Source organism: Azospirillum endophyticum (assembly GCF_016595245.1).
GTDB lineage: Bacteria > Pseudomonadota > Alphaproteobacteria > Azospirillales > Azospirillaceae > Azospirillum > Azospirillum endophyticum.
The window spans coordinates 111777-165548 of record NZ_JAENHM010000008.1; the positions used below are offsets into that span (position 1 = coordinate 111777).

47 protein-coding genes (1 of these 47 cut by a window edge) are annotated in these 53772 nt (G+C 69.1%); 24 read left to right on the plus strand and 23 right to left on the minus strand.

Annotation, left to right across the window (positions count from 1 at the left end):
* Window positions 1–158: the final stretch of a PAS domain-containing protein gene (locus tag JHL17_RS03265; RefSeq protein WP_200190618.1), read on the plus strand. The gene continues 3025 nt to the left of window position 1, outside the view; the window shows 158 of its 3183 coding nt (coding positions 3026–3183); its start codon lies off the left edge, out of view; its stop codon occupies window positions 156–158.
* Window positions 159–209: 51 nt separating this feature from the next.
* On the opposite strand, the gene JHL17_RS37945 is transcribed toward JHL17_RS03265, so the two are convergent.
* From JHL17_RS37945 to JHL17_RS03285, 4 genes are all read right to left on the minus strand, one after another.
* Window positions 210–434: an ImmA/IrrE family metallo-endopeptidase gene (locus JHL17_RS37945; protein ID WP_200190619.1), complete on the minus strand. Its 225-nt coding sequence runs from the start codon at window positions 432–434 to the stop codon at window positions 210–212.
* 5 nt (window positions 435–439) lie between these two features.
* The gene (locus JHL17_RS03275) at window positions 440–1993 is read right to left on the minus strand and encodes a Fic family protein (protein WP_200190620.1); all 1554 of its coding nucleotides are present in this window, start codon (window positions 1991–1993) and stop codon (window positions 440–442) included.
* A 563-nt stretch (window positions 1994–2556) separates the two neighbouring features.
* Window positions 2557–5247 carry an aconitate hydratase AcnA gene (gene acnA, locus JHL17_RS03280; RefSeq protein ID WP_200190621.1) on the minus strand — a complete coding sequence of 897 codons (2691 nt, stop codon included), beginning with the start codon at window positions 5245–5247 and terminating at the stop codon, window positions 2557–2559.
* Window positions 5248–5636: 389 nt separating this feature from the next.
* Window positions 5637–6704, minus strand: coding sequence for a methyltransferase (locus JHL17_RS03285; RefSeq protein ID WP_200190622.1), 1068 nt, complete (start codon window positions 6702–6704; stop codon window positions 5637–5639).
* Between the two features lie 257 nt (window positions 6705–6961).
* Between JHL17_RS03285 and JHL17_RS03290 the strand changes: the two genes are divergently transcribed.
* From JHL17_RS03290 to JHL17_RS03305, 4 genes are all read left to right on the plus strand, one after another.
* Window positions 6962–7564: an NUDIX domain-containing protein gene (locus JHL17_RS03290; RefSeq protein WP_200190623.1), complete on the plus strand. Its 603-nt coding sequence runs from the start codon at window positions 6962–6964 to the stop codon at window positions 7562–7564.
* A 37-nt stretch (window positions 7565–7601) separates the two neighbouring features.
* Window positions 7602–8231 carry a 3'-5' exonuclease gene (locus JHL17_RS03295; protein ID WP_200190624.1) on the plus strand — a complete coding sequence of 210 codons (630 nt, stop codon included), beginning with the start codon at window positions 7602–7604 and terminating at the stop codon, window positions 8229–8231.
* A 79-nt stretch (window positions 8232–8310) separates the two neighbouring features.
* Entirely contained in the window at window positions 8311–8595 is a 285-nt protein-coding gene (locus JHL17_RS03300; RefSeq protein WP_200190625.1) for a YciI family protein, read from the plus strand.
* Between the two features lie 17 nt (window positions 8596–8612).
* Complete coding sequence (locus JHL17_RS03305) at window positions 8613–9032, plus strand: EVE domain-containing protein (RefSeq protein ID WP_200190626.1); 420 nt, start codon at window positions 8613–8615, stop codon at window positions 9030–9032.
* Window positions 9033–9135: 103 nt separating this feature from the next.
* On the opposite strand, the gene JHL17_RS03310 is transcribed toward JHL17_RS03305, so the two are convergent.
* Window positions 9136–9942 carry a class I SAM-dependent methyltransferase gene (locus JHL17_RS03310; protein WP_200190666.1) on the minus strand — a complete coding sequence of 269 codons (807 nt, stop codon included), beginning with the start codon at window positions 9940–9942 and terminating at the stop codon, window positions 9136–9138.
* Between the two features lie 160 nt (window positions 9943–10102).
* Window positions 10103–10327: a hypothetical protein gene (locus JHL17_RS03315; RefSeq protein ID WP_200190627.1), complete on the minus strand. Its 225-nt coding sequence runs from the start codon at window positions 10325–10327 to the stop codon at window positions 10103–10105.
* A 413-nt stretch (window positions 10328–10740) separates the two neighbouring features.
* Here JHL17_RS03315 and acs point away from each other — a divergent pair, with 413 nt between their 5' ends.
* Window positions 10741–12681 carry an acetate--CoA ligase gene (gene acs / locus JHL17_RS03320; RefSeq protein WP_200190628.1) on the plus strand — a complete coding sequence of 647 codons (1941 nt, stop codon included), beginning with the start codon at window positions 10741–10743 and terminating at the stop codon, window positions 12679–12681.
* 263 nt (window positions 12682–12944) lie between these two features.
* Here the strand turns inward: acs and JHL17_RS03325 are convergent, their stop codons facing one another.
* The 3 genes from JHL17_RS03325 to JHL17_RS03335 all read right to left on the minus strand — a co-directional run bounded on the left by JHL17_RS03325 (window position 12945) and on the right by JHL17_RS03335 (window position 15201).
* Window positions 12945–13439 (minus strand): hypothetical protein, encoded by a 495-nt coding sequence (locus JHL17_RS03325; RefSeq protein WP_200190629.1) that lies wholly within the window; start codon window positions 13437–13439, stop codon window positions 12945–12947.
* Complete coding sequence (locus JHL17_RS03330; RefSeq protein ID WP_200190630.1) at window positions 13436–13990, minus strand: hypothetical protein; 555 nt, start codon at window positions 13988–13990, stop codon at window positions 13436–13438. Before JHL17_RS03330 ends, JHL17_RS03325 begins: the two co-directional genes overlap by 4 nt.
* 173 nt (window positions 13991–14163) lie before the next feature.
* Entirely contained in the window at window positions 14164–15201 is a 1038-nt protein-coding gene (locus tag JHL17_RS03335) for a DctP family TRAP transporter solute-binding subunit (protein WP_200190631.1), read from the minus strand.
* Between the two features lie 53 nt (window positions 15202–15254).
* On the opposite strand from JHL17_RS03335, the gene JHL17_RS03340 reads away from it, so the two are divergent.
* The 6 genes from JHL17_RS03340 to cowN all read left to right on the plus strand — a co-directional run bounded on the left by JHL17_RS03340 (window position 15255) and on the right by cowN (window position 19878).
* On the plus strand, window positions 15255–15944 hold the full coding sequence (locus JHL17_RS03340; protein ID WP_200190632.1) for an OmpA family protein: 690 nt from the start codon (window positions 15255–15257) through the stop codon (window positions 15942–15944).
* Window positions 15945–16056: 112 nt separating this feature from the next.
* On the plus strand, window positions 16057–16533 hold the full coding sequence (locus JHL17_RS03345) for a cupin domain-containing protein (protein ID WP_200190633.1): 477 nt from the start codon (window positions 16057–16059) through the stop codon (window positions 16531–16533).
* A 90-nt stretch (window positions 16534–16623) separates the two neighbouring features.
* On the plus strand, window positions 16624–17745 hold the full coding sequence (locus JHL17_RS03350; RefSeq protein WP_200190634.1) for a UDP-3-O-(3-hydroxymyristoyl)glucosamine N-acyltransferase: 1122 nt from the start codon (window positions 16624–16626) through the stop codon (window positions 17743–17745).
* Window positions 17746–17890: 145 nt separating this feature from the next.
* Complete coding sequence (locus JHL17_RS03355) at window positions 17891–18667, plus strand: RNA methyltransferase (RefSeq protein WP_200190635.1); 777 nt, start codon at window positions 17891–17893, stop codon at window positions 18665–18667.
* Window positions 18668–18696: 29 nt separating this feature from the next.
* The gene (locus JHL17_RS03360; RefSeq protein WP_200190636.1) at window positions 18697–19440 is read left to right on the plus strand and encodes a LytTR family DNA-binding domain-containing protein; all 744 of its coding nucleotides are present in this window, start codon (window positions 18697–18699) and stop codon (window positions 19438–19440) included.
* Window positions 19441–19581: 141 nt separating this feature from the next.
* On the plus strand, window positions 19582–19878 hold the full coding sequence (cowN, locus tag JHL17_RS03365) for a N(2)-fixation sustaining protein CowN (protein WP_085090167.1): 297 nt from the start codon (window positions 19582–19584) through the stop codon (window positions 19876–19878).
* Between the two features lie 4 nt (window positions 19879–19882).
* On the opposite strand, the gene JHL17_RS03370 is transcribed toward cowN, so the two are convergent.
* Window positions 19883–21277, minus strand: a complete 1395-nt coding sequence (locus tag JHL17_RS03370) for a PQQ-dependent sugar dehydrogenase (protein ID WP_200190637.1) — start codon at window positions 21275–21277, stop codon at window positions 19883–19885.
* A gap of 307 nt (window positions 21278–21584) precedes the next feature.
* Between JHL17_RS03370 and JHL17_RS03375 the strand changes: the two genes are divergently transcribed.
* From JHL17_RS03375 to JHL17_RS03400, 6 genes are all read left to right on the plus strand, one after another.
* Window positions 21585–25505 carry a response regulator gene (locus tag JHL17_RS03375; RefSeq protein ID WP_200190638.1) on the plus strand — a complete coding sequence of 1307 codons (3921 nt, stop codon included), beginning with the start codon at window positions 21585–21587 and terminating at the stop codon, window positions 25503–25505.
* Between the two features lie 35 nt (window positions 25506–25540).
* The gene (locus JHL17_RS03380; protein WP_345773743.1) at window positions 25541–26431 is read left to right on the plus strand and encodes a diguanylate cyclase domain-containing protein; all 891 of its coding nucleotides are present in this window, start codon (window positions 25541–25543) and stop codon (window positions 26429–26431) included.
* 65 nt (window positions 26432–26496) lie between these two features.
* Window positions 26497–27600: a molybdopterin-binding protein gene (locus tag JHL17_RS03385; RefSeq protein WP_200190640.1), complete on the plus strand. Its 1104-nt coding sequence runs from the start codon at window positions 26497–26499 to the stop codon at window positions 27598–27600.
* A 24-nt stretch (window positions 27601–27624) separates the two neighbouring features.
* Window positions 27625–29604: a molybdopterin biosynthesis protein gene (locus JHL17_RS03390; RefSeq protein ID WP_200190641.1), complete on the plus strand. Its 1980-nt coding sequence runs from the start codon at window positions 27625–27627 to the stop codon at window positions 29602–29604.
* 251 nt (window positions 29605–29855) lie between these two features.
* A complete protein-coding gene (locus tag JHL17_RS03395; protein ID WP_200190642.1) occupies window positions 29856–30431 on the plus strand; it encodes a sigma-70 family RNA polymerase sigma factor in 576 nt (191 codons plus the stop codon).
* 10 nt (window positions 30432–30441) lie between these two features.
* Entirely contained in the window at window positions 30442–31116 is a 675-nt protein-coding gene (locus tag JHL17_RS03400) for a ChrR family anti-sigma-E factor (protein ID WP_200190643.1), read from the plus strand.
* 192 nt (window positions 31117–31308) lie between these two features.
* Here JHL17_RS03400 and JHL17_RS03405 read toward each other — a convergent pair whose 3' ends face one another.
* From JHL17_RS03405 to JHL17_RS03425, 5 genes are all read right to left on the minus strand, one after another.
* The gene (locus JHL17_RS03405) at window positions 31309–31776 is read right to left on the minus strand and encodes a preQ0 transporter (protein WP_200190644.1); all 468 of its coding nucleotides are present in this window, start codon (window positions 31774–31776) and stop codon (window positions 31309–31311) included.
* A gap of 155 nt (window positions 31777–31931) precedes the next feature.
* Window positions 31932–32693, minus strand: a complete 762-nt coding sequence (locus JHL17_RS03410) for a DeoR/GlpR family DNA-binding transcription regulator (RefSeq protein WP_200190645.1) — start codon at window positions 32691–32693, stop codon at window positions 31932–31934.
* Between the two features lie 3 nt (window positions 32694–32696).
* Window positions 32697–34385, minus strand: a complete 1689-nt coding sequence (locus JHL17_RS03415) for an ABC transporter permease subunit (protein ID WP_200190646.1) — start codon at window positions 34383–34385, stop codon at window positions 32697–32699.
* A complete protein-coding gene (locus JHL17_RS03420) occupies window positions 34382–35389 on the minus strand; it encodes an ABC transporter ATP-binding protein (protein WP_200190647.1) in 1008 nt (335 codons plus the stop codon). Before JHL17_RS03420 ends, JHL17_RS03415 begins: the two co-directional genes overlap by 4 nt.
* A 114-nt stretch (window positions 35390–35503) precedes the next feature.
* Entirely contained in the window at window positions 35504–36538 is a 1035-nt protein-coding gene (locus tag JHL17_RS03425) for an ABC transporter substrate-binding protein (protein WP_200190648.1), read from the minus strand.
* Window positions 36539–36698: 160 nt separating this feature from the next.
* On the opposite strand from JHL17_RS03425, the gene hisN reads away from it, so the two are divergent.
* Complete coding sequence (gene hisN / locus JHL17_RS03430; RefSeq protein WP_247893281.1) at window positions 36699–37535, plus strand: histidinol-phosphatase; 837 nt, start codon at window positions 36699–36701, stop codon at window positions 37533–37535.
* 73 nt (window positions 37536–37608) lie between these two features.
* On the opposite strand, the gene cimA is transcribed toward hisN, so the two are convergent.
* The 4 genes from cimA to JHL17_RS03450 form a co-directional block, all read right to left on the minus strand.
* Window positions 37609–39210, minus strand: coding sequence for a citramalate synthase (gene cimA, locus JHL17_RS03435; protein ID WP_200190649.1), 1602 nt, complete (start codon window positions 39208–39210; stop codon window positions 37609–37611).
* Between the two features lie 169 nt (window positions 39211–39379).
* Complete coding sequence (locus JHL17_RS03440; RefSeq protein ID WP_200190650.1) at window positions 39380–41056, minus strand: methyl-accepting chemotaxis protein; 1677 nt, start codon at window positions 41054–41056, stop codon at window positions 39380–39382.
* A 152-nt stretch (window positions 41057–41208) separates the two neighbouring features.
* Window positions 41209–42096, minus strand: coding sequence for an NAD(P)-dependent oxidoreductase (locus JHL17_RS03445; protein WP_200190651.1), 888 nt, complete (start codon window positions 42094–42096; stop codon window positions 41209–41211).
* 42 nt (window positions 42097–42138) lie between these two features.
* On the minus strand, window positions 42139–42564 hold the full coding sequence (locus tag JHL17_RS03450) for a tellurite resistance TerB family protein (protein ID WP_200190652.1): 426 nt from the start codon (window positions 42562–42564) through the stop codon (window positions 42139–42141).
* 171 nt (window positions 42565–42735) lie between these two features.
* Here JHL17_RS03450 and JHL17_RS03455 point away from each other — a divergent pair, with 171 nt between their 5' ends.
* Window positions 42736–43683 carry an AEC family transporter gene (locus tag JHL17_RS03455; RefSeq protein ID WP_200190653.1) on the plus strand — a complete coding sequence of 316 codons (948 nt, stop codon included), beginning with the start codon at window positions 42736–42738 and terminating at the stop codon, window positions 43681–43683.
* Between the two features lie 205 nt (window positions 43684–43888).
* The gene (locus JHL17_RS36910; RefSeq protein ID WP_200190654.1) at window positions 43889–45580 is read left to right on the plus strand and encodes a methyl-accepting chemotaxis protein; all 1692 of its coding nucleotides are present in this window, start codon (window positions 43889–43891) and stop codon (window positions 45578–45580) included.
* A 48-nt stretch (window positions 45581–45628) separates the two neighbouring features.
* On the opposite strand, the gene JHL17_RS03465 is transcribed toward JHL17_RS36910, so the two are convergent.
* On the minus strand, window positions 45629–48394 hold the full coding sequence (locus tag JHL17_RS03465) for an ATP-dependent DNA helicase (protein ID WP_200190655.1): 2766 nt from the start codon (window positions 48392–48394) through the stop codon (window positions 45629–45631).
* A gap of 110 nt (window positions 48395–48504) precedes the next feature.
* Here JHL17_RS03465 and mtgA point away from each other — a divergent pair, with 110 nt between their 5' ends.
* The 3 genes from mtgA (at window position 48505) to JHL17_RS03480 (ending at window position 51459) form a co-directional block, all read left to right on the plus strand.
* Window positions 48505–49179, plus strand: a complete 675-nt coding sequence (mtgA, locus tag JHL17_RS03470) for a monofunctional biosynthetic peptidoglycan transglycosylase (protein ID WP_200190656.1) — start codon at window positions 48505–48507, stop codon at window positions 49177–49179.
* 97 nt (window positions 49180–49276) lie between these two features.
* A complete protein-coding gene (locus JHL17_RS03475) occupies window positions 49277–49801 on the plus strand; it encodes a flagellar basal body-associated FliL family protein (RefSeq protein ID WP_200190657.1) in 525 nt (174 codons plus the stop codon).
* Between the two features lie 293 nt (window positions 49802–50094).
* A complete protein-coding gene (locus JHL17_RS03480; RefSeq protein ID WP_200190658.1) occupies window positions 50095–51459 on the plus strand; it encodes a DEAD/DEAH box helicase in 1365 nt (454 codons plus the stop codon).
* A 108-nt stretch (window positions 51460–51567) separates the two neighbouring features.
* On the opposite strand, the gene JHL17_RS03485 is transcribed toward JHL17_RS03480, so the two are convergent.
* From JHL17_RS03485 to cobS, 3 genes are read right to left on the minus strand one after another with little or no spacing between them, the layout of a single operon-like run.
* Window positions 51568–52104: a pyridoxamine 5'-phosphate oxidase family protein gene (locus JHL17_RS03485; protein WP_200190659.1), complete on the minus strand. Its 537-nt coding sequence runs from the start codon at window positions 52102–52104 to the stop codon at window positions 51568–51570.
* Window positions 52105–52156: 52 nt separating this feature from the next.
* Window positions 52157–52792 carry a histidine phosphatase family protein gene (locus JHL17_RS03490; protein WP_345773744.1) on the minus strand — a complete coding sequence of 212 codons (636 nt, stop codon included), beginning with the start codon at window positions 52790–52792 and terminating at the stop codon, window positions 52157–52159.
* A gap of 5 nt (window positions 52793–52797) precedes the next feature.
* On the minus strand, window positions 52798–53610 hold the full coding sequence (gene cobS, locus JHL17_RS03495; RefSeq protein ID WP_345773745.1) for an adenosylcobinamide-GDP ribazoletransferase: 813 nt from the start codon (window positions 53608–53610) through the stop codon (window positions 52798–52800).
* Window positions 53611–53772 lie beyond the last annotated feature (162 nt).

The following is a 53772-nucleotide window of genomic DNA, read 5'->3' on the forward strand; positions in this document are numbered from 1 at the left end:
AGACCATGCTGGGCCAGACCGTTCCCGGCATCATCCTGACCGGCGACACCAACCCCGAACGGCAGGAGGAGGCCGAACGCCGCGGCTTCCGCCTCCTGCACAAGCCGGTCTTCCCCAACGACCTCCGTCGCATGATGGCGAGCGCCGGGGCGGCGTGAGGAAAGAGGGCGCAGTTTTTGCCCACAGAGAAGATGTCCGAAGTTAATGTTTCATATCAATGCGTTATGTGCGCCTAAGCAGGCAGGAGCAGATCTTGCGGCGAATGCATTGGCTTCGGTTTCGTGGCGCCCTCCGCGTCCGTAGGGGATGTGGCCGAGGATCCAGTGGCCGATCTCGTGGGCGATCGAGAATCTCTTCCGCGAACTTCCGTCGGAGCGGCGGGGTCCGGACGCATCTGGGCTGCCCGTGAGATAGCGCAGGCGTCTACTGCACATCGATCTTACGGTTGTAGCTGGCTGATTGAGTCAGTGCTGCTCGAACACCGCACGCGCTCGGCGATGAAGTCGGTGAAGGGGCGCAGGTCTATGTCGATGCTCGCCCGATCAAGGGACTCCAGGTACGTGGCCCGGTCCTCGTGCCTGATGATCGTCCACGGATAGCCGCCCGACGCCAGCATGGCGTTCATTAAGAAGCGCGCTGATCGGCCGTTCCCATCCGGGAACGGGTGGATGAAGCCGATCATCCAGTGCCCCAGCACCGCTCGCACCGCCGGCTCCGGCTCCTCGCGCAGCAACGCGAACAGTCCCTCCATCGCGTCGCGCAGCGACTCAGCGCGTGGCGGGATATAGCGTGACGTGCGTAGGTATGCCGGTCCCGACCGGTAGCCCGCCATCGCGGTCACGGGCACGGCGCCGGCGGCGATGCCCGGTTGGAGCATTTCACGGTACCAGACCCGCAGTCCCTGTTCGCACAGTGCCGCCGCGTTGCCGCCGGCAAGAATCCTGTCCACCGTCTCCTTGACCGCCTGGAACGCCTGCCAGTAGCCCCGCGCCGCTAGGGCGTTGGCGTCCTTGCGGTCGCGCTCGTTGCCTTTCGGGTCCCAACCTCCGAAGCGCACGCGCTCAATCAGATCGGGCGTGACCCGGTAGCCTTCGATGGACAGTGAGTGGTAGGCGTCGCTGACATAGATCTCGTCGATGCGTTCCAGGTATGCCGTGGGATCGGCCGGCAGGCCTGGAGGCGCCGGGAACCGCTCCAACACCACCGAACGCGCCGCCCCCCACATCGTGCGCAGGCGCCCAACGATGGCCGGCTCGTTGCGCGTCGCCGCATTGACAGCTTTGCTGTTGAAGGGGTTGGTTTCGGTGACCCGGTACGTCGCTGCCGTCATGCCAGCCACGACCTCGTCCGCGATGTCGCCCCGGCCGATGTGACGGAAGGCGCCGGCCAGCCGCCCGGCGACGACCGAGTGGCCTCCCCCCAGCAGCAGCGCCAGCAACGGCGACGGATCGCGCACCGCCGAAAGGCAGACCTGTGCCTCGATAGGCGAGCGCGTGAAGAACGCCGGCGGCACCCGCACCAGCCCGGCCTCCAGCGAGAACAGCCGCAGGTCGTCGCGCATCACCAGCTCCGTTCTGGACGGCAGCGCCTTTTCCTTGAAGTCGTAAAGCGACGTGCCAAACAGCAGTGACACGTTGTTGTTCGATCCTCTGGACGAGTAGATGAGCACCTGCGTCGGAACGACCGTGTTCTCCGCATGGAGCATCAATGACTGTTCAGCTCCGAGGTGCCAATCATCGCCGAACCGCGTCTCGCAGTAGCGCGCGCAGAACTCGCACAGGGACGCAAACCAAGGGGTGCTGTCCCCGGGCCGTCCGTCCGGGTCGGCGCAGATCAGCCAGCCGCGCATCACCTCTTGCAGGAAGCGCTGCTGGAGCAGCCGCGCGCGATGCACGCGCGTCAACTCGTCGGAGCGGAACACCCGCCGTCCGTCCTGCTGCAGCTTCTGCAACTCCGTCAGGGAAGCCGCCAGCCTCTCGTTCGGTGTTGCCAATGCCCCCTCCATCCGGCGCGGCTTGTGATCATTTTTAGTATATGGCGCGCCACTGAATTTAGTGCCAAGCGCTTCTCAATTCTTAGTCTTTAGCGCTTCACGATAGTTAGTGCGAGCATCAATCTGGCACATAAACAGCTGATATAAAGAGAATTTTTGCGCGCAGAGAGATGCTTCTTCGGGGGCTGAGACAGTGTTTTTGATGTTCCGTCGCGGGCCGAGCTGCAAGTTCGAAGCGCGCGGCGGGGGCGGGGATTAAAGCTGGACTCCGCTGGATCGCCAAGCCGGCGCGAGCCGTTCGCAGGCTCGACACCGTGCCCGCCTGTTGCCATCCTTGTCGTGTTGACGATCGCGGAGGCGACGATGATCCCCTGCCCAGCCTGAGAGCTCCCTCTTTTGCCCGAGGATGTCATCGGACTCTTGCGGGCGACGGAGTCCTTAGCGCAGATCGTCCCCCGACGGAGGGCGGCATGCACGAGCTCCGGAAAATCCAGGTCCGTCAAAGCAAAAGGGCCGCTCCCCCCCGGGAAGCGGCCCTTTCGCTTATCCGAACTCACACAGCCTTACTTGGCCAGGTTCCGCAGGACGAAGTTCAGCACGCCGCCGTTCCTGTAATACTCCACCTCTTCCAGCGTATCGATGCGCAGCAGGAGCGGGTAGGTCTCGACCTTACCGTCGGCGCGGGTCAGGGTCAGGGTGACGTCCTTGCGCGGACGCAGATCCTGCTCGATGCCGGCGATGTCGAAGCGTTCCGACCCGTCCAGCTTCAGGTCGGCGCGGGTGACGCCGTCCTTGAACTGCAGGGGCAGGATGCCCATGCCGACGAGGTTGGAGCGATGGATGCGCTCGAAGCTCTCGGCGACCACCGCGCGGATGCCCAGCAGCCGGGTGCCCTTCGCCGCCCAGTCGCGGCTCGAGCCCGTGCCGTACTCCTTGCCGGCGACCACCACCAGCGGCACGCCCTCGTCGGCGTAGCGCATGGCGGCGGTGTAGATCGGCAGCCGTTCGCCCGACGGGTAGTGCTTGGTCTCGCCGCCTTCGACGCCGGGGATCAGCTCGTTGCGGATGCGGATGTTGGCGAAGGTGCCGCGCATCATGACTTCATGGTTGCCGCGGCGGGCGCCGTAGCTGTTGAAGTCCTGCGGGCGGACCTGATAGCTCAGCAGATACTCGCCGGCCGGGCTGGTCTTCTTGATCGAGCCGGCGGGCGAGATGTGGTCGGTGGTGATGGAATCGCCCAGCACCGCCAGCGCCCGTGCGCCCCGCACGTCCGACACCGGATCCGGCGTCTTGGTCAGGCCGCTGAAGAAGGGCGGCAGCTTCACATAGGTCGATCCCTCCTGCCATTGGTAGGTCTGGCCCTCCGCCGTGGCGATCGCCTGCCATTGCTCCGGTCCCTTGAAGACGTCGGAATAGCGGCTGCGGAACATCTCGGCGGTCAGCGAGGCGTCGATGGTGTCCTGGACCTCGCGGTTGCTCGGCCAGATGTCCTTCAGATAGACCGGCTGGCCGTCGGTGCCGGTGCCCAGCGGATCGGTGGCCAGGTCGATGTTCAGGTTGCCGGCCAGCGCATAGGCGACGCAGAGCGGCGGCGAGGCCAGATAGTTGGCGCGGGTGTGCGGGTTGACGCGGCCCTCGAAGTTGCGGTTGCCCGACAGCACGGCGCCGACGACGAGGTTGCCCTCCTCCACCGCCGCGGCGATCGGTTCCGGCAGCGGGCCGGAATTGCCGATGCAGGTGGTGCAGCCATAGCCGACGATGTTGAAGCCGATGCGGTCCAGATAGGGCTGCAGCCCGGCCTTGGCGAGATAGTCGGTCACCACCTGGCTGCCGGGGGCGAGCGAGGTCTTGACCCACGGCTTCTGCTTCAGTCCCTTTTCCACCGCCTTCTTGGCCAGGAGGCCGGCGGCGACCAGAACCGCCGGGTTGGAGGTGTTGGTGCACGACGTGATGGCGGCGATGACGACGGCGCCCTGTTCCAGGCTGTAGTCGGCGCCCTTCACCGCGACCGCCTTCTTGGGATCCTCGGCCTTGTAGGCGTCGGTCATGTCCTTGGCGAAGCCTTGCGCCACGCCCGACAACGGTACGCGGTCCTGCGGACGCTTCGGCCCGGCCAGCGACGGCTCCACCGTGCCCATGTCCAGTTCCAGCACGTCGGTGAAGACCGGGTCGGGGCTGTTCGGCTCGCGCCACATGCCCTGGGCCTTGGCGTAGGCCTCGACCAGAGCCACGCGGTCGGGATCGCGGCCGGTGAAGGTCAGATAGCGGATGGTCTCGGCGTCGATGGGGAAGATGCCGCAGGTGGCGCCGTATTCCGGCGCCATGTTGCCGATGGTGGCGCGGTCGGGCAGCGTCATGCTGTCCAGGCCCGGTCCGAAGAACTCGACGAACTTGCCGACCACGCCCTTCTTGCGCAGCATCTGGGTGACGGTCAGCACCAGATCGGTGGCGGTCATGCCTTCCTTCAGCCGGCCGGTCAGCTTGAAGCCGACGACCTCCGGGATCAGCATCGAGATCGGCTGGCCCAGCATCGCCGCCTCGGCCTCGATGCCGCCGACGCCCCAGCCCAGCACGGACAGGCCGTTGACCATGGTGGTGTGGCTGTCGGTGCCGACCAGCGTGTCGGGATAGGCCACCGGCTTGCCCGACGGGTCGCCGTCGGTCCACACCACCTGGGCCAGATATTCGGTGTTGACCTGATGGCAGATGCCGGTGCCCGGCGGCACGACGCGGAAATTGTCGAAGGCCTTCTGGCCCCAGCGCAGGAAGGCGTAGCGTTCCAGGTTGCGTTCGAACTCCAGCTCGACGTTCTTCTGGAAGGCGTCGTTGCCGCCGAAATAATCGACCATCACCGAATGGTCGATGACGAGGTCGACCGGCACCAGCGGGTTGATCTTGGTCGGGTCGCCGCCCAGCGACGCCATCGCCTCGCGCATCGCCGCCAGGTCGCAGACCGCCGGCACGCCGGTGAAGTCCTGCATCAGCACGCGCGCCGGGCGATAGGCGATTTCACGGTCGGACCGCTTGTCGACCAGCCACTGGGCCACCGCCTTCACGTCGTCGACGGAGACGGTGCGCCCGTCCTCGAAGCGCAGCAGGTTTTCCAGCAGCACCTTCATGGAGAAAGGCAGCCGCGACAGATCGCCGAGGCCCGCCTCCTCGGCGGCCTTCAGGCTGAAATAGTCGTAGCTCTTGCCGCCCGCGCTGAGCGAGCGGCGGGTCTTGAGCGAGTCCTGACCGGTGAAGGTGGTCACGGGAAGCCTCCTTAATTCTTGAATTGGGGCCTTTGGGTCGGGCGTGCGCCTTGGGCGGCGCTTGGGAGAGTGCTTCGGTTACGGTCCGGGTGACGACGGTCGAAAGGGCGATCGGCCAAAAGACCCGAGGGCCAAACGACCTGATGATCGTTCAAAAGACTGGGGCGGCCGCAGCGCTGCCCGCGCGTCATGCAGGCAAGATGTAGGTCGCAGCCCCGGTAGATCAAACGCATGGCTCGAAGAAAGCGGAAGCATGGGCATGGGGGCGGGACGACGCTCCGAGCTCGCCTGCAAGCCGGCCGCCGTTCAATCTCCGCCGATCATCCTATGCCGTCTCGGCGAATGCCTTCTTTACTCATATGAACATCAGAAGGCTCTGTGCGGGTACCTTATGCCGGCTTCATCGCCACGTAGCGGACGAAGCGCAGTCCGTTGCCCAGCACCCGCAGCCGTGCCCACCAAAGCGCCAATTCACGCTTCAACGCCGCCAGCACCGGCGCCGGCGGCGTCACGGCGGCGGCCAGCGTGTCGGCCAGCTTGCGCACCCGGTCGATGATGTGGCGGCGGTGCAGCCGTGTCAGATCCTCCGAGATGCGGAGGTCGAGGTTGCGCTGGGTCAACTCGTCGGCCATGCGGGTGGCGGTCCAGGGATAGACCTCCATCGGCTCCTCCTCCCGCCAGGCGTTCCAGCTGTCCCAGGAACCGGGAGTGCCGTCGATCACGTAATCGAACAGGGCGATGCCGCCCTTCGGCTTCACGCAGTCGCCGACGCGGTCGAGGAACAGGTCCTTGTCGCGCACGCGGTGGAGGATGCGGTCGGCCATGACGAGGTCGAAGCTGCCGGCCTGGTTGAAGTGTTCCGGATCGTAATGGGCGATCGGCGCCTTCTTCGACAGGCCGAGCTCCTTCGAGCGGTCCATCGCCAGCTTCGCCAGCAGCGGCGACGCCTCCAGACCGGTCACCCAGGTGTCGCAGCTTTCCACCAGCGCGCGGGCGGTACCGCCGAGCCCGGCCGACAGGTCGAGCACGCTCTTGGCCGGGTTCAGCCCGAAGGAGCGGACGGAGTCGACCATCCACGCCGCTTCTTCCGGCCCGGTCATGTCCCGGCCCCAGAGAAGCTGCGCCCCCTCGCTGCGGGCCGGCGACCAGACGGGTTCGCCGTGGCGGTCGAGCTGCATCAGCGCCAGGCGGTCCAGCTCCGGATTGCCGCCGGCCGCCGGGTCCGGCAGGGCCGGGTTGGATGAGGACGCCACGGCCGAGGCTGCCGGGATGGCGGCGGTGCCGACCATGTCGACGGGGCCGGACCGATGGCGGGCTGCCGAATTCCGCAGGGCAGACCGGTCTGAGACGCGGGGCAGGCGGGACAGGTCGTAGCCTTCCCACCAGGCGGCCAGACGGACACGCCAGTCGGGATTTCGCCACCGCTCCAAATCCTGTGGACTGATCTGCGGAGTCACGCGCCTGCCCTTTCCAGGTATGGGCGGACCGGCGACCTACCCCATTCTGGGTATGGTGTCGACGTCCAGCGCCGTAATTTAGAAGTAAGCAGCGCGAACTTGTCTGTCAAGAAACCATTATTTAACGATTTCGACTTCGTTTTCCTCAATTGTCGGTAAATTTTACCTTTTTTGTCTACACGCCTCCTGCGTGCGGGCGTTGCGGCGTCCCTGCCGCCTCCCTATACTCCGGACGCAACCGACGGAGGGGGCCTCGCGTGCCGATCGAAACCGGTGATCCCACCGGCAATCCCTGGACCGTGCTGACCAGCACGACGAAATACGAGAACGCCTGGATGGAGGTGGTCGAACACAAGGTTCTGACCCCGAAGGGCGCCCCGGGCATCTACGGCGTCGTCCATCCCCGCAGCCTCGCCACCGGCGTGGTGCCGATCCACGACGACGGCTCGGTGACGCTGGTCGGCCAGTACCGTTTTCCGCTGAAGCAATACAGCTGGGAAATCCCCGAAGGCGGCGGGCGCAAGGGCGTGGAGCCGCAGGAATCGGCGGCGCGCGAGCTGCGCGAGGAGACCGGCCTGACGGCGCGGCGCTGGATGCCGCTGATGAAGCTGCACCTGTCCAACTGCCTCACCGACGAGGTCGCCCATACCTTCGTCGCCTGGGGTTTGGAGCAGGGCGAGTCCGCCCCCGACGAAACCGAGGTGCTGGCGGTGCGCCGCGTGCCCTTCGCCGGGGTGATCGACATGGTGCTGGCCGGGGCCATCACCGACGCCATGGCGGTCGCCAGCCTGCTGAAGCTGCGGATCCTGGCGGCGGAAGAGGCGCTGCCCGAGGATCTCGCCGCCCTTCTCCGCCTCTGATCCGCCCGCATAGCGGACCTCCAGTCATCGGACCTTCATGACCGTCATCTCCGGCCACGCCGTCGCCATCGATTTCGAGACCGCCAACGAGACCCGCACCAGCGCCTGTTCCATTGGTGTCGCCTGGATCGAGAGCGGCCGCGTGGTTGCGACGGAGGAGCATCTGATCCGCCCGCGCGACCTGCGCTTCAACTCCTTCAACAGCGCCATTCACGGCATCCGGGAAGAGGACGTGGTCGGCGCCCCTGAATTTCCGGAGGTGTGGGCGACCTTGCGCGAGCGGGTGCAGGGCCGTCTGATCCTGGCCCACAATGCCGCCTTCGACATCAGCGTGCTGCGTCACACCCTGACCGATTATGGACTGGACTGGCCGGCCTGCGACTATCTCTGCACCGTCGTGATGGCGCGTCGTGCCTGGCCGGCGCTGACGGCGCACCGGCTGAACCATCTGGCCGATTTCCTGGGAATCGCGCTGGACCACCATCATGCCGGCAGCGATGCCGAGGCCTGCGGCCGCATCGCGCTGGCCGCGGCGGCGGAAATGGGGCTGTGCGGTTTCGGCGAGATCTCCCGCATCGGAATCAATCCGGGCCGCATCGCGCCCGGCGGCTACAGCCCCTGCAAGGGCGGCAAGGCGCCGCCGCGCCGCCCGCGCGTGGTGGCTTGACGGCAAACTTCAGCCGGTGCTTTCCCGCCGGCGGCCCCTGCGTTAGGCTCCCGCTCCATCCTACGGAGGAGAGGACCGCATGCTGTTCATGTTCCATTGCGTCGACAAGGCGGGTGCCGCCGAGATCCGCGGCGCCAACCGCGCCGAGCATTTGGCTTATCTGGAAGCCAACGCTGCCCGCATCTTCGCCGCCGGGCCGCTGCTGTCGGACGACCAGAGCGGCATGGTCGGCAGCCTGCTGATCGTCGAGTGCGCCGATGCCGCCGCCGCGCAGGAGTTCGCCGCCGGCGATCCCTATGCCAAGGCAGGCCTGTTCGACAGCGTGACGATCCGGCCGTGGCGCCGCGTCTACCCCAAAGCCTGAACGGGAGAGCGCCGGCGATGGCCTATTGGCTGCTGAAGTCCGAGCCGTTCAAATATTCCTGGGACCGCATGGTCGCCGACGGCCGGACCCATTGGGACGGGGTGCGCAACCACCAAGCGTCCAACAATCTGAAGGCGATGGAGGTGGGCGACCGCGCCTTCTTCTATCACTCCAACGAAGGGCTGGAGATCGTCGGCATCGTCGAGATCGTCCGCACCTATTACCCGGATCCCAGCGACGAGGCCGCCCGTTTCGGCATGGTCGACGTGGCGCCGGTGATGCCGGTGAAGACGCCGGTGACGCTGAAGCAGATCAAGGCCGACCCGCTGCTGCAGTCGATGGCCCTGGTCCGCCAGTCCCGCCTGTCGGTCTGCCCGGTTGCCGAGGATGAATGGGCGCGGGTCTGCGACCTCGCGGGAGTGGGCGTCCCGGCCTGAAGGATGGCGGAAATGGACGGGAAAGTGCGGAAAGCCGGCCGCCTCCCGTCGTTTCCGTGACCGGCCGTGCCTGCTCGACCACCCGCCCCCGGTCCGGGGGTGATCAGGCCGTGGCCGTGATGACGTGCGCCTGGATCTTGCCGTCGACCCGGCCGCTACCGAACCGCTGTGCGATGGCACGGGCGACATGGTCGGTCACCTCGTCGAGGCGGCTTGCGTCCCGCGCTTCGATCTCGTGCCGCAGAGGGGTTCCCTTGCAGAAGCCGGTTGCCGGTTCCGCGGCGGAGGCTGCCTGGCTGCGGAGCGTCACCGTCTCGATCGCGATCCGGTGGAAACCGGCCGCATGAAGATCATCGCCGATCCGGTCCTTGTCGTGATAGCCGTGAGGTGCGCGGGCCAGGAAGCCGGGAGGGTCGTCGGGGAAGGCGGCCGCGATGGCGGCGCCGACGACCGCGGTGATGTCGTTCTCCTCGAGGCGATCCCAGACGCTGAACAGGAACCGGCCACCCGGTTGCAAGACCCGGCGCGCTTCGGCGAAGCCGGCGGGCTTGTCCGGGAAGAACATCGCCCCGAACTGGCAGACGACCCCATCGAAGCTGGCATCGTCGAAGGGAAGGCTCAGCGCATCGGCCTGCCGCCACGTCACCCGGGGCGTGTCGAGACCGTCCATCGCGCGGTCGAGCATCGGCTGGCTGAGATCCGTCGCGACGATGGCGACATCGGCGGGAAGGGTTCGGGCGAGGACCCGCGTCACGATCCCGGTTCCGGCCGCCGTTTCGAGAAGCCGGCCCTGGAACCCCGCGAGACGTCCGGCCAGGTCGCGCGCGTAAGGCTCGAAGAGGAGCGGGCCGAGACAACGGTCGTAGAGCGCCGGAATCTCTCCCGCGAAGACTTTATCCGCCCCGGTCATGACGTCCACCCCGGCCAATCGCCCAAAGGCAAAGCCTAATCCTCGCCGATGGCGGACGCGACGGGGATTTGGGGAAGGAGGGCCGCCTTCCTGGGCGTAGCCTTCGACGAAATGACGATGAGGGCAGGGGGCGACGCCGTTGCAACCGGCAGGCCGCTTCCTATTCTGCCGCGTCCTGCATCGTCGCGTGGAAGTCGTTGGTCGCTTGCAGCATGCGGCGGGCGATGTCCGCCATGCCGCTTGCCGAGGCGGCGGCGAGGGGGCCGGCCAATGCGCGAAGCGTGGCGTCGATGGCCGTCAGGCTGGTGCGGTCGGCCAGGCCGGCCAAGCGGTCGGTGGCGTCGCCGGCTTGGGGAAGATCGTTTGCGTTCGTGGTGCTGGGCATTGCGATCCTGCCGCCGATGATCGTTACCGTGATGCGGCAATTCTATAGCGGCCGGCCGGTTAAGGTCGGGTTAAGCGCGTGACCGTTCGTTACAGGATGGACATGACGCATGCTGCGGCATTGCGAAGCGCACATGCTGCGCCGCGGCGCGGCGGATGGTCGCGGCAAGGTTTCTCCACCGTCCGGGGCCGAGTGGCGCCGGACCGTGCGTGCCTTGGTATGCTTGGGGAAGAAACAGTCTCACGCTGCAAGATCAGCGACACAATCCTCCTTTGGTCGGGGGGCCTGCGGGGGCCGATTCGCTTGTTCGTCCCGCGACTTGTGTGGATAATGCCGCTCAATTCCGGGCGGCGGCCCGCCGCCCTGCAACATCTTCCGGCCAATACCGGAAGCACCACGGGGGAATCGCACTCATGACCGACAACAGCTTCTTTCCGGTGAGGCCCGAGATCGCGGCGACCGCCCACGTGAATGCGGAGGCCTATGCCCGCATGTACGAGCAGTCGGTCAAGGACCCCGAGGGCTTCTGGGGCGAGCAGGGCAAGCGGCTCGACTGGATCAAGCCCTACAGCAAGGTGAAGGACGTCAACTTCAACGACGACGTCCATATCCGCTGGTTCCAGGACGGCACGCTGAACGTGTCCGCCAACTGCATCGACCGCCATCTGGCGACCCGCGGCGACCAGACCGCCATCCTGTTCGAAGGCGACGATCCCGGTGTTTCCAAGGCGATCACCTACAAGGAACTGCACGAGAAGGTCTGCCGCCTCGCCAACGTGCTGAAGAAGAACGGCGTCAAGAAGGGCGATCGCGTCACCATCTATCTGCCGATGATCCCGGAGGCCGCCTATGCGATGCTGGCCTGCACCCGCATCGGCGCCATCCACTCCATCGTCTTCGGCGGCTTCTCGCCCGACAGCCTGAAGGATCGCATCGTCGACTGCGACAGCCATTTCGTCATCACCTCCGACGAGGGCTTGCGCGGTGGCCGCAAGGTGGCGCTGAAGGCCAACGCCGACAAGGCGGTGGCCGGTGCGCCGATGGTGAAGCATGTGCTGGTCGTCAAGCACACCGGCGGCGACGTCGCCTGGACCGCGGGCCGCGACCTCTGGTTCCACGAGGAGATGGAGAGCGTCTCCGCCGACTGTCCGCCGGAGGAGATGAGCGCCGAGGATCCTCTGTTCATCCTCTACACTTCCGGCTCGACCGGCAAGCCGAAGGGCGTTCTGCACACCACCGGCGGCTATCTCGTCTATGCGTCGATGACCCACCAGTATGTCTTCGACTACAAGGACGGCGAGGTTTACTGGTGCACCGCCGACGTGGGCTGGGTCACCGGCCACAGCTACATCGTCTATGGTCCGCTCGCCAACGGCGCCACCACGCTGATGTTCGAAGGCGTGCCGACCTACCCGGACGTCTCGCGCTTCTGGCAGGTCATCGACAAGCACAAGGTCAACATCTTCTACACCGCTCCCACCGCCATCCGCTCGCTGATGCGCGAGGGCGAGGGCCCGGTGAAGAAGACCTCGCGCGCATCCCTGCGCGTCCTGGGTTCGGTCGGCGAGCCGATCAACCCCGAGGCATGGCTCTGGTACTACAACGTGGTCGGCGACGCCCGCTGCCCGATCGTCGACACCTGGTGGCAGACGGAGACCGGCGGCATCCTGATCAGCCCGCTGATCGGCGCCATCGGTCAGAAGCCGGGATCGGCGACCAAACCCTTCTTCGGCGTCCAGCCGGTCGTGGTGGACAACGAGGGCCAGGTCCTGGAGGGCGAGACCGAGGGCAATCTCTGCATCGCCGATGCATGGCCCGGCATGATGCGCACGGTCTACGGCGACCACGAGCGCTTCATCCAGACCTACTTCTCGACCTTCGCCGGCAAGTACTTCACCGGTGACGGCTGCCGCCGCGACGCCGACGGCTATTACTGGATCACCGGCCGCGTCGACGACGTCATCAACGTGTCCGGTCACCGCATGGGCACCGCCGAGGTCGAAAGCGCGCTGGTCGCCCACCCGAAGGTCGCCGAGGCCGCGGTCGTCGGCTACCCGCACGACCTGAAGGGCCAGGGCATCTACGCCTACGTCACGCTGAACGCCGGCGAGAATCCGACGGAGGAACTGCGCAAGGAACTGGTCGCCTGGGTCCGCAAGGAGATCGGCCCGATCGCCTCGCCCGACCTGATCCAGTGGGCCCCCGGCCTGCCGAAGACCCGCTCCGGCAAGATCATGCGCCGCATCCTGCGCAAGATCGCCGCGAACGAGCATGACAGCCTGGGCGACACCTCGACGCTCGCCGATCCGGGCGTGGTGACCGACCTGATCGACAACCGCATGAACAATGCGTGATCAGGGGGATGAGATGAGGGGGCGCTCCGCTTGGGGCGCCCCTTTCTTTTTTGGCACGTCAGACCCCCACCCCAACCCTCCCCCGCTGGGCGGGGGAGGGAGCAAGTGCTTGTTCGGGAGAGTGGCGGCAGTCCCTCCCCCGCCCAGTTCTCGCACAAAGCTTCGCTTTGTGCTGACGCGGCAGGCGGACCGTAGGTCCGCTGAGAGCGGGGGAGGTTAGGTGGGGGCACCGTAAGCCGAGTACTTCAACATCACGACCACAGTCACCGCTCCGGCAGCGACAGCGGCGCGGCTGGGGAGATGGCGAAGGCGGTGGGGGAGGGGTGGCGCTCGACGATCCGCTTGCGGGCCTCTTCCGCGCTGTCCGCGGCGACGGCGTAGGTGCGCATGCCGGTCCAGGGGGCGGTGGCGTCCAGCGCCTCCACCGCGACATACCACAGCGGGCCGCCGGACCGGGCGACGCGATCGACGCAATGGAACTCCATCGGCGCCAGCGCGTCGTCGTCGGCCATGGCGGATTGCAGGGACAGGATTTCGCTTTCCGCCTCCGCCATCTCGCCGCGCAGGCCGGCCAGCGTCTCTTCCGTCTCCGCCCGGCGGACGGCGGCCAGCTTGGCGTAATTGGCATAGACGCCGAGCCGCTCCTTCAGCGCGGCGAGCTTCTCCGACTGGCGGCGGGCACGGATGCCGAGAATCCGTTCGCCCAGCAGGCCGATCCCCAGGCTGGTGACCGCTCCCAGAACCCAGACGACGGTCATGGCGCCGCCGCTCCGGCCATCCCCTTTTCGTCCGCGCCCTCGCTGGAAACGGTCACGCCCACCCCCTCATGGAAGATGTTGCGGGTCACCGTCTGCGCGGCGGCGAAATCATTGGCCCAGACCTGAGCCTCGTTCCGGAAGCGCCAGATGGCCGGGTGGACCACCGCCTTGGCACTGGGCGCCTTGGCATCTGGCCGGCCGGTGAAGCCGGGGGCCATCGCCAGCCGGAAGACGAAGCGGTTGCGCCCCGGCTCCGGCCGGCCGATCTCGTGGATGAAGCGGCGCGCGGCTGCGCTGCGCTTGCCGCTGCGGCGGTTGAGGATCAGCTTCTCGGCCGCCAGTTCCGCCAGTTTGGATTTCATCGCCCCGATTTCGGCCTGCATGGCTTCCAGCTCGTTGGCCTGGCTTTCCAGCGTGTCGCGTTCGGCGATCAGGATCGCGCCGCAGCGGCGGATCTCCCGGTCCGCCCGCAGGATCAAGCCGCGGCGGATCACCAGGAACAGCAGGGTGGCGCCGATGCAGAACAGCGCCAGCAGCATCTCCGACGTCATATGCGCCCGCCCGGCTCCACAAGCCATCTGCGCCGAACCCGGAACAGGCCGGCATGGTCGGGAGTTGTAGCGCAATCCGTCTTGGCACGCATCACAAGCAAACAGGATACAAGTTCAAAAAGAACGGCGCCCCGAAGAGGGCGCCGTCTTCCGTCAGGCAGGGAGCGAAGCGGTCACTTCCGCGCGGCGATGGCGGTCTGGGCCGCCTTCACCAGATCGGGACCGATCTGTTTGGCCCACTTGTCGAAGACCGGCTGGGTCGCGGTCTGGAAGGCCTTCTGCTCCTCCGGGGTCAGGCGGACCACCGCCACGCCCTGGGCGGCGATGTCCTTCAGCAGGCTGTCGTCCTCGGCGGTGATGCCTTTGCGGGAGATCGCCACCTCCTCGGCGGCGGCCTGGACGGCGGCGGCGCGCACCGCCTCCTGGTCGTCCTTCGACCAGCTGGCCCACACCTCCTTGTTGACCACGAAGATCAGCGGATCGGCGACATAGCCCCACAGCGTCAGGTTCTTCTGGCCCAGGGTCGCCAGCTTGGCGGCGACGAAGATCGCCAGCGGGTTTTCCTGGCCGTCGACGGCGCCGGTGGACAGTGCCGGCTGCGCGTCGGCCCAGCTCATCTGCGTCGGGTTGGCGCCGAGCGCGCTGAAGGTGTCGAGATAGAGCGGCGAGCCGACGACGCGGATCTTCAGCCCCTTCAGGTCGGCCGGCGTCCGGATCGGGTGCTTGGAGTTGGAGATCTCGCGGAAGCCGTTCTCGCCCCAGGCCAGCGGCACCACGTCCTTGGTGGAAAGCAGGTCGAACAGCTTCTTGCCGACCTCGCCCTGGGTCAGGGCGTCCAGCGCCTTCTGGTCCGGCATCAGGAAGGGCAGGGAGAAGAGGTTCAGTTCCTTCACCTGCGGCGACCAGTTGATGGTGGAGCCGACCGCCATGTCGATGGTGCCCTGGCGGAGCGCGGTGAATTCCTTGGTCTGGTCGCCGTTCACCAGCGAGGTGCCGGGATACATCTTGATGTTGATGCGGCCGCCGGTCTTTTCCTTGACCAGTTCGGCCCAGCGGTCGCCGCCGATGCCCCAGGGGAAGGGCTTGCCCAGAACGGTGGAAAGCTTGTACTCCGCCTTGTAGTCGGCAGCGTTCGCCGCACCGGCAACCAGGACCGGAACCGTCAGCGCGGCCAGCGCGATGCCGGCGAGCAGAGCCTTCAGCGATTTCATGCTTGTTTCCTCCCAAGCGCCCTATACGAAAGATACGGACCGGGATCGTACAGATGGACGCAGGACTGTTCCACGCGCAATTTGGGAAGACCGTCCGCAGGCCGAACAATGCGGCCATGCGGCTGGGCCTGACGCTCGGTGCTTGCGCCTGGCTGGCCCTGCCGTCCGCGGCGCTTGCCCAGACCTTGCCCAATCCGGCCTTGCCGCTGGGGCCCAACCCCAGCGAATGCGAGATCGAGGCGGCCCTGCTCGGCACCACCGGGCCAAATTGCCCGCCGGTGGCGATGCAGCGGCCTGCCGCCCCGCCGCCCGCCGCCGCCCCGCCCGCCGCATCGCCGCAGGCGGCACGTCCGGGACCGGTGACGGTGCCGCCGCTGCCCGGACCGGCGGCCATGCCGGCGCCGGAACTGCGCGCGGCCTTCCGGGTCGAATTCGATTTCAATTCCGCCCGCATCCGCCCGGAATCGCAGGCGATCCTGGACAGGCTGGCGACGGTGATGGCGACGGCCGGCGACACCCGCTTCCGCATCGTCGGCCATACCGACGCCGTCGGCGGCGACGCGGCCAACCTCGCCCTGTCCAAACGGCGGGCGGCGGCGGTGGTCGGCTATCTGGTCTCGCATCACCATATCCGCGCCGACCGGCTGGAGGCGTCCGGCATGGGCGCGCGGGAGCTGCTGCTGCCCGATCAGCCGAAGGCGGCGGGCAACCGGCGGGTGGAGATCGTCAATCTGGGGGGCTGACTCTTTTGGGGCCGGCAGGGAACCTTCGGCAGGGTGGGGTGTTGCGCAGGGGCGCCAAAGGGCCTATCGGCCCTGCGCGCGCCGACCCTCCAATCCCTGACCGGGAGAGCCGATGCCGGATCACACCCCCATTCCGATCGACAGCCACCGCATCGCCGACGACGAAATCGGCAAGCCCGCGGTCTTCGGCGCCATCCTGTCCGGCCAGCCGCTGGAGATACATCGCAACATCTTCGAAGGCGATTTCGGCCGCTTCCGCTCGGGGGTGTGGCAGTGCACGCCGGGCCTCGTCGCGATGAAGGATTGGCCCTACCACGAGTTCTGCCTGCTGCTGTCCGGCCGGGTCATCATCACGCCGGAAGGCGGGAGCCCGCGCGAATACAAGGCAGGCGATGCGCTGGTGCTGCCGATGGGCTTCACCGGCACCTGGGAGATCCTGGAGACGGTGCGCAAATACTATGCGGTCCAGGCGCGCCAGCCTCTGCTGCGGCGGATGAAGGCGCGGGTGAAGGGCTGGCTGCGACCGGGGCCGGCCAAGGGGCAAGCGACGACCGGACAGGCAGGGGCGCAGCCCGGCACAGCGTTCTGATACCTCGCCATCCGCCGGATGCCCGTGTTAGGGTCCGCCGCGCCGTCCGGCAGGACGGCCCCGTGCGAGACTTTGACACCGGTGCGTTCCATGACCCAGGCTCCCCGTACCCTGAACCAGATCGCCGAAGCGCTGGGCGCCGCGGTCGAAGGCGACGGTTCCCTCATGATCCGCCGTGCCGTCCACCCGTCGGAAGCGGAGGGGCCGGAGGATCTGGCTTTGGCGATGGACAAGGACCTGCTGGCCTTGCTGCCGGGCAGCCAAGCGGTCGCCGCCGTGGTCGCCGAAGGGGTGGAGGTGCCGGACGGCATCAGGGGCCGCATCGTGGTCAAGCGGCCGCGCTATGCCATGGCCGGGATGCTCGACCTCTTCGAACGGCCGGTCCATGCCGAACCGGGGGTGTCGCCGCAGGCCTATGTGGCGCCCGACGCGGTGGTGGCGCCCGATGCCTCCATCGCCCCCTTCGCCTATGTCGGTCCGCGTGCCCGCATCGGCGCCGGCGCCGTCGTCCTGCCGCATGTCACCGTCGGCGCCGACGCGGTGATCGGCGAAGGCTGCCTGCTGCATCCCGGTGCGCGCATCGGCGAACGGGTGGAGATGGGCGCCCGCTGCATCATCCATCCCAACGCCGCCGTCGGCAACGACGGCTTCAGCTTCGTCACGCCGGAACCGGGCAGCGTCGAATCGGCCAAGTCCACCGGCCGCGTCGTCGGCACCAACGTGCTGATCCGCCGGGTGAACTCGATCGGCACGGTGATCCTGGGCGACGACGTCGAGATCGGCGCCGGCGCCACCATCGACCGCGGCACGGTGACGGCCACCCGCATCGGCAACGGCACCAAGATCGACAACCTCGTGCAGATCGGCCACAACGTCCAGGTCGGCACCAACTGCATGCTGTGCGGCCATGTCGGCATCGCCGGCAGCACGGTGATCGGCGACCGCGTGGTGCTGGCCGGCAAGGTCGGCGTGGCCGACCATGTGACGATCGGCAGCGATGCGGTGGTGGCCGCCAATTCCGGCGTCGGCACGAACATTCCGCCGAAATCGGTGTGGATGGGCTATCCCGCCGTGCCGCGCACCCGCGCCTTCGAGCAGTACAAGGGCCTCGCCCGCCTGAAGCGCCTGTTCACCGACGTCTCCGACCTGAAGAAGCGCCTGACCGCCATCGACGGCGGGCCGGTGAAGGTCGAGGCGGAGCAGCAGGAGTAGTGGGGAAGTTAGACCCCCACCCTAACCCTCCCCCGCCCAGCGGGGGAGGGGATTGCCGCCGCTTCCCCGTATATCCCCCTTCCCCGCCCAGCGGGGGAGGGTCGGGGTGGGGGCAAGTGTTTGCCACTCGAACCACTGTCGTCCCATGACCTCCGGCCAGAACCCCACCCGTGAATCGATCCTTGGCGGCCCGGCCGTCATCCTGGTGCAGCCGCAGCTCGGCGAGAATATCGGCGCCTGCGCGCGCGCGATGCTGAATTGCGGGCTGACCGATCTCAGGATCGTCAAGCCGCGCGACGGCTGGCCGAACCCGAAGGCCAATGCCGCGGCGTCCGGCGCCGACCTCGTCATCGACAATGCCAGGATCTTCGAGACGACGGCCGAGGCGGTCGCCGACCTGGAGTCCGTCTTCGCAACCACGGTGCGGACCCGCGACATGATCCAGCGCTTCGTCACCCCGCGCGTCGCGGCGGGCGAGATGCGGGAACGCTATGCCGCCGGGCAGAAGGTCGGCGTCATGTTCGGACCGGAGCGCACCGGGCTGGTCAACGACGATCTGACCCTCGCCCAGACGCTGGTCACCGTGCCGCTGAACCCGGCCTTCTCCTCGCTCAACTTGGCGCAGGCGGTGCTGCTGATCGGCTACGAGTGGTTCCAGGCCGGCGACCGCACCCCCGACCGCTTCCTGCACACCGGGCAGACCCGCCCGGCGACGATGGCGGAGCGGGTGAACTTCTTCGAGCGGCTGGAGGCGTTGCTGGACCGCACCGGCTTCTTCACCAGCGAGGCGAAGCGCCCGTCGATGGTCCGCACCCTGCGCAACGCCTTCGAGCGCATGGAGATGACCGAGCAGGAGGTGCGTAGCCTCCACGGCGTCGTCACCGCCCTGGTCGAGGGCGACAGGCGGAAAGGCGGGAGCTGAGGCGGGAATTACCGCTATAGTGGGCGTCCATGGACTATGCGTTGCAGAACATGGATGTCGGGCTGGTGCTGCTGGACGGCGCGCGGCGGGTGCTGGCCCTGAATCCGGCGGCGGTGCGGCTGCTGGGGGAGCGCGCGGCCGGGCTGGTCGGCGCCTCTCTGCACGACCTGCACCCGCCCTCGCACCGTGCCAAGGTGGAACTGCTGATGGCCGCCGCCATCGACCCCGCCGCCCCGGCATCGGCCTGTTCGATGATGGTGGCGCTGCCCGGCCGGGTGCTGGTGGTGAAGGCGACCGCGCTGTCGCCCGCCGCCGCCGCGGCGGAGGGGAGCGCGGTCACCGCCCTGATGCTGATGGAGGCGGCGCGGCCGGCGGCGGCCGACGCCCAAGCTTCCGCCCCGCAATCCCCGGCATCGCAGCCACCCAAATCCCTGGCCGAACCGCTGGTCAAGCTGCCGGTGGAGAAGGGGCAGGGGATCGTGCTGCTCGACCCGGCCGACGCCGTCTATCTGCAGGCCGACGGCCATTACACCACGGTCCATACCGCCGAAGGCGCCTTCTTCTGCGGCCTGCCGCTATCGGAGCTGGAGGCGCGGCTCGATGCCCGGTCCTTCGTGCGCACCCATCGCGGCTACATCGTCAATCTGCGCCATGCCCGCGCGGTGGAGCGGCAGGACGGCCGCGCCGCCTTCGTCATGGCCGCTCCCGGTGCGCCCCGCGTGCCGGTCAGCCGCAACCGGGCCGATGCACTGAAGAAGCGGCTGGCGCTGTAGGGGACGCCGTTCACGCGCCGATCCCGCCATTCGCGCAGTCCGGGTACCGCTGGTGCAGGGCCGCTTGATGGCGGGGGTATGGGTGGGAAAGCATGGGCGCAGTGTTCCGCACCCCCGCACCGGCATCAGGAGACCGCCTCCATGGACAGCATCGACGCGCCCGACCGCTATGTCTCGTTCAAGGGAATCGACTGTGAGGGCAACAGCCGCCGCATCATCGACCGGCTGTACATGCACATCGACGATCCCGCCAAGACCAACGCCTTCTGGGAGCGCTTCCGCGCCAAGCTGGCGGTTGCCGAAGACCCGCTGAAACGGCAGGCCGACGGGCTGTGCCTGCTCTGCGCCAACATCTACTACATCGCCGACCTGTTCGAGGAGCATGACGACGAGGACGGGCTGGCGATGCTGCGCCAGCTGGAGGACGAATGCTGCTGAGCCGTCAGGGCCTGGGAGCCGCTCCGGCCCCCGGCTCCGTCTCCTTGTCCGCCGCGGCGTAGGCGACGCGCCAGACCGTGCCGGAGGCGTCCTCGGCGATCAGCAGGGCGCCGTCGGCGGTTACCGCCAACCCGCTCGGGCGGCCCCAGACCTTCGGTGTCTCGTCGCCTTCGGCAGCGCTTCCCGTCGCGGTTCCGGCGGTGCCGGTCACGCGGAAGCCGGTGACGAAGGTCTCGTAGGTGCCGGTCGGCCGGCTCTTGTCGAAGGGGGCGGTGTCGAAGGGGACGAAGGCGATGGCGTAGCCGGTCGGGCGCGAGCGGTTCCACGAGCCGTGCAGCGAGACGAAGGCGCCCATGCGGTAGCGTTCCGGGAAATGGGTGGCGTCGCCGAAGGCGAGCCCGATCGGCGCCGAATGGGCCTGCAGCAGCAGCCCCGGCACCTGCGCCGCCTTCACCAGATCCGGCCGTCGTCCAGCCAAGTCCGGCTGCGGATTGTCGCCGATGTAGGAGTAGGGCCAGCCGTAGAAGCCGCCCGGCTTCACCGCCGTCAGGAAATCGGGGACCAGCTGGTCGCCCAGACCGTCGCGCTCGTTCACCACGGCGTAGAGGTCGCTGGTGCCGGGCTTGAAGGCGAGGCCGACGGGATTGCGCAAGCCCGCGGCATAGCTGCGCTGGCCGCTGCCGTCGATGCGGAATTCCTGGATGGTGGCACGCGGTTCGGCCTCCACCCCGATGTTCGATTCCGATCCGATGCCGACATAGAAATGCCGTCCGTCCGGCGCCACCACGATGGAGCGGGTGGCGTGGCCGCCGCGCTTGCCGAAGGCGCCCTCCGGCGTCAGCCGCCGCCGTTCTCCCGCCTGGACGCTCCCGGCGGTCCAGGGCAGCCGCCACACCCCCGCCAGATCGCCGACCAGCACCGCCCCGTCATGGAAGGCGAGACCGAAGGGATGGTCGAACCCCTCGGCCCAGACCTGGGCCATCTCCGCCCGGCCGTCGCCGTCGCCGTCGCGCAGCAGGGTCAGGGTGCCCGGCCGCTGCTGCGCCACCAGCACGTCGCCGTTGGGCAGGACCAGCAGGTTGCGCGCGTTTTCCACATGGTCGCGGAACAGGGTGACGGTGAAACCGCGCGGGGCGCGCAGCGGCTGGTCGCCGGGGCGCGGCACCAGCACCGCCTCGTTGGCGACGGCGGGGGTGGCATAGGGCTTCGGCAGCGTTTCGATCCGCACATGGACCTCGGCGCCGACCGTCTGCATCGGGTCGGAGCGCACCGGGCCGGTCATCGCCGACTGGGCCAGGGCCGGGGCCGCCGGCAGGATCTGGGTCAGGGCGGAGCCGCCGGCGAGGACGAACAGGCCGGCCAGGACGGGTTTGAGCGACAGGGGGCGGCGGTCGGCCATCGGACGGGCGCTTTCACGGCGGGGAAGGGTGCGGAGACGGGCGGGGAAGCAGAGCGGGCATGACAAATATCGGACCGGGATATGGGGACGATGCCGCAGCCCGCAGGCAAAGGCAGGCGGTGCAAGGGAGGCTCTACCGGAGGGGTCCCCCGCAAGGGCCGGGCGTCTCCAACGTCATCGTGGCGCGCATCAAGTCGCTTGCGGTTGCAACCGGCGCAAGACCATACTCCGACCGATGTAGGCTGAAGGGGCAGAGCCGGCTGCTGTCGGAGGCTGTGTCCGGCGGCGGTGCGGCGATAATCCGGCAATGATGGACAGACAACCGATCGACGCTGCGGCTCCCGCGCTTTCGCCCACGCGGACCCGCCTGCTGCTGGCCGCCGCCTTCGCGCTGATCGCGCTGCTGGGCGCCGGTTTCTGGGGGTTCGTCGCCTGGACCGACCGGGAAGAGACGCTGCGCCACAGCCGGGAACAGGCCCAGTCCACCGCCCGCCTGCTGCAGGAGCATCTGCGGCGGACGGTTGCGACCGCCGACCTCGCCATCGGCCGCGCGCAGGATCTCATTCGCCACCACGGCCTGCCCGGCCTGGACACCAACCGCGAAGCCTGGATCACCATCCGCGACATGGTGGACGCCCTGCCGGAGATCGCGGCGCTGTGGATCGACGGTGCCGCCGGCGACGCCGTGCTGACCAGCCGGCAGTTTCCGACGCCGCAAGTCAACGCTGCGAACCGCAACTTCTTCAAGGTGCATCTCGACGGCACGGAATTCCATGTCGGCGAGCGAATCAAGGGGCAGAGGACGGGGACGGAGTTCTTCACCGTCAGCCGCTCGATCATGCTGGAGGGTCGCTTCCAGGGAGTCGTCCACGCCAATGTGGACCTCGACTACTACAGCCAGCTGTATGAAAGCCTGGATCTCGGGGCCGGTTCGGCGATCGCGGTCTACCGTACCGACGGAAAACCGGTGCTGCGCTTTCCCGACAGCGAACCGCTGGACGGACCCGACGGCGGAATCGTGCTGCGCCATGCCGCCGATGCCGCCATCGAGACCTTCGAGGCGGACGGACCGGTGCCGGGAGACCGGCGCATCCTGTCCTACCAGCGGGTGCCGAACCTGCCGCTGGTCGCCTTCGTCGCCCTGTCGGAGCGCAGGGAGCTGGCGCCCTGGCGGGAGCGCACGGTCCGCGGCAGCATCCTGGTCGGGTTGGCGGCGCTGGCCTGCGCCGGGTTGGCCTATGCCGCATTGCGCAGCCTGGAGCGCGAAGTGGCCGGCCGGCGCCGGCTGGCCGACACCAATGCCGAGTTGGACGTCAAGAAGCGCGAACTCGAAACCGCCAACGAGGCCTTCGCCAGCGCCAACCGCCGGCTGAACCTGATCCTGCATTCCGCCTCCGACAGCATCTGCGGCGTCGACCGCGACGGGCTGATCACCTTCGCCAACCCCGCCACCGCCGCGCTCACCGGCTATTCCAACGAGGAGTTGCTGGGCGGCAGCCTGCATGGGCTGATCCATTCCCACCGGGCCGACGGAACGCATTTCCCGATGCTGGAATGTGCGGTGACCGAGGTGCTGCTGAGCGGGGAAAGCCGCCGCGGGCTGGAAGACACCTACTGGACCAAGGGCGGAACGCCCTTCCTGGTCGAATATACCGCGTCGCCCATGCTGGCCGACGGCAAGGTGGAGGGGGCCGTCGTGGTCTTCCACGAGATCGCCGAACGCAAGCGGGCGGAAGCGGCGATGCAGCGCGCCCGTCTGGCCGCGGAGGACGCCAGCCGGGCGAAGAGCGAGTTCCTGGCCAACATGAGCCACGAGATCCGCACCCCGATGAACGCGATCCTCGGGCTGATCCACCTGCTGCAGCAGACGGACCTGACCGGCCGGCAGGCGGACTATGTGAAGAAGGTGCGGGTGTCGGCGCAGTCGCTGCTGGGCATCCTGAACGACATCCTCGATTTCTCCAAGGTGGAGGCCGGCAAGCTGGAGCTGGAGCGGGTCGATTTCCGCCTGGACGACCTGCTGCAGACGCTGGCGGTGATCGTGGGGTCCGCCGCGCAGGAGAAGGACATCGACGTGCTGTTCTCGGTGGCCTCGGACGTGCCGCTGGAACTGGTCGGCGATCCGCTGCGCCTTCAACAGATCCTGATCAACCTGACCGGCAACGCCATCAAGTTCACCGAGACCGGCGAGGTGGTGGTGTCGGTGCGGGTGCGGTCGCTGGGCGACGAGCGCGCCCTGCTGGACTTCGCCGTGCGCGACACCGGCATCGGCATCGCGCCGGACCAGCGCGAGCGGCTGTTCCAGGCCTTCAGCCAGGGCGACAGCTCCACCACCCGGCGCTTCGGCGGCACCGGGCTGGGGTTGGCGATCTGCGCGCGGCTGGTCCGGCTGATGAACGGCGCCATCGATGTGGAGAGCGAGCCCGGAAAGGGCAGCGTTTTCCGCTTCCAGGTGGAGTTCGGCCGCCATGGCGGCGAAGCCGGCGCCGGATCCGGCGGATCGGGCGAAATGGCCGGCTTGCCGGTTCGGCTGCCACGGGCGGTGCCGCGCGACCTGACGGTGCTGGTGGTCGACGACAACCCCACCGCACGCGAGGTGCTGGGCGCGATCGCCACGGCCTTCGGCTGGACCGTCACCGCCTGCGCCGACGGCCGGGCCGCCATCGCCGAACTGGAGCGCGCCGCCGCCGCAGGCCATGCCTATGACGTGGTGCTGATGGATTGGAAGATGCCGGGAATGGACGGTATCGAGGCGGCGCGCCGCATCCGCGCCGACGGCCGTGCCGGCACCCCGATGATCATCGTCATCAGCGGCTATGGCCGCGAACGGCTGGGCCCCCGCTTCGAGGAGGCCGGGATTTCCGGCTTCCTGATCAAGCCGGTCACCGCCTCCACCCTGCTCGACGCCGTCACCGTGGCCTATGCCCTGGCCGGCCGGTCCGCCGACGACCTTTCCCTGCCGGCTCCGGTACCGGTTGGCGGTCCGGTGGGCGGCCCCGTGGGCGGCCCCGTGGGCGGCCCCGTGGGCGGGTTGTGCGGGCCGGTTTGGGATGCCAGCCGGGCGCTGCATGGCCGCCGGCTGCTGCTGGCCGACGACAACGCCATCAGCCGGGAGGTGGCGTGCGAGATCCTGGAGCGGGCCGGGGCAAGCGTCGTCACGGCATCCACCGGACGGGAGGCGGTGGAGCGCGTGCGCATGGCCGAGCAGCCCTTCGATGCCGCGTTGCTGGACGTACAGATGCCGGACATGGACGGATTCGCCGCGACCGTTGCGATCCGGGAGTTGCCGGGCGGGCGGCAAATGCCGATCATCGCGATGACCGCCAGCGCCTTGCCGGCGGATCGTCAGCGCTGCCTCGACAACGGAATGGACGCCCATGTGCCCAAGCCGCTCGATCTGCCGCACCTGTTCGCCACGCTGGCCCGCTGGATCGGGCCGCCGCTGGTGGCGGTGCGCCCCTGCGCGCCTTGCGGTGACGGCCCGATTCCGCTCCGCGGCGAAGCCATGCTGACGGCGGTTTCCCTGCCCGCCGCCGCTCCGCCGGTACCGGCCGGCCGGCCGGCGGCTTTGCCCGACCAGCTGCCGGGCATCGACCTTGTCGACGCGCTCAACCGGCTGGGCGGCGACGCCGGCCTGTTCCGCCGCTTCATCGGCCAGTTCGCCGAAGGCTATGGCGGCATCGTCGAGCGGATCGCCGCCGCGCTGGAGGGAGGCGACCTGACGACGGCGAAGTCCATCGCGCATGAACTGAAGAGCGTTGCCGGGAATCTCGGTGCGCGCCGGCTGTCGGCCGCCGCCGACGCGGTGCAGATCGCGGCCTATCGCGGCGATGCCGCGGCGGCGTCGGCCCAGGTGCCGGTGCTGCGGGCCGAACTGGCGCTGGTGCTGGAAAGCGCCCGGCGGCTGCTGGCGGAGGCCACCGGCTCACCGGTGGCGGCGGGGGCGACGGGAGTCGCGGCCGCGGCCGGCCGGCCGGTGGAGAGCCGGTCGACGGAGAGCCGGGCTCTGCTGGCGGACCGCTTGCCGCAGTTCGCAAGTTTGTTACATGACAGCAACTTCGCAGCGGCGGAGGAATTCGCTATGCTGGCGCCGTCGCTGGCGGAATGGATCGAACCCTCGACGATGAAGGGGCTGTCCGCCGCCATCGATGGTCTGGACTTCACCAAGGCGCTAGGGATCGTGCAGCGGATCGCACGCGACCTCGGCCTTCCGTTATCGACGGTCTGAACGCGCCCATGGCCGATCCCCGCCCGAAAATCTTGGTGGTTGACGATATACCGTCCAACGTCCATGTGCTCAGCCGTATTCTGAAAGACGATTACGACATCTATTTCGCCACCGACGGCGAGAAGGCGCTGGACCTCGTCCAGGCGCGGATGCCCGACCTGGTCCTGCTGGACATCATGATGCCGGGGATGGACGGGTTCGAGGTGTGCCGCCGGATCAAGGGCGATCCTGCCACCCACGACATTCCCGTCATCTTCATCTCCGCCAAGAGCGAGGTGGAGGACGAGACCCGCGGGTTGGAGGTGGGTGCCATCGACTTCATCACCAAGCCGATCAGCCCGCCCATCGTGAAGGCGAGGGTGCGCAACCACCTGTTGCTGAAACGGCAGACCGACCTGCTGCGCAGCCTGTCCTTCCTGGACGGGTTGACCGGCATCGCCAACCGCCGCCGCTTCGACGATACGATGACGCGCGAATGGCGGCGCTGCGCCCGCTCGCACCTGCCGCTGTCGCTGATCATTCTCGATGTCGACCATTTCAAGGCCTACAACGACCAGTACGGCCATCAGAGCGGTGACGAATGCCTGCGTATCGTCGCCGAGGTGCTGTCGGAGCGGGCCCGGCGGCCGAGCGACCTCGTCGCCCGCTACGGCGGGGAAGAGTTCGTCTGCCTGCTGCCGGAGACCGACGGCGCCGGCGCCACCGACGTGGCGGAAGGGTTCCGTGCCGCCGTCGCGCAACGCCGCATCCCGCACGCCCAGTCGCCGGTCGCGCGCCATGTCACCATCAGCCTGGGCGTCGCCTCCGTGATCCCGTCGGCCGAGAGCGGTCCCGACCGGCTGGCCGAGATGGCCGACCAACTGCTCTACCGGGCCAAGCGAGCCGGCCGGAACCGCGTGCAGGGCGCCACGGTGCCGGCGCTGTGACCGGCGTGCCGCCCGCTCCCCCAGTCTCCGATATCCGCGGCCGAGGTTTCGCGCGCCGTGCGCCGATGACCGAGGCCTGGGCCTGGATCGATGGCCGGATTGTCCCGCCGCCTGCCAGGGTCCTGCCCCTGGCGGAGTGTGCCGGGTTGCGGCTGGCCGAGGCGGTCGTGGCGACGGGCGACTGGCCGCCGGCCGCCCGGGCCGCGGTCGACGGCTATGCGGTGGTCGCAGCCGACACGCTGGGAGCCGGTTCCTACAACCCGGTGCCGCTGACGGCGGTGGCGGCCGTGACGGCCGGCGACCCGCTGCCGCTGGGCTATGACGCGGTGGTCCCGTTCGAGGCGGCGCAGGCGGTCGGTCCCGTCGTCGAGGCGATCGACGCGGTTGCGCCCGGCACCGGGGTGGAGCGGCAAGCGGCGTGGGCCGGTGCCGGAAGCCTGCTGCTGCCGGCCGGGCGCCGCCTGCGCCCCGGTGATCTCGGGCTGCTCGCCGCCGCCGGGCGCGGGGTGGTGCCGGTGCTGCCGGCGCCGCGGGTGCGTATCCTGCTGGCCGGCGGTCCCAAGGCCGGAGCGCCGGAACAGCTCGGCGCGATGCTGGCGGCGCTGGTTGGGCGCGACGGCGGTGTCGTCGAGGCGGTCGACGCCGTCCCCGCCGACTCCGATGTGCTGGCCGAAGCCTTCGCCCGGCCGGGCGCCGACCTGATCCTGTCGGCCGGGCGCACCGGTACCGGTCCGGACGATGTGGCCCCGGCGGCCCTGGCGCTGACCGGCAGCCTCGACCTGCACGGCCTGGCCATGCGGCCGGGCGGCAGCGCGGGGCTGGGCCTTGCCGGCGGAGTCCCGGTCCTGCTGCTGCCGGGGGAGCCGATGGCGGCGCTGGCGGCCTACGAGCTGTTGGGCGGGCGCGCGGTGCGGCGTGCCGCCGGCCGGCCGGCCGGGCTGCCCCATGCGACGGTCGAGGCGGTGACCGCGCGCAAGCTGGTGTCGGAGATCGGCTGCCTCGACCTGCACCGGGTCCGGCTGGGCGACGGCGGCAGGGTGGAGCCGGCGGCCTCGCCCGGCTGGCCGGGGCTGGCGGCGGCGGCGCGGGCCGACGGCTTCGTGCTGATCGGGGCGGAAAGCGAAGGCGTGCCGGACGGCGCGCCAGTCACCATGTACAGCTTCGACTGATCTTATCCTGCAAGGGTTTGCCGCGTGCACAGCTCCGACCGCAGCCGCGAGGACATCCGCCGTTTCGTCGCCCAGTCAGCCCGCCAGGACCAGTTCCTCGAGGTGGTGAGCGGCGAGGAGGCGCGCGACCGCTTCCATCGCCATCTCGACCTGTCGCCGCGGGGGGAGGAGCGGGTGCCGCTGTCGGCTGCCCTGGGGCGCGTGCTGTCCACCGACGTGACGGCGGAAGTCGATGTTCCCGGCTTCGACCGCTCGGTGGTCGACGGTTTCGCCGTGCGCGCCGCCGACACGGTGGGCGCGGCGGAGGACCGGCCGGTCGCCCTGCGCCTGAACGACGAGGTGCTTGCCGCCGGCCATGCCCCCGAACTGACGGTGGAGCCGGGCACCGCCACGGTGATCGCCACCGGCGGCATGCTGCCGCGCGGCGCCGACGCCGTGGTGATGGTGGAGACGACGGAGGCGGTGGAGCGGCCCGACGGCCTGTTCGTCACCCTGACCCGGCCGGCCACTCCCGGCGCCTTCGTCGCCGCCGCCGGATCCGATATCGGCCGCGGCGAGGTGGTGCTGCGCCGCGGCCAGTCCCTGACCTCGCGCGAGATCGGCGTGCTCGCCGCCATCGGGCTGGCCGAGGTCGCGGTGGTGCGCCGGCCGCGCGTCGCCATCCTGTCCACCGGCGACGAGATCGTGGCGCCGGGGCAGCCGATCCGCATCGGTGCGGTCTATGACAGCAACGCTGCCATTCTCGCCGCGGCGGTGGCCGAGCTGGGAGCGGAGCCGGTATCGCTGGGCATCGCCCCGGACGAGGACGAGGCGCTGGAGCGGCAGGTCGCACGAGGGCTGGAGTGCGACGCGCTGCTGTTGTCGGGCGGTACGTCGAAGGGGGCGGGCGACCGCTCCCACCGGATCGTCGCGCGACTGTCCGATCCCGGCATCGTCGCCCATGGCGTGGCGCTGAAGCCGGGCAAGCCGCTGTGTCTCGCGGTGACCGGCGGCAAGCCGGTGGTGATCCTGCCGGGCTTCCCGACCTCGGCCATGTTCACCTTCCACAGCTTCGTCGCGCCGGTGATCCGTGCCATGGCCGGCTTGCCGCCGGCGACGGTGGAGGAGGTGCCGGCCACCCTGCCGGTGCGGCTGGGGTCGGAGCGCGGGCGGACCGAATATGTGATGGTCTCGCTGGTCCATGGCGCCAATGAGGGCGAGCTGGCGGCCTATCCGCTGTCCAAGGGATCCGGCGCCGTCACCGCCTTCAGCCATGCCGACGGCTTCCTTGCCATCGACGCCCAGGCGGAGGCGGTGGAGGTCGGCACGCCGGTGTCGGTCCAGCTGCTCGGCCGTTCGCTGGCGCCGGCCGACCTGATCGTGGTGGGCAGCCAGTGCATCGGGCTGAACGCCGTGCTCGGGCGGCTGATCGCCGGGGGGATGACGGTCAAGGCGCTGAATGTCGGCTCGATGGGCGGGCTGGCTGCGGCGCGGCGGGGCGAGTGCGACATCGCCCCGGTCCACCTGATGGACCCCGCCACCGGCGCCTACAACACGCCCTTCCTGGCGCCGGGGCTGGAGCTCGTCACCGGATACCGCCGGATGCAGGGCATCGTCTTCCGCCGCGGCGACCCGCGGTTCGAGGGCAGGACGGCGCAAGAGGCGGTGGCGGCGGTCGCCGGACTGCCGGACTGCATCCTGATCAACCGCAATGCCGGCAGCGGCACCCGCATCCTGGCCGACCGCCTGCTGGGTGCGGCGCGGCCGACCGGCTACTGGACGCAGGCCAAGTCGCACAATGCCGTCGCCGTCGCGGTGGCGCAGAACCGTGCCGACTGGGGCGTCGCCATCGAAACCGCGGCGAAGCTTTACGGGCTGGGCTTCCTGCCGCTGCAGGATGAGCATTACGACTTCGTCATCCCCGCCGCCCGCCGCGACCGCCCGGCCGTCCGCGGCTTCGTCGAGCTGCTGGAGACGCCGGAGGTGGCGGAGGCCCTGCGTGCCATGGGGTTCAGGCGGCAATAAAGGCCATAGGACAGAGTCCGACCGATCTTCCCGGCAAATCCGAACAAAATGCCGCAGGCCGGGTTTTTTCGTGATCCAACGCTTGGATGGTTGCGTACCGAGGGTCACGTTGCGACATACAGCCCGGCGCGGATGCCTGCGGGGTGCCGGATCGACGCAGAGGTCTTGGAAACGGGGGGGCGGCCGCGAATTCCGGGAATGGGTGCCATCCCCGGCTTGTGCGGACGCCGATGTTCCCCTTGAATGGGACCATGCAGGACCAGCACACCCCCGCGGCCGACATGGCCCCCAGCCTGGAAGATCTGCTCGTCGCCGTCGGGCGCGAGCGGGACCGCCAAGCGTTCGGGGTGCTGTTCGCCCATTTTGCGCCGCGGCTGAAGACGTATCTGCGCCGGTTGGGATGCGAATCCGGTGCGGTGGAAGAGCTTGTTCAGGAGGTGATGCTGTTGGTCTGGCGTCGTGCCGAAACCTATGATCCGATCCACGCCTCGGCCGGAACCTGGGTGTTCACCATCGCCCGCAACAAGCGAATCGATGTGTTGCGGCGCGAACAGCGGCCGGAGATCGACCCGGACGATCCCGCCCTGGTGCCCGAACCCGACGAGCCCGCCGATCGCCGGATCGAGGCGAAGGAAAGCAGCGGGCGTTTGCGCGCCGCGCTGAAGGAACTGCCGCCGGAGCAGGCCGAGCTTCTGCGCATGGCCTATTTCGAGGACAAACCGCACAGCGTGATTTCAGCGGAGCACGGCATCCCGCTCGGTACCGTCAAATCGCGCCTGCGCCTGGCGATGGAGCGCCTGCGCCGGTCGCTCAAGGATGTCGGATGAGGCATTCCCGATGAACCGGCCGAGCCACCACCCGGGCGATACCCTGCTGATCGACTATGCCGGCGGTGCCCTGTGCGAGGGCGCGTCGCTGGCCGTCGCCACCCACATGGCCTTCTGCCCCGCCTGCCGCCATGCCGTGACCGAGATGGAGGCGATCGGCGGCGCCCTGCTGGACGATCTGGAGCCCGAGCCGCTGTCGGAGGGCTGCCTGGAAGCGCTGATGGCGCGGCTGGACCATGAACGGCCGGCGCCCTGCCGTCCGGCCGCGAAGCCTTCGGTCGAACGATCGCGCTATCCGGAACCGCTGCGCAGCTACCTTCGTGGCCGTCTCGACCGTGACGGGCGGCTGGGGGAGGGCGGCTGGCGGTTCCTGCAGCCGGGCATGCGCAGCCTGGATCTGCTGTCCGGCCCGAACGGGACCACGCGGTTGATCCGCATGAAGGGCGGAGCCGGCGTTCCCCGCCATACCCATGGCGGCATCGAGCTGACCGTGGTGCTGGAGGGCGGCTTCTCCGACGAGTTCGGCAGCTTCGAGCCCGGCGACATCGCCATCGGCGACCCGTCGCTGGTCCACCGGCCGGTTTCGGACCCGGAGGGGTGCCTGTGCCTAGCCACCACCATCGGCGGACTCAGGCTGACCGGGCCGCTGGGGCGGTGGTTCAACCGGTTCGTCAAGAGGTTCTGAGGCGGGAGGTTAGACCCCCACCTATCCTCCCCCGCTGGGCGGGGGAGGGATTGGAGCTTTGTCGGAGTTCGGCGGCAGTCCCTCCCCTGCGAAGCTCTCGCACAAAACTTCGCTTTGTGCTGACGCGGCAGGCGGACCGCAGGTCCGCCGAGAGCGGGGGAGGTTAGGTGGGGGCATTCGAAGCCGACACTCCTACGCCGCGACCGCCATCCGGCCGTCGCGGGCGCGCATCAGCAGCCAGACCACGGAGACGCCCAGCAGCTTCGACGCGAAGCTGGCGGCCCAGACGGCGGGGTCCCAGACGTCCAGCATGCCGAAGAAGATGGCGGTGTCGACCGGCACCGACAGGGCGGCGCTGATCCACAGCCGGTCGCGCAGCGGGCGGCGGGTGATGGTGAAGACCGCCCAGTCGATGATTTCCGACACGGCGAAGGCGGCGACGCTGGCGGTGGCGACGAAGGGGTCGGTCAGCAGATAGGACAGAACGGTGCCGCCCAGCATGGCGGCGAGCGCCCAATGGCCGAAGCGCACCTGCACCATGTCGCGCAGGATGAAGATCAGCCCGGCCCAGCAGGACCAGACCAGATCCAGGTGCGGAAACAGGCTGAAGGCGAAGTTGATGGCAAGAATGCTGCCGATATAGGCGGCGAGCCAGAGCATGGCGATGATCCTCCGAGAGCGGACCCGCGGCAATACGGGCGCTGATGACCGGAGCCGGCCCCGCGTGAATGCGGGCGCCCCGAGAAACCGTTCTAGCTAACAGAACACGCCGTTGTGGGGAAGGTGCCGTATGCCTGTCCGGCCGATGAGGCCGCTCAGCCGAAGAGGATGTCCGGCACCGTCGCCGCCAAGGCGGCCAGTTCCGGCAACTCGCGGGACCGGCCGTCGGTGACCAGCGTATCGATGCGGTCGACCGGGCAGAAGCTGACCCGGCTGGTCTGGCCGATCTTGCTGTGGTCGGCCAGGATCACCGCGCGGTCGGCGTTGCCGACCATGGCGCGGGCCACCTCCGCCTCGCGCGGGTCGAAGCTGGTGGCGCCGTAGCGCGGATGCAGCGCCACCGGCGACAGCAGCGCCATGTCGGCACGGTAGCGGTGGATTTCGGCGATGGTGCCTTCGCCGAAGGTCGCAGGGATCCCCTCGTCCACCCGGCCGCCGAGCAGGACCGCCCGGCTGCGGTTCTGGTTGGCGACGATCTGCGCCACGTCGAAGGAGTTGGTGATCACCGTCAGCCCGGCCAGGCTCGCCAGCTCCTCCGCCAGAGCGGACACCGTGCTGCCGAAATCGAGGAACAGGGTCTGTCCCGGCGTGACCAGACGAGCCGCCGCCTTGGCGATGGCCCGCTTTTCCTTCTGGCGGACCTGGCTGCGCACGGCGATGGGCGGTTCCGGTTCCGGACCCACGGCGACAACCCCGCCATGGACGCGGCGCAGTTCGCCGCGCGCCTCCAGCTCGACGATGTCGCGCCGCACCGTCTCGCGCGACACGCCGAGATCCCCGGCGATCCGATCGGTGGAGACCCGGTGCGCCGATGCCAGAAGGGCGCGGATCCGCTGGTGGCGTTCCTCCTGGAGCATCGCTCAGGCCGCCTTCCGCCGGCCGGCGAGCGCCAGGGCGCCGCGCATGGCCAGCGCCGCCGCCGCCACGGCCGCCATGATGCAGGTGGAGAAGGCCGCCGCCTGCGACACGAACCCCGCCTCGTCCAGCCGCATCACCGTCACCGCGGCGAGGTTGGTGGAGGGCGAGACGAGGAAGATGATCGCCGACAGCGTGACCATGGAGCGCATGAACAGGAAGAAGAAGACCGACAGCAGGGTTGGTACCATCACCGGCACCACCACGTCGCCCAGCACCCGCAGGACGCCGCCGCCAAGGCAGCCCGCCGCTTCCTCCAGCGCCGCCGGCACGGCGCGCATTCCGGTGACCATCGTGAGGAAGCCCTGCGTGTGGTAGTGGTAGAAATTGCACAGCGCCAGCAGAAGCGCCGTTCCATACAGCATGTGCAGCGGCGTTCCCGCAAGGTTGAAGGCGAAGATGTAGGACAGGCCCAACACCAGCCCCGGCACGCCGACCGGCAGCACGGCCAGCAGATAGACCGCCTTCGCCAGCCCCGGCGGCATTCGCCGCAGGCCGAGCACCAGGGCGAACAGCAGCACGGTGCCGATCCCCGCCGTCGCCGCCGACACGCCGAGCGAGGTCCACAGCGGGTCGTAACCGCCGCTGAGCGTGATCGCATAATGCTTCGTGGTGAAGTCGAGCCGGTAGGGCCAGAGCCGGACGACGCTGGCGAAGACCACCGTCGCCACCACCGCCGCGATCGACAGGGCCAGAGTCATGGTGACGAGGAACAGCGGGATGTCGCGCATCGGCAGGCGGTCGGGGACCGGCGGCAGCGCGCTTTCCGACGCGGTGCCGAACTGGCGCTGGGCGGCGACCCGTTCGATGTAGACGGCGATGCCGGTGGGCAGCAGCAGCAGGATGCCCACCGCGGCGCCGATGCCGAACTTCATCTGGCCGGTGACCTGATTATAGATCTCGGTCGCCAGCACGGAGAAGTCGCCGCCGATGGTCACGGCGTTGCCGAAGTCGGTGATGGTCACGGTGAAGACCACGAAGCCGGCGCTGAGCAGGCCGAACTTGACATTCGGCAGGGTGATGCCGAGGAACTGCTGCAGCCGGGTCGCCCCCATCACCTCCGCCGCGTCGTAATAGCGGGCGTCGGACTGGCGCAGTGCCGCCTGGATGATCAGCACCGCCTGGGGCAGCGCGTAGAGCACGTTGGCGATCAGCAGCCCCGGGAAGCCGTAGATGTTCAGCCGGACGCCCAGCAGGTTGCTGACCAGCCCGTTGCGGCCCAGCAGGAAGATCAGGCCGAGGCCGAGCACCAGCGAGGGGGCCAGCAGCGGCAGCGACAGGGCGGCCGCGACGAAACGTTTGCCGGGAACGCGCGTGCGCTGCGCCGCATAGGCGACCGCGAAGCCCAGCACGAGGCAGACCGCCGTGGTCGCCGTGCCGACCAGCAGGCTGTTGCCGACCGCGCGCAGGATGCCCGGCGTGCGGAAGAGGGCCAGGTAATTGGCGACGCCGATGCCGCCGGACTCCTCGGTGACGCTGCGCCAGACGATGGTGGCCAGCGGCAGCAGGAAGAACAGGACCAGCGCCACCACCGGCACCAGCACGCAGGCACCGAACAGCAGCCGTTCGTCCAGCGGGCGGCTGGCGCGGCGGGGGCGGGTTTTGTCCGTCAGGGCCAGGGACGGGGCCGTCATGCCCGCACCCAGGCGCAGGCATCGGCCGCCACCGAGACATCCACCGCCGCACCCGGCTCCACCCCCGGATCCCGGTTGGTTTCGGCCAGCAGTTCGCGGCCCCGCCAGGACAGCCGCAGCCGGCGGATGTTGCCGAGGAAGGTCAGGTCGATCACCCGCCCGTCGGCGTCCGGCGCGGGGGTGACGGCGACCCGCTCCGGCCGCACGCAGGCTTCGAAGGCGTTTTCCGCGCCGTCCGGGCGGCCGGGCATCAGGTGGGGCATCGTCTCGCGCACCCAGGCCGTCGGCAGCAGGTTGCTGCTGCCCATGAAGTCGGCGACGAAGCGGGTGCGGGGGCGCAGATACAGATCCTGCGGCGTGCCGACCTGCTCGATCAGGCCGTGATTCATGCAGACCACCTTGTCGGCCAGGGTCAGCGCCTCCTCCTGGTCGTGGGTGACCATGATGGTGGGAATGCCGAGCCGGCGCTGGACGTCGCGGATTTCCGTCCGCAGGTCGGCGCGCACGCGGGCGTCCAGCGCCGACAGCGGCTCGTCCAGCAGGATCAGCGACGGATCGACGGCCAGCGCGCGGGCGAGCGCCACCCGCTGCTGCTGTCCGCCGGACAATTGCCAAGGGTAGCGGTCGGCGACCTTCGGCAGCTTGATGAGGTCGAGAAGCTCGCCGACCCGTGCCGCGATGCGGTCGCGCGGCGCCTTGCGGATCTTCAGGCCGTAGCCGATGTTCTGCGCCACCGTCATGTTGGGGAACAGCGAATAGGACTGGAAGACGATGCCGAAGCCGCGGTCGCGCGCCGGGACGGTGCCCAAATCCCGCCCACCCATCAGCAGCTCGCCGGCGTCATAGGGCATCAGCCCGGCGATGATGCGCAGCAGGGTCGTCTTGCCGCAGCCGCTCGGTCCCAGCAGGCAGACGAATTCCCGTTCCTCCACGTTCAGGGTGATGCGGTCGAGAGCGACGAAGCCGTCGAAGGTCTTCAGGAGATTCTTGATCTGCAAATCCATGGCGCGGCCATCTGGAACGGGAATGGGAAGGAGGCGGGACGCGGGGAAATGGCGCCGGTGCCCCCCTTGTCCGGGCGAAGGGGCCGGAGGCGGGGAATGCCGGCGCCGACGGTCTTACCGGCCGATGCTGCCCTGCCAGGTCTGGAGGATGGCGTCGCGCTCCGTCGCGGATTTGGCGAAGTCCATCGGGTAGAGCACCTTCTGGAGATCGGCCGGCAGGCCGGCCTCCAGCGCCGCCTTGGCGACCGGGGCGCCGGGGATCGTCACGATCTCCTTGTACTTGGTGTAGAGCGCCGCCGCCGTCGGCGACAGGGTCCAGTCGAGGAAGCGCTTGGCGTCGGCCTTGTTCTTCGAGGTCTTCATCAGGGCCGACGCCTCCAGCTCGTAGCCGGCGCCGTCGGTCGGAATGACCATCTTGACCGGGAAGCCTTCCTCCACCGACTTGATGGCGGCGAAGGCGAGCGAGGTGCCGATGGCGAATTCGCCCGAACGGGCCGACTTGCAGGGCTTTGAACCCGACTTGATGTATTGGGCGACGTTGCCGTCGAGCGTCTTCAGGAACTGCCAGCCCTTCTCGTTGCCCTGGCCCTGCAGGATGGCGGCGATCTGGAGGTAGCCGGTACCCGACGACACCGGGTTCGGCATCACCACCTCGCCCTTGTAGATCGGGTTGGCGAGGTCCTTCCAGGAGGCGGGAACCGGCAGGTTCTTCGCCTTCAGCAGTTCGGTGTTGACGCAGAAGGCCGCCATGTAGCCGGTGGCGGCGAACCAGCGCCCGCCCGCATCCCTGTAGGCCGTCGGCAGCGCGTCCCCGCCCTTGGCGGCGTATGGTTCCACCAGCGCCATCACCCGCGGATCCAGCATGTTGGTGACGGCCCAGCCCCAGATCACGTCATGCTGCGGGTTGGCGGCCTCCGCCAGCATGCGGGCACCGAGATCGCCGGTGGACAGACGCAGAACCTTCAGGTCGATGTCCGGCAGATCCTTCTTCGCCGCCGCCACGTAGTCGGCGATCTCGTCCTCTTCCAGCGCCGTGTAGACCGTCACGCTTCCGGCCTGGGCCAGGGTCGGCAGCGCCGCCGCCGCGATCAGAAACGTGCCGGCCGCCAGCGACTTTCCAGAAAACTCGATCCCAGCAAACTCCACCATCGCCAATCCCCTCTGTTCCGGATGCCGTTCCCCGGCCGCTGGCCGGTGGCGAACCTTTGCTCGCCGTGGATTTAAGTGGAAGTTTGCACTTATGTGCGTTTATGTCTACCATGATTGCACAGATGGCGTGCATTTCCGCATCAGCACAAAAACAAGGCATATGATGAGCCAGATCACGACGGACCTGACGGCGACCATGGCGGAGGGAAGGCTGGAACTGGCCGGATTCGCCGCCACCCTGGCGGACGAGGCGCGCGGACTGTCCCGCCGCTGGTTCCGTACCCCGGTCGCCATCGACACCAAGCCGGACGACAGTCCGGTGACGGTGGCCGATCGCGAGGTGGAGGCCGCCCTGCGCCGCCGCATCGCGGAACGCTTTCCGGAACATGGAATCTTCGGTGAGGAGCATGGGCGCGACCGGACGGAGTCGGAGATCGTCTGGGTGATCGATCCCATCGACGGCACGCGCAGCTTCATCAGCGGCTGGCCGGTCTACGGCATGCTGCTGGCGGTGTTGGAGCGGGGGGTGCCGACGGTCGGGGTCATCGACATGCCGGTGCTGGGCGAGCGCTGGACGGGGCGGGCGGGCGCCCCGACGCTCCATGCCGACGGCAGCGGGCCGGAGCGGCCTTGCCGCACCCGCGATTGCCGCCGGCTGGCGGACGCGACGGTCTACACCACCTCGCCCGACGCCTTCGACGAGGCGGGGCTACGAGTGTTCGAAACGGTCAGCCGACAGGCGCGGACACGGCGCTTCGGCGGCGACTGCTACATCTATGGGCTGGTGGCCTCCGGCCATATCGATCTGGTGATCGAGGCCGGGCTTCAGCCCTACGATTATCTGGCGATGCAGCCGGTGATCGAAGGGGCCGGCGGCGTCATCACCGACTGGGAGGGCAAACCCCTGACCATGGAGTCGGATGGGCGCGTGGTGGCCGCCGCGACGGCCGACCTGCATGCCGAGACGATTGCAGCCATCGCGCAGGCAGCGGCCTAAGCCGGTCCGGGCGGGGAGGGGACGGCGGGGGCTAGGGGGCCGGTCAGCCGGCCCCGCGACCGGTTCGCAGCCGTCACACCGGCCGTGCGTCGCCCTTCATCAGGGCGTAGGTGTAGCTGTCCACCAGCGCCTCCATCGAGGCCTCGATGATGTTGGTGGACACGCCCAGCGTCGACCATTCGCTGCCGTCGGTCCGCGCGCTGCGGATCAAAACGCGCGGCATGGCGCCGGTGCCTTCCTTGGCGGCCAGGATGCGGACGCGGTAGTCGGACAGGCTGACCTTGGCCAGCGCCGGATAGGCCGGCTCCAGCGCCTTGCGCATGGCGACGTCCAGCGCGTGGACTGGGCCGTTGCCGTCCGCCACCTCCATCCGAACGGCGTCGCCGACGCGCACGCGCACCACCGCTTCCGATTCCACCACCAGCTTGCCGACGGCGTTGTAGCGGCGTTCGTCGGTGACATGGAAGCGCAGCAGCTCGAAGAAGCGCGGCACCTCGCCCAGCTCGCGCCGGACCAGAAGCTCGAAGCTGGCCTCCGCCGTGTCGTAGGCGTAGCCGTCGCTGTCGCGCTGCTTGACCAGATCGAGCAGGCCGGCCAGCCGGTCGTCCTTGGCATCCACCGCCATGCCGATGTCGCGCAGCCGCACGATCAGGTTGGAGCGGCCGGCCTGGTCGGACATGACGATCTGGCGGCGGTTGCCGACGGCCTCGGGCGCGACATGCTCGTAGGAGGACGGATCCTTCTCCACCGCCGAGACGTGCAGCCCGCCCTTGTGGGCGAAGGCGCTGGCGCCGACATACGCGGCGTGGCGGTTGGGGGCGCGGTTCAGCCGGTCGTCGAAGGCGCGGCTCAACTGGGTCAGGAGATGCAGATCCTCGCGGCGGATGCCGGTCTCGTAGCCCAGCTTCAGCATCAGCGTCGGGATCAGTGAGACGAGGTTGGCGTTGCCGCAGCGCTCGCCCAGCCCGTTGATGGTGCCCTGGATCATGCGCGCGCCGGCCCGCACCGCCGCCAGCGAGTTGGCGACCGCGTTTTCCGTATCGTTGTGGCAGTGGATGCCGAGCTTGTCGCCTGGAATGCCGTGCGTCTCCACCACCTCGCGGACGATGGCGTCGATCTCGTGCGGCAGGGTGCCGCCGTTGGTGTCGCACAGCACGATCCAGCGCGCACCGGCGTCATAGGCCGCCTTGATGCAGGACACGGCATAGGCCGGGTTGCGTTTGTAGCCGTCGAAGAAATGCTCCGCGTCGAACAGCGCCTCGCCCTTGGCGGCATGCAAGGCGGCGATGCTGTCGCGGATCAGGTCGAGATTCTCCTCGCGCGGGATGTTCAGCGCGACGTCGACATGGAAGTCCCAGGTCTTGCCGACCATGCAGACCGCCTTGGCGCAGGACTGCGCCAAAGCCGTCAGCTGCGGATCGTTGGCGGCGCTGCGGCCGGGGCGGCGGGTCATGCCGAAGGCGGTGAAAATGGCGCGGGTCAACTCCGGCGCCTCGGCGAAGAACTGGTCGTCGGTCGGGTTGGCGCCCGGCCAGCCGCCCTCGACATAATCGATGCCCAGCCGGTCGAGGTCCTTGGCGATGGCGACCTTGTCGGCGACAGAGAAATCGACATCCTGGGTCTGCGCCCCGTCGCGGAGCGTGGTGTCGTAGAGATAGATGCGTTCGCCCGTCATCGCCGCCTGACCTAGTAAAGACGAAGGGACTGGCAGTGGTTTGCCGTCCTGTGGAAAGCCGGGAGAATGGACGATGCAGCGTTTGCGCTCAACCGTTTTGACAAGAAACTTGCGAAAAGCGGGGACTTGCCGCAACGGACGGGATTGATGGCTGGAGTCGCGCTGCCGATCAGGCGGCGCGCACCTGCCGGATGAAGCGTTCCACTTCCCCCGACAGCCGGTCGGCGTCACCCGACAGCTCCTGGGCGGCACCCAGCACGTCGCGGGCGGCGACACCGGTGTCGTCGGCCGCGTGGCGCACCAGCACGATGTTGGAGGAAATTTCTTCCGTCCCCACCGCGGCCTGCTGGACGTTGCGGGCGATCTCGCGCGCAGCGGCGTCCTGCTGCTCGATCGACGCGGCGACGGAGGCGGCGATGCGGTTGATGTCGTCGATGGTCCGGCCGATCTCGGCAATGGCTTCCACCGCTTGGCCGGTGACCTCCTGCATATTGCCGATCTGGCTGGCGATCTCCTCGGTCGCCCTGGCGGTCTGGGTGGCGAGGCTCTTCACCTCGCCGGCCACCACGGCGAACCCTTTGCCGGCCTCGCCGGCCCGCGCCGCCTCGATGGTCGCGTTGAGTGCCAGCAGGTTGGTCTGGGCGGCGATGGCGCTGATCATTTGTACGACATCGCCGATCGCCTTGGCATGGTCCGCCAGTTGGCGGATGGTGGCGTCGGTTCGGCCGGCCCGTTCGGCGGCGTGGCGGGCGACGTCGGCGGTGCTGCCGACCTGCCGGGTGACCTCGCCGATGGAGGCGGCCATCTCTTCCGCGGAGGCGGCGACGGTCTGCACGTTGGCGGAGGTCTGCTCGCTGGCGCCGGCCACCACCGCGGCCTGCACACGGCTCTGTTCGGCCAGTCCCGACAGCGACCGCGCGTTGGTGGTCAGCCGTCCGGCGGCCGATCCCACCTGCGCGACCACGCCCTGCACCGCCTGCTCGAACCGGTCGGCCAATTCGGCCATCATGCGGTGTCGTTCGGCCTCGACTTCTTGCTTGGCCTGCTCCTGCTCGGATTCCATGCGTTGCTTGGCGATGGCGTTGTCCTTGAAGACGGCGACGGCGCGCCCCATCTGGCCGATCTCGTCCCGGCGCCCGGTGGCCGGTAGCGTGACCGACACGTCTCCCGCGGCCAGACGATCCATCGCCTCGGTCATCTGCCGAAGCGGGGCGATCACGCGACGAACCACGACACCGATGCCGGCGGCCAGCAGCACCGCCGCCATGGCCAGCAGCAGCCAGGACTGCCGGGTTTCCTCCAGGTAGAGCTTCTGGGAGCCCAGGAAGTTGTCGTCGGCGACCGTGACCTGCAGGTCGATCAATGCGTTCACCTGATCGGTCACCGGATCGATGTTCCGGTAGAGCTCCTGGACGACGAAGCGGTCGAGCGCCGCCTTGTCCTCGGCATCGAGAATCCGCAGCAGGGTCGCCACCGCGGCGTCGGCCTTGTCCATGGCCGAACGGGCCAGGGCCACCAGCCTCGCCTCATCGGGGGTCAGGCTGGTGGCGGTATAGGCGTTCCAACGATCCCGCACCGTCGCGTGGGCCTTGCGGACCGAGGCAGCGCCGTCCGGCCAGGACAGCGCGCCTGACCGCAGCTTGTGGGAAGTGTCGACGATCAGGACGGCATAGGAGTCGGAAATGATCTTGAGATCGCGCAAGGGCACGACGCGGTCCTCGTAGACCGATTTCATCCGCTCGTTTGCTGCCCGCAGGGTGGTCGTGGAGTTCAGGGCCTCGAGCCCGAGCATGGCTCCCAGAATGACGAGAGCCCCGATCAAGGTGGCCCGCAGGGTTATCGTCATTCGCTGTCTCCGCTTTCGCTGTCATTGAATTGTCATATGCCCAGCGACTATGCGGTTACGCTCAAAAGTGCGGCAATTAGGGTCGGCCCTTAAGTCTTTCTTTCCATGCTAAAGGATGATTCATCGACGATGGCGCCTTGCGGGATGCGGCATCAGCGGGCGAACAGGCGGTAGAGGGCGGAATGGTCGAGCGCGCCGTCGCCCTGGTCGACCAGCATCTCGAACAGTTCCAGCGACAGGCCGAGCGTCGGCAGGTCGATGCCGGACTGCTGCGCCAGCTCCTCCGCCTGCCGCAGGTCCTTGACCTGGGTGGTGACGCGGCCGCCTGGGGTGAAGTCGCCGCTGACCATCCGGCCGCCATGCAGGTCGAGGATGCGGGATTCGGCGAAGCCGCCACGGATGGCGTCGCGCACCTTGGCCGGATCGGCGCCGGCCGCCCTGGCGAGCGCCAGCGCCTCCGCCACCGCGCCGATGGTCAGGGCGACAATGACCTGATTGGCGGACTTGGCGATCTGGCCGGCGCCGCTGGCCCCGACATGGGTGATGCGGCGGCCCATCGCCTGCAGAACCGGCAGGGCGCGGGCGAAGGCGACGTCGGTGCCGCCGGCCATGATGGTCAGGACGGCCGCCTCCGCCGCCACGGTCCCACCGGAGACGGGGGCGTCGAGCCACTCCGCCCCGGCCGCGGCGACGCGGCCAGCCAGCGCGCGGGTGGCGGCGACGGCGGTGGTGCCCATGTCGATCACCAGATGGCCGGGACGCAGGCCCGGCAGCAGCGCCTCGGCCACCGCCTCCACCGCCATGGTGTCGGTCAGCATCAGGATGATGATTTGGGCTTGCCCGGCGACCGCGGCGGGGCCGGTGGCGGCGATCATCCCCTCGGCGGCCAGTTCGGCGACCGGTCCGGGGCTGCGGCTGGTCACCACCAGCTCCGCGCCGGCACTGGCGAGGGCGCGGGCCATCGGCTTGCCCATCAGGCCCAGCCCGATGAAGCCGATGCGTTGGCCGGCAAGGTCGGGGCGGATGGTCTCTTCGGTCATGTCGAAGCTTTCAGAGAAATGCGGACGAAACTATGAGGAGGGTCACAGGCGCATGTGGCGGGCACGGGCGCCGCGCTCGATGGCGGCGGCGCACAGCCGGTCGACCCCCAGCCGGTGGCGGATCAGCTCCAGCATGCGCAGTTCCTCCTGCGAGGCCTTGGGATCGGCGGCGGCGATGTCGCAGGCGACCGCATAGGCGGTCTCGCGCAGCTTGGACGGCAGCGCCTGCTCGACGACGGTCAGCACCGTATCCAGCCCGTCATTGTCGGCCAGCATGGCGGTGCATTCGCGGGTGGCGGCCATCACCTGATCGCCGCTGTAATCCTTGAAGATCGGCAGGTAGCGCACATTCTCGCCGATGGCTTCCAGTTCAAGGTCGGTCATGTCGCCGTCGCAGGCGGACACCAGGACCATGACGTAGATGAGTGCGCTGTGGTGGTCGATCATGGAATCGGTCGGCTTTCTCATGGGGCGGTCTCCCTTGGGGAGTGGTCGCGTAAGACCGGCAATCTCGAACGCCGCTCCCGCGGCGTCAAGCTTGGCGTCCGACGCCGCCAATGCGGCGTCAGGGGTGCCATGCCGGGAGTGGAGGGGTCGGCCGCTCGACGCGACGGTTGGCGTTGCCTATTGTCGCGCACCATGAACGTCGTGCTCAATGTCGCTTTTCCCGTATTCGCCATCATCCTGGCCGGTTTCCTGTCCGGGAAGTCGAAGCTGCTGGGCGCCGCCTCGTCGGAGGCGCTGAACAAGTTCGTCTACTGGATGGCGCTGCCACCGGTGCTGTTCCTCGGCACCGCCCGGCGGTCGATCCCGGAGATCTTCAACGGCCCCTTCATCGGGGCCTTCCTGGGGTCGATGTTGCTGGTCTATGCGCTGGGCGCGGTGATCGGCCGCCTCGTCTACCGGGAACGCACGCAGATCCAGTGCATGCAGGGGCTGAACTCCGCCTTCTCCAACACCGGCTACATGGGCATCCCGCTGTTCCTGGCCGCCTTCGGGCCGGACCGTCTCGCCCCCACCATCCTGGCGACCGTCATCATGAGCGCCATCATGGTCGGCATCGCGGTGATCTGGATGGAGTTCGCCAACAGCCATGGCGGCGGGCTGGGCAAGGCGCTGCGCGACGTCGGGCGGGCGCTGGCGAAAAACCCGCTGATCCTGTCCACCGCCGCCGGCCTCGCCTGGTCGGCGCTGCTGCCCGGCGTGGCGGTGCCGAAGCCGATCGCCACCTTCTGCGAGTTGATGGGCTCCCCCGCCGGCCCCTGCGCGCTGTTCGCCATCGGCCTGTTCCTGGCGTCGCAACGGCTGACCGCCGGGTTGGCGGAGGCGGGATGGATCAGTGCCTTGAAGCTGCTGGTCCACCCGGCGCTGGCCTGGGTGCTGACGCAAACCCTGTTTCCGATGGATCCCTTCTGGACCGGCAGCGCCGTGATCCTCGCGGCGTTGCCGACCGGCGCGCTGACCTTCGTGGTGGCGAACCAGTACCAGACCTATGTCGAGCGCACCTCCTCGGCGATCCTGGTGTCGACGGTGCTCAGCGTGGTGACGCTGTCGGCGCTGCTGGCGGTGTATGCACCGGCGGGATGACTGGCATCCAGCCTCGACAGGGAAGGGCGGAGCCGTTGACCCCGTTGTCTTTTCCCGGAGAGCCTGTCGGTCATCCGGACCATCCATTCTGTACGTTTAAGGCATTCTTTACCGCCTGGCTTCTATTCGTCCGGAATTGTCTTCGCCATTTCTGCGGGAGACGGCGGGGAGTTCATTCCCTCAAGAGCTTTATCGAGGTGTCGTCGTGAAACTTGTCCAGAATCTGCGAATCGGTACGAAGATCTACGCAGTGGTGGCTCTTCTCAGCCTCATTACGCTGGGGCTGTCATTCTACATGAGCAACCGGATCAGTGAAATCGACGATCGATACAGCCGTCTGATCGACGGGGAGGTGACGTTCTCGCTGAAGCTCGAACGCATGCGTGGCGATCTCGCCAATCTCGGGCGTCAGGCCAACATCGTCCTGCTGCTCCAGGAACCGTCCGGGTTGCCGGCTGTGGTCAAGGCGATAGAGGAAACTCAAGCCGCCATCGTCGAGTCGAGCACGGTTCTGAACCGCCTCGCCAAGCCCGAACACAAGGACAGGTTGGCCCGGATCGTGGAGCTTACCGCCTTGGTGAAGGCATCGCTGCCCAAGGTATACGCGGCGAAGGAGAAGGCCGATCACGCAGGCGCTTCCGCCCTCTACGCCACGGCGGGCCGCCCCCAGGTGGTCGAGGCTTTCAACATGGCGGCGAAGCTGTCGGACGAGGTGGCAGTCGGGGTTTTCCGTTCGTCGGACGACCTGACGGACCAGACCAATGCGACGGTGTTCAACGCGCTGTCGATCGCGGTCGCCCTGCTCGCCATCGGGGCCGTCGGGTCCGTGCTGCTCGTCGTCTTCGGCGTCCGCCGCCCGCTTGCCGCCCTGAACGCCGCGATGGCGCGTCTGGCAGCCGGCGACACCGCGACCGAGGTGGCGGGTGTCGACCGCGGCGACGAGGTCGGCGAAATGGCGCGGACGGTCGGGGTGTTCAAGGACAGCATGATCCGCACCCGCCGGCTGGAGCAGGAGGCCAAGGACGCAGAGGCTGAGGCCGCTGCCGAGAAGCGCCGCGCCACCCTGGAACTGGCCCGGTCGTTCGAGGAGCGGGTCGGCTCCATCGTCGACGCGGTCGGCAGCTCCGCCACCGAATTGCAGGCGACCTCCTCGCAGCTGGCCGCCGCTGTCGAGGAAGTCGGCGCGCAATGCACCGCCGTGGCCGCCGCGTCGGAGCAGGCCAGCGCCAACGTGCAGACGGTCGCCGCCGCCTCCGAAGAGCTGTCGGCGTCGATCGGCGAGCTGTCCGACCGGGTGGGGCGTGCCGCCGACCGCTCGCGGCTGGCGGCCGAAGGCGCCGACGAAGCCCAGCGCCAGTTGGATCTGCTGTCCGCCTCCATCGAGCAGGTCGACCAGATCGTGGCGTCGATCAACGCGGTGGCGAGCCAGACCAACCTGCTGGCGCTGAATGCGACGATCGAGGCGGCCCGCGCCGGGGAGGCCGGCAAGGGCTTCGCCGTCGTCGCCAGCGAGGTGAAGAACCTCGCCAACCAGACCCATGCGATGACCGAACAGATCACCAGCCAGATCGGTGCGGTGAAGGCGGCGTCGGGCCGGACGGTCGGCGCCATGCGCAACATCATCGGCCAGGTCGAGGAGATCAGCAACTCCACGGCGGACATGGCGCAGTCGGTGAACCAGCAGAGCGGCGCCACCAACGAGATCAGCCGCAACGCCCAGCAGGCGGCGGTCGGCACCAGCGAGGTGTCGCGCAACGTCCTGGGCATCCAGCAGGCGGAGAACGAGACGGGCGCCGCCACCAACAACGTCAAGCATGCGTCGGACGATCTCGCCCGGCAGGCGGCGATGCTGAAGCAGTCGATGGACGGCTTCCTGAGCGAGCTGCGCGCCGCCTGAGGCGCTGCTGCCGGACGGGGTGGCGAGGCGCGGACGACCGTCCGGGCCTCACCAGCCCCGCAGGAACTCCGCCGTCTCCTCCACCGCCTGCTTCAGCCCGACGCGCCGCATTTCCACCCCTTCCGGGAAGGCGCCGGCCAGCCGGCTCGGCATCATCGGGTCGAGCAGGACGAAGACGCCGGTGTCGTCGGCGCGCCGCACCAGCCGGCCGAAGGCCTGCTTCAGGCGCAGCCGGGTGATCATGTCCTCGTAGCGCCGCCGGCCGAAGGCTTCGCGGCGGGCGCGGTGCAGGATGTCGGGACGCGGCCAGGGGACGCGGTCGAAGACGATCAGGCGCAGGCTGCGGCCCGGCACGTCCACCCCGTCGCGCACCGCGTCGGTGCCGAGCAGGCAGGCGTGCTCCTCGTTGCGGAAGATGTCGATCAGGGTGGACACGTCCAGCGGATCGACATGCTGGGCATAGAGCGGGATGCCGAGCTGATCCAGCGGCTCGGCGATGCGGTCGCGCACGGCGCGCAGCCGGCTGATCGCGGTGAACAGGCCGAGCCCGCCGCCCCCCGCCGCCATGAACAGCGATTTGTAGGCCGCCGAGACCTGTCCCAGATCGTCCTTGCGCACGTCGTTGACGACGAAGACGCGGGTGCGGTTCGGATAGTCGAAGGGGGAGGGGACCTGGGCGCGGATCGCCGGGGCCGGCAGGTGGCTGGCGCCGCAGCGGTCCTCCGCCGCCCGCCAGTCCTGGCCGATGTCGCCGGTGCCGTCGGTCAGGGTGGCACTGGTCACCACCAGCCCATGGGCCGGGCCGGCCAGCGCCTCGGCGAAGGGCACCGTCGGATCGACCCAGTGGCGGTACAGCCCGACATCGACGTCGCGGCCGTCGATCCGCTCCACCGCGAACCAGTCGACGAAATGGGACGGCGTTTCGGTCGGCAGGGTGCGCAGCATGGCGCGCCACGCCTCCACCGTCAGGGTGCCGCGGCGGTGCAGGCTGCGCGACAGCGCGTCGATGCGGCGCCGCTGGTCGGAGTCCAGCTCGGCGCTCTCGTCCTCCAGCCGCTGCGCCAGCCGGCGGGCCAGCGCCTCCACCGGTTCCGACAGGCGGACCAGCGCCTGTTCCAGCTCCGCAGCGGCCTCCAGCAGGCCATCGACCGGATAGGCCTTGTCGGCCTCCAGGCTGTAGGGGCCGCCCTGGCCGGCGGTGCGGGCATAGACCTGCTGGCGGGCCAGCAGCAGGAAGCGCTCGGTCGGCCCCTGCGGATTGTCGGCGGCCAGACGTGCCGACCAGCCGTCGGCCGGCAGCACGCGGGCGCCGATCAGGATGTCGTCGAGGTGGCGCAGGGCCTCCTCGTCGCCGGCGACGATGTCCTCCAGCCGGCGCTTCAGGCCGCGGGCGCGGCTGCGTCCGGTCTCCTCGGCGCCGAGAAGCCAGCGGCGCAGTTCCTGCGTCTCGCGGCAGGTCAGATGACCGGCGAAGGCGCTGTCGGCGGCGTCGAAGACATGGTGCCCCTCGTCGAAGACGTAGCGGCTGGGCAGCGTCGGTTCCTCGCCGCCGCCGAGCGCCGCCTGCACCATCACCAGCGCGTGGTTGGCGATGACGATGTCGGCCCGCCGCGCCCGGCGCACGCTCTTCTCGATGTAGCAGCGGGCGTAATGGTCGCAGGCCGAATAGATGCATTCGCCGCGGCGGTCGGCCATCCCCATGGTCGGCCCGCGCCCGGCGATGTCGACCAGCCAGCCGGGGAAGTCGCCGCCGGTCATGTCGCCGTCGCGGGTCGCCGCCGCCCAGCGCGCCATCAGCCCGACGCCGATCGCGTTGTGCGGCTGGAAGGGCATGGCGCGCACCGCCTCTTCCAGATTCAGCAGGCACAGGTAGTTCTCGCGCCCCTTGCGCAGCACCACCTTGCGCGCCTTGGTCGCCGGATCGGCATAGAGTCGGTCCAACTCGCCGTCGATCTGGTGCTGGAGGTTGCGGGTGTAGGTGGAAATCCACACCGTCCCGCCATTCTTCTCCGCCCACACCGTGGCCGGCGCCAGATAGCCGAGAGTCTTGCCGACGCCGGTCCCGGCCTCCGCCAACACGACGTTCGGGGTGTCGGGAAGCTGGCGTGGGGCGAAGGCGGCGGACACCGCGCTGGAATAGTCGGCTTGCTGCGGCCGCGGCTCCGCCACCTTGCCTAGCACATTGGCCGACAGCATGGCGGCGAGGCGGCGGCGTGCCTCCTCCGGGTCCACCGGATTCTGGGCGGGCGGCGGCGGCGGCGCTCCCTCCTCCCATTCCTTGATGCGGGTCCAGACGCGCAGGCCGGAGCGGGCGGCCCCCTTCTCCGGCCCGTCGGGCTTGCCCAGCGCCGCCAGCACCGCGGGTGCCCAGGGCCAGCCGGCGCGCCCCATCTCCCAGGCGAAGGCGACGGGGTCGGAGGACTCCTCGCGTCCGGCAGCGCCCAGGTCGCCCAGCAACCGGCGCACCGCGCGCTGCAGGGCCAGCGCCTCCGCCTCGTGACCCTCGGGGGTGGGCAGGTCGAGCGCCTCGGCGATGCCGCGCGGGGTGGGGACGCAGAAGCGAGCGGGGTGGACGAAGGCGAACAGCTCCAGCACGTCGAAGGCGGGGAAGCCGTCGATCCCCAGCCGGCGGGCGAAGGCACGGGCATGGCAGACCAGCGGCGGCTGGCGGCGCACCTTCGATGCGGCGGCGGCCAGCGACAGCTCCTCCACCTCGCCGTCGAGCGTCAGCGACACGACGCGGCGCGCGCCCGCCACCATGGCGGGTGCGTCGTCCAGGCTGTGGATCGGGGTCGGATCGGCGGTCAGGTCCATCGGCGGCACTATATGTCGGGCGACCGTCCCAAAGCGAGCGGCGGATGTTGACGGGTCGCCGCTTCACCCCCATTGAGGGAAGTCCGGAGGCCGAGCGGAGACGGGACTTCATGCGGAAACTGCTGCGCTGGGCGCTGATCGGGGCGGCGGGACTGCTGGCCTTCACCATCCTGTGGGCGGCGCTCTACCGGCTCGTGCCGCCGCCGGCCACCCCGCTGATGCTGATCCGCGCAATCGGCGGCTCCGGCCTGGCGCGTGACTGGGAACCGCTGGAGCGCATCTCGCCGGCCCTGGTCGAGGCGGTGATCGCCTCGGAGGACACCGGCTTCTGCGGCCATGGCGGCTTCGACTGGGCCGCCATCGAAGGCGCCTTCGAAGAGAACGAGGAGGGCAAGCGCCTGCGCGGCGGCAGCACCATCAGCCAGCAGACCGCCAAGAACGCCTTCCTCTGGCCCGACCGCAGCTGGACCCGCAAGGGGGCGGAGGCCTGGTTCACCCTGCTGATCGAAAGCCTGTGGAGCAAGCGCCGCATCCTGGAGGTCTATCTGAACATCGTCGAATGGGACGACGGCGTCTATGGCGCCGAGGCGGCGGCGCGGCACCACTTCAACAAGTCCGCCGCGGCACTGACCCGGCGCGAGGCGGCGCTGCTGGCGGTGGTGCTGCCCAACCCGCGCAACTGGTCGCCCAGCCGGCCCGGCGCCTATGTCGCCCGGCGGGCGGGGGTGATCGAGCGGCGGATGGCGGTGGTGCGGCGGGACGGGTTGGCGGAGTGTGCGCGGTGAGATGATGGGCCGTCTGACGGTTGTGCTCTCCACGGAATCTTAACCGCCGCCACACCACACTTCTCCTTGCCGACATCCGGCCTGGAGGAGGCCGATCATGGCCACGCGCCGCACGCTGCACGGAACGCCGTTCCCGACCCCGCCGCCGGACCCGCTGCGCGGGGACCTGACCCCGCGCCATGGCCCCGCCCCGGAACCGGCGCATCCCACCCGCCTGCTGATCATCGTCCTCGCCGCGCTGTTCACCCTGGCCGGTCTGGCCTATGGCGGTGTCGCCGCGGTCGACCGCATGCTGGACCAGCGGCGGATCGAGGCGCGGATGGGACCCAAGCCGAATCTCGCGCGGCTGCCGGCGCTGGAGCTGCCGCTCGCCGGGTCGCGGGCGGTGGAGATGCAGGTCTCGCTGGTGCTGGCGCCGACGGTGGAGGCCGACCGCGTCCTGCGCTATCAGGACCGCATCGCCGACCGGCTGTTCCAGACCGTCAGCCGGGCCGACGGCGAAACGCTGACCGGTCCCGGCTCCGCCGATTTCCTGAAGGCGCGGATCAAGGACGCCGTGAACCGCGAGGCGGGCACCGGCCTGATCCGCGACATCTACATCGAACGCATGGTCGTCAAGTGACGCACGCGGGGCTCGGTCCGCGATCGGCCTTGTCTTGTGCGGCGCAATAGCCTATGTAGGGCGTCTTGATCGCTGGAGGCTCGCGCGTCTCTTGAGCGAGACGCGCTGTGATTGCGCAACGGCTAACGTCCCAGGGGCTAACGTCCCGAGGTTCTGGGGGCGCACTGGCCGCTGCATCGGATAGACGCCTCTCCCTCTATCGACCTCCTCCCGGCGAGTCCGCCGGTATGTCCCACGCCCGCCATCGGGGCGCGCGGGGCCGTACCGTGTTGCTTAGAGAAGGTTGATCCGACTTGTCGTTTTCCGAACTCGGTCTGCACCCGCTCGTCCTGAAGGCCCTCGAGGCGTTCGAATACACCACCCCGACCCCGGTCCAGCTCGCCGCCATTCCGCCGGCGCTCCAGGGCCGCGACATCCTCGCCACCGCCGAGACCGGCACCGGCAAGACCGCCGCCTTCATGCTGCCGGCGCTGACCCGCACCGCCGAGCTGCCGCTGAACGGCGCCGCCACCCCGCGCGTGCTGGTGCTGGCCCCGACCCGCGAGCTGGCCAAGCAGGTCACCGACGCCGCCCGCAAGTACGCGAAGTTCATGAAGCTGAACATCATGGACGTCGTCGGCGGCATGCCCTATCGCGAGCAGCTGCGCCTGCTGTCGCGTCCGGTCGACGTTCTCGTCTGCACCCCAGGCCGCCTGCTGGATCATGTCGCCCGCCGCCGCATCTCGCTGGACGAGGTCGAGGTGCTGATCCTCGACGAGGCCGACCGCATGCTGGACATGGGCTTCCTCGACGATGTCGAGACCATCGCCAAGTGCTGCCCGCCGACGCGCCAGACCCTGCTGTTCACCGCCACGCTGGACCGCCGCATGGCGCAGCTGGCCGGCAACCTGCTGCGCAACCCGGAGCGCGTGGCTGTCGAGAGCCAGGCGACCGCGATCAACGTGGAACAGCGTCTGCATCACGCCGACGACCTCGACCACAAGCGCCGCCTGCTGCAGCATTTCGCCGCCCAGGAAGAGGTCGGCAAGGCGATCATCTTCGCCGCCACCAAGCGTGACGCCGACACGCTGGCCGAAGAGCTGAGCGCCGCCGGCCATGCCGCCGCCGCCCTGCACGGCGACATGGACCAGACCAAGCGCAACCGCACGCTCCAGCGCCTGCGCACCGGCCAGGTCCGCCTGCTGGTCGCCACCGACGTCGCCGCCCGCGGCATCGACGTGCGCGACATCACCCACGTCATCAACTTCGACCTGCCGCGCTCGGCGGAGGACTATGTCCACCGCATCGGCCGCACCGGCCGGGCCGGCGCCTCGGGCGTCGCGATCTCCTTCGCCGCCCGCGCCGACCGTGAGACGCTGGTCCGCATCGAGCGCTACACGAAGGCGACGCTGGAAGTGCATGTGGTGCCCGGCCTGGAGCCGACGCGTCCCTTCACCACCGCTGGCCGTCCGCCGGCCCGCAACGGCCGTCCGGGCGGCGGCGCCGGCAAGCCGTGGCAGCGCAACGGCGAGTCCAAGGGCCCGCACGCTCCGCGCGGTCCGCGTCCCGACTACGCCCGCAACGACAACCACCGCGGCGATGCCCGCCCGGACCATGGCCATGGCCGTCGTGAAGCCCACGGCAACGGCAAGCCGGCGGCCCGTGCGAAGAGCTGGTAAGCAGCGTCTCCGACGCTTCTGACCCTCCGATGAAAAACGCCCTCCCTGTCGGCCTCGCGGTCGGCAGGGAGGGCGTTTTCATTTCAGGCCGGCTTGATCAGCCTGTCTTTACTGAAACGCGATCTTCGCGTTGTCGCCCGGATCGGGCGACTGGCCGGTCAGCTTCGCCTTCACATAGCCGTAGGCATAGACCATCGTGCTCGACGGGCTGTCCCAGTATTCGGCCTGATCGACCGATACCTTCAGCAGGGCGACCTCAGGGTCGTCCGGACCCTGGGGGAACCAGGTGCTCATGATGTCGCGCCAGAGGAAGCGGATCTTGTCGCGGTCGCGCACGACCTCGGCGACACCGGAAACCGACACGTAATCCTGCTTGTCAGGATTGGAGTAGGCGAGGTTGACGCGCCAGTGGCGGTCGATCTCGTCCACCTTTTCGGAATGGGCGCGGGTGAAGAACCACAAGGTACCGTCTTCGAACCCCGCATGGGACAGCGTCGCCATCGGACGGGAGTTCAGCCGGCCGTTGTCGTCCAGCGTCGTCATCATCGCGACCTGAATGCCCTTCATCATCTCCCAGAGCTTCTTGACTTCACCCTTGTCGGGGCCCTGGTCCGGGCTGTGGCCGGCGGTGGTGCTATGGACCATGGTCTGCCTCTCGTTCGGTAGCCCAACGGAGACTGGGGAACGCCTTTCGCCGTCAAAAGGTTCCGGACTGTTGATTCACTCCCCCGACCGACCAGGACCCCGTCCCGGCGTGGTGGTGGTCGATCCGGGTCAGCGACCAGGGGTCGATCCGCAACCGCAGCGCCGCTTCCGGCGTCAGATCCAGCGCCAGCGCCAGCGCGCCGCGGATGCTGCCGGCATGGATCACCGCAACCACATCGCGTCCGGCGTGGATGTCCGTCAGCCGGCGCAGCGCCGCCGCCGTGCGGTCCATCACCGTGGCGAAGCTCTCGCCGCCGGGCGGGGCGTGGCGGGCGGGATTGTGCCAGAAGCGGGCCGCCGCCTCGGCGTCGCGCGCCGCCGCGGTGTCGTGGCTGATGCCTTCCCACGCGCCGAAATCCTGCTCGGCCAGCGCCGGCTCCACCACCGCCGTGCCGGCGAGCCGGGGCGCCCGGCTCCACAGCGCCTGGGCGGTCTGCCGGCTGCGGCGGAGCGGGCTGGTCAGCCACAGCGCGTCGGCGGGCATCCCGGCCGCGAGCGCCGCCGCCGCGGCGCCGTTGCCGGTGTCGGCCTCGCGGTCGCTCGACCCGCAGATGACGTTGTTCGGGTTGTGGACCGGGGCATGGCGGATCAGCCACCAGCGGGTGACGGTCAGGGGGGTGAGGCTCATCGCATTCATGCCGCTGCTCCAATGAGGGCCGACAGGGTCAACAGGACTGCGGCCTCCGCCACCTGCTGGGCCGCGCCGAAGACGTCGCCGGTATGCCCGCCGATCTGCCGCCGGGCCAGCGCCGCCACCGCGGCCACGGCCAGAAGCGCTGCCGCCAGGGCCGGCAGCGCCGGCCCGCCGAGGGCGATGGCCGCCACCGCGATGCCGGAGACCAGCGCCAGCAGCACCGTCGCCATCGCCAGCTTGCCCTGCGCCGCCGCCAGCCCGTCGCGCCGCGCCGGCGACAGGACACGGGCCAGCGCCGCCAGCCCGCAGCGCGACAGGGCGCCGGCCGCCGCCAGCGCCGCAACCGCCGCCGGCACCGGCAGGGCGGCCAGCGCCGCGGCGCGGATGCCGACCGAGAAGACCAGCGCCAGCACGCCATAGCTGCCGACCCGGCTGTCGCGCATGATCTCCAGCTTGCGTAACCGATCGCGCCCGCCGCCGAAGCCGTCGGCGACATCGGCCGCGCCATCCTCGTGCAGCCCGCCGGTCAGCCGCACCGTCGCCGCCAGGGCCAGCAATGCGCCGGCCAGCGGGGGCAGGTGCGCCAGTGCCGCCAGTGCGAAGACGGCGCCGCCGGCCAGCCCGATCAGCGCGCCGACCAGCGGAAACCATCCCATCGCCCGTGCCGGCGCGCCGTCGGCCAGGGGGCCGTCAAGCGGGCCGAGGGCGGGCAAGGGCAGGCGGGTCAGGAACACCAGCGCCAAGGCGGCGTCCTGGGTCCAGTGCGGCGGAGGAAGCGGGGCGGTGGTCGCGCCATCGGGCATATCGGGCATGATCGGCATCGACTACCCCCAACCGGCGTCCGGCGCAACCCTGCTCGGCGGAGGGGGCCGCACCGTTCGCACAAGTCCAGGGCTCCGAAGCCGGGTTAACGGCGGTTTACGAACGTCGAAGTTTCTGATTCGGTGGAGGCCCTCGTCTCGGAAGGGCATACC

Coding starts and splice junctions, on each gene's coding strand:
- JHL17_RS03405 (WP_200190644.1), bottom strand. CDS start 31,776: ATGCTCTGGCTCGCCGCCTATATCGGCAGCATTCTTGCCATCAACTTC.
- JHL17_RS03305 (WP_200190626.1), top strand. CDS start 8,613: ATGGCCTATTGGCTGCTGAAGTCCGAGCCGTTCAAATATTCCTGGGAC.
- JHL17_RS03455 (WP_200190653.1), top strand. CDS start 42,736: ATGAACGTCGTGCTCAATGTCGCTTTTCCCGTATTCGCCATCATCCTG.
- JHL17_RS03475 (WP_200190657.1), top strand. CDS start 49,277: ATGGCCACGCGCCGCACGCTGCACGGAACGCCGTTCCCGACCCCGCCG.
- JHL17_RS03410 (WP_200190645.1), bottom strand. CDS start 32,693: ATGCTCCAGGAGGAACGCCACCAGCGGATCCGCGCCCTTCTGGCATCG.
- hisN (WP_247893281.1), top strand. CDS start 36,699: ATGATGAGCCAGATCACGACGGACCTGACGGCGACCATGGCGGAGGGA.
- JHL17_RS03375 (WP_200190638.1), top strand. CDS start 21,585: ATGATGGACAGACAACCGATCGACGCTGCGGCTCCCGCGCTTTCGCCC.
- JHL17_RS03335 (WP_200190631.1), bottom strand. CDS start 15,201: ATGAAATCGCTGAAGGCTCTGCTCGCCGGCATCGCGCTGGCCGCGCTG.
- JHL17_RS03440 (WP_200190650.1), bottom strand. CDS start 41,056: ATGACGATAACCCTGCGGGCCACCTTGATCGGGGCTCTCGTCATTCTG.
- JHL17_RS03370 (WP_200190637.1), bottom strand. CDS start 21,277: ATGGCCGACCGCCGCCCCCTGTCGCTCAAACCCGTCCTGGCCGGCCTG.
- JHL17_RS03395 (WP_200190642.1), top strand. CDS start 29,856: ATGCAGGACCAGCACACCCCCGCGGCCGACATGGCCCCCAGCCTGGAA.
- JHL17_RS03345 (WP_200190633.1), top strand. CDS start 16,057: ATGCCGGATCACACCCCCATTCCGATCGACAGCCACCGCATCGCCGAC.
- JHL17_RS03325 (WP_200190629.1), bottom strand. CDS start 13,439: ATGACCGTCGTCTGGGTTCTGGGAGCGGTCACCAGCCTGGGGATCGGC.
- JHL17_RS03400 (WP_200190643.1), top strand. CDS start 30,442: ATGAACCGGCCGAGCCACCACCCGGGCGATACCCTGCTGATCGACTAT.
- cobS (WP_345773745.1), bottom strand. CDS start 53,610: ATGCCCGATATGCCCGATGGCGCGACCACCGCCCCGCTTCCTCCGCCG.
- mtgA (WP_200190656.1), top strand. CDS start 48,505: ATGCGGAAACTGCTGCGCTGGGCGCTGATCGGGGCGGCGGGACTGCTG.
- JHL17_RS37945 (WP_200190619.1), bottom strand. CDS start 434: ATGTGCAGTAGACGCCTGCGCTATCTCACGGGCAGCCCAGATGCGTCC.
- cowN (WP_085090167.1), top strand. CDS start 19,582: ATGGACAGCATCGACGCGCCCGACCGCTATGTCTCGTTCAAGGGAATC.
- JHL17_RS03445 (WP_200190651.1), bottom strand. CDS start 42,096: ATGACCGAAGAGACCATCCGCCCCGACCTTGCCGGCCAACGCATCGGC.
- JHL17_RS03350 (WP_200190634.1), top strand. CDS start 16,624: ATGACCCAGGCTCCCCGTACCCTGAACCAGATCGCCGAAGCGCTGGGC.
- JHL17_RS03360 (WP_200190636.1), top strand. CDS start 18,697: ATGGACTATGCGTTGCAGAACATGGATGTCGGGCTGGTGCTGCTGGAC.
- cimA (WP_200190649.1), bottom strand. CDS start 39,210: ATGACGGGCGAACGCATCTATCTCTACGACACCACGCTCCGCGACGGG.
- JHL17_RS03295 (WP_200190624.1), top strand. CDS start 7,602: ATGACCGTCATCTCCGGCCACGCCGTCGCCATCGATTTCGAGACCGCC.
- JHL17_RS03420 (WP_200190647.1), bottom strand. CDS start 35,389: ATGGATTTGCAGATCAAGAATCTCCTGAAGACCTTCGACGGCTTCGTC.
- JHL17_RS03385 (WP_200190640.1), top strand. CDS start 26,497: ATGACCGAGGCCTGGGCCTGGATCGATGGCCGGATTGTCCCGCCGCCT.
- JHL17_RS03355 (WP_200190635.1), top strand. CDS start 17,891: ATGACCTCCGGCCAGAACCCCACCCGTGAATCGATCCTTGGCGGCCCG.
- JHL17_RS03490 (WP_345773744.1), bottom strand. CDS start 52,792: ATGAGCCTCACCCCCCTGACCGTCACCCGCTGGTGGCTGATCCGCCAT.
- JHL17_RS03450 (WP_200190652.1), bottom strand. CDS start 42,564: ATGAGAAAGCCGACCGATTCCATGATCGACCACCACAGCGCACTCATC.
- JHL17_RS03415 (WP_200190646.1), bottom strand. CDS start 34,385: ATGACGGCCCCGTCCCTGGCCCTGACGGACAAAACCCGCCCCCGCCGC.
- JHL17_RS03485 (WP_200190659.1), bottom strand. CDS start 52,104: ATGGTCCATAGCACCACCGCCGGCCACAGCCCGGACCAGGGCCCCGAC.
- acs (WP_200190628.1), top strand. CDS start 10,741: ATGACCGACAACAGCTTCTTTCCGGTGAGGCCCGAGATCGCGGCGACC.
- JHL17_RS03425 (WP_200190648.1), bottom strand. CDS start 36,538: ATGGTGGAGTTTGCTGGGATCGAGTTTTCTGGAAAGTCGCTGGCGGCC.
- JHL17_RS03300 (WP_200190625.1), top strand. CDS start 8,311: ATGCTGTTCATGTTCCATTGCGTCGACAAGGCGGGTGCCGCCGAGATC.
- JHL17_RS03330 (WP_200190630.1), bottom strand. CDS start 13,990: ATGACGTCGGAGATGCTGCTGGCGCTGTTCTGCATCGGCGCCACCCTG.
- JHL17_RS03340 (WP_200190632.1), top strand. CDS start 15,255: ATGGACGCAGGACTGTTCCACGCGCAATTTGGGAAGACCGTCCGCAGG.
- JHL17_RS03310 (WP_200190666.1), bottom strand. CDS start 9,942: ATGACCGGGGCGGATAAAGTCTTCGCGGGAGAGATTCCGGCGCTCTAC.
- JHL17_RS03465 (WP_200190655.1), bottom strand. CDS start 48,394: ATGGACCTGACCGCCGATCCGACCCCGATCCACAGCCTGGACGACGCA.
- JHL17_RS03315 (WP_200190627.1), bottom strand. CDS start 10,327: ATGCCCAGCACCACGAACGCAAACGATCTTCCCCAAGCCGGCGACGCC.